53 protein-coding genes, 1 tRNA gene and 1 pseudogene (1 of these 55 cut by a window edge) are annotated in these 56,017 nt (G+C 68.0%); 24 read left to right on the plus strand and 31 right to left on the minus strand.

Annotation, left to right across the window (positions count from 1 at the left end; genetic code table 11):
• Positions 1 to 478: PE family protein (locus tag AC5Y6Y_RS05445; RefSeq protein WP_499917916.1), on the minus strand; the 478-nt coding region annotated here is incomplete at its 3' end.
• 301 nt (positions 479 to 779) lie between these two features.
• Here AC5Y6Y_RS05445 and AC5Y6Y_RS05450 point away from each other — a divergent pair.
• Positions 780 to 1,820, plus strand: a complete 1,041-nt coding sequence (locus tag AC5Y6Y_RS05450; protein WP_473139404.1) for a linear amide C-N hydrolase — start codon at positions 780 to 782, stop codon at positions 1,818 to 1,820.
• A 231-nt stretch (positions 1,821 to 2,051) separates the two neighbouring features.
• Here AC5Y6Y_RS05450 and AC5Y6Y_RS05455 read toward each other — a convergent pair whose 3' ends face one another.
• Together AC5Y6Y_RS05455 and AC5Y6Y_RS05460 are read right to left on the minus strand one after the other, a co-directional pair.
• Entirely contained in the window at positions 2,052 to 4,178 is a 2,127-nt protein-coding gene (locus tag AC5Y6Y_RS05455) for an acyltransferase family protein (protein ID WP_473139403.1), read from the minus strand.
• Between the two features lie 3 nt (positions 4,179 to 4,181).
• Entirely contained in the window at positions 4,182 to 5,009 is an 828-nt protein-coding gene (locus AC5Y6Y_RS05460) for an alpha/beta hydrolase (protein WP_499917932.1), read from the minus strand.
• A 167-nt stretch (positions 5,010 to 5,176) separates the two neighbouring features.
• Here AC5Y6Y_RS05460 and AC5Y6Y_RS05465 point away from each other — a divergent pair, with 167 nt between their 5' ends.
• The gene (locus AC5Y6Y_RS05465) at positions 5,177 to 6,523 is read left to right on the plus strand and encodes an amino acid permease (RefSeq protein WP_473139402.1); all 1,347 of its coding nucleotides are present in this window, start codon (positions 5,177 to 5,179) and stop codon (positions 6,521 to 6,523) included.
• On the opposite strand, the gene AC5Y6Y_RS05470 is transcribed toward AC5Y6Y_RS05465, so the two are convergent.
• Genes AC5Y6Y_RS05470 through AC5Y6Y_RS05480 form a run of 3 tightly spaced genes read right to left on the minus strand, consistent with a single transcriptional unit; the run spans position 6,520 to position 8,986 of the window.
• Positions 6,520 to 7,437, minus strand: a complete 918-nt coding sequence (locus tag AC5Y6Y_RS05470) for a ketopantoate reductase family protein (RefSeq protein ID WP_473139401.1) — start codon at positions 7,435 to 7,437, stop codon at positions 6,520 to 6,522. The two genes, AC5Y6Y_RS05465 and AC5Y6Y_RS05470, sit on opposite strands and share 4 nt — an antisense overlap.
• Positions 7,434 to 8,588: an enolase C-terminal domain-like protein gene (locus AC5Y6Y_RS05475; protein ID WP_473139400.1), complete on the minus strand. Its 1,155-nt coding sequence runs from the start codon at positions 8,586 to 8,588 to the stop codon at positions 7,434 to 7,436. Before AC5Y6Y_RS05475 ends, AC5Y6Y_RS05470 begins: the two co-directional genes overlap by 4 nt.
• Positions 8,588 to 8,986, minus strand: coding sequence for a nitroreductase family deazaflavin-dependent oxidoreductase (locus tag AC5Y6Y_RS05480; protein ID WP_463825679.1), 399 nt, complete (start codon positions 8,984 to 8,986; stop codon positions 8,588 to 8,590). Before AC5Y6Y_RS05480 ends, AC5Y6Y_RS05475 begins: the two co-directional genes overlap by 1 nt.
• A gap of 99 nt (positions 8,987 to 9,085) precedes the next feature.
• Here AC5Y6Y_RS05480 and hemL point away from each other — a divergent pair, with 99 nt between their 5' ends.
• From hemL to AC5Y6Y_RS05515, 7 genes are all read left to right on the plus strand, one after another.
• A complete protein-coding gene (gene hemL / locus AC5Y6Y_RS05485; RefSeq protein ID WP_473139399.1) occupies positions 9,086 to 10,405 on the plus strand; it encodes a glutamate-1-semialdehyde 2,1-aminomutase in 1,320 nt (439 codons plus the stop codon).
• Entirely contained in the window at positions 10,405 to 11,013 is a 609-nt protein-coding gene (locus AC5Y6Y_RS05490) for a histidine phosphatase family protein (protein WP_463825681.1), read from the plus strand. The genes hemL and AC5Y6Y_RS05490 overlap by 1 nt, the downstream gene beginning before the upstream one ends.
• On the plus strand, positions 11,010 to 11,618 hold the full coding sequence (locus AC5Y6Y_RS05495) for a TlpA disulfide reductase family protein (RefSeq protein WP_473139398.1): 609 nt from the start codon (positions 11,010 to 11,012) through the stop codon (positions 11,616 to 11,618). The genes AC5Y6Y_RS05490 and AC5Y6Y_RS05495 overlap by 4 nt, the downstream gene beginning before the upstream one ends.
• Positions 11,615 to 12,391, plus strand: a complete 777-nt coding sequence (locus AC5Y6Y_RS05500) for a cytochrome c biogenesis CcdA family protein (RefSeq protein WP_463825683.1) — start codon at positions 11,615 to 11,617, stop codon at positions 12,389 to 12,391. The genes AC5Y6Y_RS05495 and AC5Y6Y_RS05500 overlap by 4 nt, the downstream gene beginning before the upstream one ends.
• Positions 12,391 to 14,016: a cytochrome c biogenesis protein ResB gene (resB, locus tag AC5Y6Y_RS05505; protein ID WP_473139397.1), complete on the plus strand. Its 1,626-nt coding sequence runs from the start codon at positions 12,391 to 12,393 to the stop codon at positions 14,014 to 14,016. Before AC5Y6Y_RS05500 ends, resB begins: the two co-directional genes overlap by 1 nt.
• Positions 14,013 to 14,981, plus strand: a complete 969-nt coding sequence (gene ccsB, locus AC5Y6Y_RS05510) for a c-type cytochrome biogenesis protein CcsB (protein ID WP_463825685.1) — start codon at positions 14,013 to 14,015, stop codon at positions 14,979 to 14,981. Before resB ends, ccsB begins: the two co-directional genes overlap by 4 nt.
• Before the next feature lie 68 nt (positions 14,982 to 15,049).
• Positions 15,050 to 16,369, plus strand: a complete 1,320-nt coding sequence (locus tag AC5Y6Y_RS05515) for a MinD/ParA family ATP-binding protein (RefSeq protein WP_463825976.1) — start codon at positions 15,050 to 15,052, stop codon at positions 16,367 to 16,369.
• 5 nt (positions 16,370 to 16,374) lie between these two features.
• Here the strand turns inward: AC5Y6Y_RS05515 and AC5Y6Y_RS05520 are convergent, their stop codons facing one another.
• Positions 16,375 to 16,530 carry a hypothetical protein gene (locus AC5Y6Y_RS05520; protein ID WP_463825686.1) on the minus strand — a complete coding sequence of 52 codons (156 nt, stop codon included), beginning with the start codon at positions 16,528 to 16,530 and terminating at the stop codon, positions 16,375 to 16,377.
• A gap of 57 nt (positions 16,531 to 16,587) precedes the next feature.
• On the opposite strand from AC5Y6Y_RS05520, the gene AC5Y6Y_RS05525 reads away from it, so the two are divergent.
• Positions 16,588 to 16,962 (plus strand): DUF4229 domain-containing protein, encoded by a 375-nt coding sequence (locus AC5Y6Y_RS05525; RefSeq protein ID WP_473139396.1) that lies wholly within the window; start codon positions 16,588 to 16,590, stop codon positions 16,960 to 16,962.
• 10 nt (positions 16,963 to 16,972) lie between these two features.
• Here the strand turns inward: AC5Y6Y_RS05525 and fabH are convergent, their stop codons facing one another.
• On the minus strand, positions 16,973 to 17,980 hold the full coding sequence (fabH, locus tag AC5Y6Y_RS05530; RefSeq protein WP_463825688.1) for a beta-ketoacyl-ACP synthase III: 1,008 nt from the start codon (positions 17,978 to 17,980) through the stop codon (positions 16,973 to 16,975).
• A 91-nt stretch (positions 17,981 to 18,071) separates the two neighbouring features.
• A complete protein-coding gene (locus AC5Y6Y_RS05535) occupies positions 18,072 to 18,944 on the minus strand; it encodes a 1,4-dihydroxy-2-naphthoate polyprenyltransferase (protein ID WP_473139395.1) in 873 nt (290 codons plus the stop codon).
• A 34-nt stretch (positions 18,945 to 18,978) separates the two neighbouring features.
• Here AC5Y6Y_RS05535 and AC5Y6Y_RS05540 point away from each other — a divergent pair, with 34 nt between their 5' ends.
• Complete coding sequence (locus tag AC5Y6Y_RS05540) at positions 18,979 to 19,755, plus strand: S-methyl-5'-thioadenosine phosphorylase (protein ID WP_463825690.1); 777 nt, start codon at positions 18,979 to 18,981, stop codon at positions 19,753 to 19,755.
• A 4-nt stretch (positions 19,756 to 19,759) separates the two neighbouring features.
• On the opposite strand, the gene AC5Y6Y_RS05545 is transcribed toward AC5Y6Y_RS05540, so the two are convergent.
• Entirely contained in the window at positions 19,760 to 21,304 is a 1,545-nt protein-coding gene (locus AC5Y6Y_RS05545) for a DUF7937 domain-containing protein (RefSeq protein WP_499917931.1), read from the minus strand.
• A 441-nt stretch (positions 21,305 to 21,745) separates the two neighbouring features.
• On the opposite strand from AC5Y6Y_RS05545, the gene AC5Y6Y_RS05550 reads away from it, so the two are divergent.
• Positions 21,746 to 23,848 carry a DUF7159 family protein gene (locus AC5Y6Y_RS05550; protein ID WP_463825692.1) on the plus strand — a complete coding sequence of 701 codons (2,103 nt, stop codon included), beginning with the start codon at positions 21,746 to 21,748 and terminating at the stop codon, positions 23,846 to 23,848.
• A 6-nt stretch (positions 23,849 to 23,854) separates the two neighbouring features.
• On the opposite strand, the gene menE is transcribed toward AC5Y6Y_RS05550, so the two are convergent.
• The 10 genes from menE to fadD8 form a co-directional block, all read right to left on the minus strand.
• Positions 23,855 to 24,961 (minus strand): o-succinylbenzoate--CoA ligase, encoded by a 1,107-nt coding sequence (gene menE, locus AC5Y6Y_RS05555; protein WP_473139504.1) that lies wholly within the window; start codon positions 24,959 to 24,961, stop codon positions 23,855 to 23,857.
• Between the two features lie 44 nt (positions 24,962 to 25,005).
• Positions 25,006 to 25,314 (minus strand): DUF3349 domain-containing protein, encoded by a 309-nt coding sequence (locus AC5Y6Y_RS05560; protein WP_473139393.1) that lies wholly within the window; start codon positions 25,312 to 25,314, stop codon positions 25,006 to 25,008.
• Positions 25,315 to 25,374: 60 nt separating this feature from the next.
• Positions 25,375 to 25,650, minus strand: a complete 276-nt coding sequence (locus AC5Y6Y_RS05565) for a hypothetical protein (RefSeq protein ID WP_463825694.1) — start codon at positions 25,648 to 25,650, stop codon at positions 25,375 to 25,377.
• A complete protein-coding gene (locus AC5Y6Y_RS05570) occupies positions 25,647 to 26,873 on the minus strand; it encodes an inorganic phosphate transporter (RefSeq protein WP_463825695.1) in 1,227 nt (408 codons plus the stop codon). Before AC5Y6Y_RS05570 ends, AC5Y6Y_RS05565 begins: the two co-directional genes overlap by 4 nt.
• Positions 26,874 to 26,992: 119 nt before the next feature.
• Entirely contained in the window at positions 26,993 to 27,379 is a 387-nt protein-coding gene (locus AC5Y6Y_RS05575) for a VOC family protein (protein WP_463825696.1), read from the minus strand.
• A 19-nt stretch (positions 27,380 to 27,398) separates the two neighbouring features.
• The gene (locus AC5Y6Y_RS05580; RefSeq protein WP_473139392.1) at positions 27,399 to 28,280 is read right to left on the minus strand and encodes an SDR family oxidoreductase; all 882 of its coding nucleotides are present in this window, start codon (positions 28,278 to 28,280) and stop codon (positions 27,399 to 27,401) included.
• A gap of 48 nt (positions 28,281 to 28,328) precedes the next feature.
• Complete coding sequence (locus tag AC5Y6Y_RS05585; RefSeq protein ID WP_463825698.1) at positions 28,329 to 29,231, minus strand: 1,4-dihydroxy-2-naphthoyl-CoA synthase; 903 nt, start codon at positions 29,229 to 29,231, stop codon at positions 28,329 to 28,331.
• Positions 29,228 to 29,914, minus strand: a complete 687-nt coding sequence (locus AC5Y6Y_RS05590; protein WP_473139391.1) for a hypothetical protein — start codon at positions 29,912 to 29,914, stop codon at positions 29,228 to 29,230. Before AC5Y6Y_RS05590 ends, AC5Y6Y_RS05585 begins: the two co-directional genes overlap by 4 nt.
• Positions 29,911 to 30,363 carry a nitroreductase family deazaflavin-dependent oxidoreductase gene (locus AC5Y6Y_RS05595; protein ID WP_463825700.1) on the minus strand — a complete coding sequence of 151 codons (453 nt, stop codon included), beginning with the start codon at positions 30,361 to 30,363 and terminating at the stop codon, positions 29,911 to 29,913. The genes AC5Y6Y_RS05590 and AC5Y6Y_RS05595 overlap by 4 nt, the downstream gene beginning before the upstream one ends.
• A 23-nt stretch (positions 30,364 to 30,386) precedes the next feature.
• Positions 30,387 to 31,988: a fatty-acid--CoA ligase FadD8 gene (fadD8, locus tag AC5Y6Y_RS05600; RefSeq protein WP_463825701.1), complete on the minus strand. Its 1,602-nt coding sequence runs from the start codon at positions 31,986 to 31,988 to the stop codon at positions 30,387 to 30,389.
• Positions 31,989 to 32,053: 65 nt separating this feature from the next.
• On the opposite strand from fadD8, the gene AC5Y6Y_RS05605 reads away from it, so the two are divergent.
• Positions 32,054 to 33,652 carry an amidohydrolase gene (locus AC5Y6Y_RS05605; RefSeq protein ID WP_473139390.1) on the plus strand — a complete coding sequence of 533 codons (1,599 nt, stop codon included), beginning with the start codon at positions 32,054 to 32,056 and terminating at the stop codon, positions 33,650 to 33,652.
• Here the strand turns inward: AC5Y6Y_RS05605 and AC5Y6Y_RS05610 are convergent.
• Both AC5Y6Y_RS05610 and AC5Y6Y_RS05615 read right to left on the minus strand, forming a co-directional pair.
• On the minus strand, positions 33,646 to 35,112 hold the full coding sequence (locus AC5Y6Y_RS05610; protein ID WP_473139389.1) for a wax ester/triacylglycerol synthase family O-acyltransferase: 1,467 nt from the start codon (positions 35,110 to 35,112) through the stop codon (positions 33,646 to 33,648). The genes AC5Y6Y_RS05605 and AC5Y6Y_RS05610 overlap by 7 nt on opposite strands.
• A gap of 24 nt (positions 35,113 to 35,136) precedes the next feature.
• Positions 35,137 to 36,321, minus strand: coding sequence for an alpha/beta hydrolase family protein (locus AC5Y6Y_RS05615; protein WP_473139388.1), 1,185 nt, complete (start codon positions 36,319 to 36,321; stop codon positions 35,137 to 35,139).
• 125 nt (positions 36,322 to 36,446) lie between these two features.
• On the opposite strand from AC5Y6Y_RS05615, the gene AC5Y6Y_RS05620 reads away from it, so the two are divergent.
• Complete coding sequence (locus tag AC5Y6Y_RS05620) at positions 36,447 to 37,424, plus strand: o-succinylbenzoate synthase (RefSeq protein WP_473139387.1); 978 nt, start codon at positions 36,447 to 36,449, stop codon at positions 37,422 to 37,424.
• Positions 37,421 to 38,209, plus strand: a complete 789-nt coding sequence (locus AC5Y6Y_RS05625) for an alpha/beta fold hydrolase (protein WP_473139386.1) — start codon at positions 37,421 to 37,423, stop codon at positions 38,207 to 38,209. The genes AC5Y6Y_RS05620 and AC5Y6Y_RS05625 overlap by 4 nt, the downstream gene beginning before the upstream one ends.
• Position 38,210: 1 nt before the next feature.
• Here the strand turns inward: AC5Y6Y_RS05625 and AC5Y6Y_RS05630 are convergent, their stop codons facing one another.
• A complete protein-coding gene (locus tag AC5Y6Y_RS05630) occupies positions 38,211 to 38,711 on the minus strand; it encodes an Rv1363c family protein (RefSeq protein ID WP_473139385.1) in 501 nt (166 codons plus the stop codon).
• Positions 38,708 to 40,180: a serine/threonine-protein kinase gene (locus tag AC5Y6Y_RS05635; protein WP_473139384.1), complete on the minus strand. Its 1,473-nt coding sequence runs from the start codon at positions 40,178 to 40,180 to the stop codon at positions 38,708 to 38,710. Before AC5Y6Y_RS05635 ends, AC5Y6Y_RS05630 begins: the two co-directional genes overlap by 4 nt.
• Before the next feature lie 104 nt (positions 40,181 to 40,284).
• On the opposite strand from AC5Y6Y_RS05635, the gene menD reads away from it, so the two are divergent.
• From menD to AC5Y6Y_RS05660, 5 genes are all read left to right on the plus strand, one after another.
• Positions 40,285 to 41,931, plus strand: coding sequence for a 2-succinyl-5-enolpyruvyl-6-hydroxy-3-cyclohexene-1-carboxylic-acid synthase (gene menD / locus AC5Y6Y_RS05640; protein WP_463825708.1), 1,647 nt, complete (start codon positions 40,285 to 40,287; stop codon positions 41,929 to 41,931).
• Positions 41,928 to 42,428 (plus strand): DUF3592 domain-containing protein, encoded by a 501-nt coding sequence (locus AC5Y6Y_RS05645; RefSeq protein WP_473139383.1) that lies wholly within the window; start codon positions 41,928 to 41,930, stop codon positions 42,426 to 42,428. Before menD ends, AC5Y6Y_RS05645 begins: the two co-directional genes overlap by 4 nt.
• 63 nt (positions 42,429 to 42,491) lie before the next feature.
• Entirely contained in the window at positions 42,492 to 43,619 is a 1,128-nt protein-coding gene (locus tag AC5Y6Y_RS05650; protein ID WP_473139382.1) for a glycosyltransferase family 4 protein, read from the plus strand.
• 17 nt (positions 43,620 to 43,636) lie between these two features.
• Positions 43,637 to 44,329: a demethylmenaquinone methyltransferase gene (locus AC5Y6Y_RS05655; protein WP_463825711.1), complete on the plus strand. Its 693-nt coding sequence runs from the start codon at positions 43,637 to 43,639 to the stop codon at positions 44,327 to 44,329.
• A gap of 88 nt (positions 44,330 to 44,417) precedes the next feature.
• On the plus strand, positions 44,418 to 46,196 hold the full coding sequence (locus tag AC5Y6Y_RS05660) for a hydroxysqualene dehydroxylase (protein ID WP_463825712.1): 1,779 nt from the start codon (positions 44,418 to 44,420) through the stop codon (positions 46,194 to 46,196).
• A gap of 10 nt (positions 46,197 to 46,206) precedes the next feature.
• Here the strand turns inward: AC5Y6Y_RS05660 and AC5Y6Y_RS05665 are convergent, their stop codons facing one another.
• The 3 genes from AC5Y6Y_RS05665 to menJ form a co-directional block, all read right to left on the minus strand.
• Positions 46,207 to 46,542 (minus strand): DUF732 domain-containing protein, encoded by a 336-nt coding sequence (locus AC5Y6Y_RS05665; RefSeq protein ID WP_463825713.1) that lies wholly within the window; start codon positions 46,540 to 46,542, stop codon positions 46,207 to 46,209.
• 33 nt (positions 46,543 to 46,575) lie between these two features.
• Entirely contained in the window at positions 46,576 to 47,265 is a 690-nt protein-coding gene (locus AC5Y6Y_RS05670) for a class I SAM-dependent methyltransferase (protein WP_473139381.1), read from the minus strand.
• Between the two features lie 126 nt (positions 47,266 to 47,391).
• The gene (gene menJ / locus AC5Y6Y_RS05675; protein WP_463825715.1) at positions 47,392 to 48,621 is read right to left on the minus strand and encodes a menaquinone reductase MenJ; all 1,230 of its coding nucleotides are present in this window, start codon (positions 48,619 to 48,621) and stop codon (positions 47,392 to 47,394) included.
• Positions 48,622 to 48,642: 21 nt separating this feature from the next.
• On the opposite strand from menJ, the gene grcC1 reads away from it, so the two are divergent.
• Both grcC1 and htpX read left to right on the plus strand, forming a co-directional pair.
• The gene (gene grcC1 / locus AC5Y6Y_RS05680) at positions 48,643 to 49,650 is read left to right on the plus strand and encodes a nonaprenyl/(2E,6E)-farnesyl/geranylgeranyl diphosphat synthase (RefSeq protein WP_473139380.1); all 1,008 of its coding nucleotides are present in this window, start codon (positions 48,643 to 48,645) and stop codon (positions 49,648 to 49,650) included.
• Between the two features lie 86 nt (positions 49,651 to 49,736).
• Positions 49,737 to 50,547, plus strand: a pseudogene (htpX, locus tag AC5Y6Y_RS05685) (zinc metalloprotease HtpX).
• A 3-nt stretch (positions 50,548 to 50,550) separates the two neighbouring features.
• Here htpX and AC5Y6Y_RS05690 read toward each other — a convergent pair.
• The 4 genes from AC5Y6Y_RS05690 to AC5Y6Y_RS05705 all read right to left on the minus strand — a co-directional run bounded on the left by AC5Y6Y_RS05690 (position 50,551) and on the right by AC5Y6Y_RS05705 (position 55,426).
• A complete protein-coding gene (locus AC5Y6Y_RS05690; protein WP_473139379.1) occupies positions 50,551 to 52,059 on the minus strand; it encodes a SulP family inorganic anion transporter in 1,509 nt (502 codons plus the stop codon).
• Between the two features lie 248 nt (positions 52,060 to 52,307).
• Positions 52,308 to 53,333, minus strand: coding sequence for an NAD(P)H-dependent glycerol-3-phosphate dehydrogenase (locus tag AC5Y6Y_RS05695; RefSeq protein ID WP_463825719.1), 1,026 nt, complete (start codon positions 53,331 to 53,333; stop codon positions 52,308 to 52,310).
• Between the two features lie 60 nt (positions 53,334 to 53,393).
• The gene (locus AC5Y6Y_RS05700; protein WP_473139378.1) at positions 53,394 to 54,902 is read right to left on the minus strand and encodes a flavin-containing monooxygenase; all 1,509 of its coding nucleotides are present in this window, start codon (positions 54,900 to 54,902) and stop codon (positions 53,394 to 53,396) included.
• A gap of 32 nt (positions 54,903 to 54,934) precedes the next feature.
• On the minus strand, positions 54,935 to 55,426 hold the full coding sequence (locus AC5Y6Y_RS05705) for a YajQ family cyclic di-GMP-binding protein (RefSeq protein ID WP_463825721.1): 492 nt from the start codon (positions 55,424 to 55,426) through the stop codon (positions 54,935 to 54,937).
• Between the two features lie 70 nt (positions 55,427 to 55,496).
• On the opposite strand from AC5Y6Y_RS05705, the gene AC5Y6Y_RS05710 reads away from it, so the two are divergent.
• Together AC5Y6Y_RS05710 and AC5Y6Y_RS05715 are read left to right on the plus strand one after the other, a co-directional pair.
• Positions 55,497 to 55,580: transfer RNA gene (locus AC5Y6Y_RS05710), tRNA-Tyr, on the plus strand.
• A 44-nt stretch (positions 55,581 to 55,624) separates the two neighbouring features.
• On the plus strand, positions 55,625 to 56,017 hold the 5' end (the start) of the coding sequence (locus AC5Y6Y_RS05715; RefSeq protein ID WP_473139377.1) for a crotonase/enoyl-CoA hydratase family protein. 411 nt of this gene lie beyond the right edge of the window; only the first 393 of its 804 coding nucleotides appear in the window; the start codon lies at positions 55,625 to 55,627; its stop codon lies beyond the right edge, outside the window.

The raw sequence follows: 56,017 nt of genomic DNA on the forward strand, positions 1-56,017 counted from the left end.
ACCCGGCGGAACCCCCGGCGCCGCCGGCTTGGCTCACTGCGCCGCCGGTGGGGCTGTATCCGGCACCGCCGTTGCCGTACAGCAGACCCCCGGCCTGTCCATTCGGACTAGCCGCCGTGCCGTCGGCCCCGTCGCCGATCAACGCACGGCCAAACAACGCCTCAGCCTGTGAATTCAACGTCCCCAACACATCAACGTTGGCGGCCTCGGCGCCGGCGTACGTGACGCCACTGGCCGCGAACGCGTCAGCGATGTGCTGATGAAACCGCGCGACCTGCGTGTTCGCCTGTTGATAAGTCTGGCCGAAGGAGCTGAACAGTTCGGCGACGGCCGCCGATACTTCGTCCTGGGCGGCGGCGGTGACACTGAGAATTCGAAGCGAGGCGCTGGAATGTGCGCCATGCAGGGCGGACTGGATCTCCGCCAGATTCCCCACGGCACCCGCTAGAGCGTCGGGGGCGACCAGCAGGTACGACATCGTTGTCAACCGTACGTTCAGCTCGCCCGGCGAGTTGGGCCTTTTGGACTTCCGGGGGAGGCTGACCGCAGTCCTCAACGACGCACTAGTCCTCCGAGTGCCGCTCGTCGTCCCGTCGTTTCTATCCGTAACGGGTTCAGGTGTCGCCCCGAGATCGCAGCGACTAGGTCACCGGTGTGGGCCCGGCCGTCCGGAAGGCACAGCTGGTAAATACGATCTATCGCCTGGTGTGGGATGAGTTCGGCGGCAAGGTTTCAGAAACGTAGTCGATACAACAACGAATCGAAGAAGGCGGCGTCACGTGTGCACACGAGTCCTCTGGCCGGACACCGGCGACAAGACCGGCCACTTGGTTTTGGTAGGCCGGAACATGGACTTTCACACAGACCTGATGACCAACCTGTGGAAGCAACCGCGCGGCGTACGACGTGACGACACAGTGGCCGGGAAACTCACCTGGACATCGAAGTACGGCAGTGTCGTAGCCACCGCCTACGACATCACCTCCGTGGACGGTATGAACGAAGCGGGTCTGGCGGGACACATTCTGTGGCTCGCCGAATCCAGCTATGGGGAGCCGGACGATTCGCGCACGCAGCTCGGGCAGGCAATTTGGCTGCAGTACTTCCTGGACAACTTCGCTACCGTCGCAGAGGCCACCGCGTGGATCACCGAGACCGACGTACAAGTGGTGCAGATGGACGACCCCACCGGCGGCAAACGCCCCGGCTTGCATCTGGCCCTCGACGACGCCGCCGGCGACTCGGCGATCATCGAATACATCGACGGCCACGCGCAGGTGTACCACTCGAAGGACTACCGGGTGATGACCAATTCACCGACCTTCGATCAGCAACTCGAGCTGGTGAAATCGTTCACGGGTCTGGGCGGTGACCTCCCACTGCCCGGCAGTACCGACGCCCGTGACCGGTTCGCGCGCGCGAGCTACTACCTCGAGCGGTTGCCCGCCCCGGACAGCCAGGTCGATGCCGTCGCGGCCATGTTCTCGGTTATCCGCAATGCAGCGCAACCTTTCCGCATCCCGGATCCGGGCAAACCGGATGCCTCGCAGACCATCTGGCAGGTCGTGCTCGATCTGACCACTAAGCGCTACATCTACGAATCCACCACCCGCCCCAACATCGTGTGGGTCGACCTGGCCGACCTCGACTTCACCGAGGGCACTGCCCAACTCAAGCTGGATCTGATCAGCGAACTCGCGGTCGAGGGCGGCATCTCCGGCAAGGTTGCGGACAAGTTCGAAGACAAGGGCCCGATGACATTTCTGTCCCTCGAGATGCTCCGGGGCCCGGAAGGCACGGGGCGCCGACCGAGCCCCTAACGCTGACCCAAAACCGTTGCGGCTCTAATCCTCTGCGTGCCGCTCGTAATCCCAACGTTCGAGGCGAGTCTGTAATTGCCAGACACCGAGCCCGGCGACTGGCGCAGCTGCCGTAACCAGCACCATCAACATCGGACTCATCTCAAACCTCCAAAACCCTTATATTCGTACCACGTTCGTCGGCGCATCGTGGTTCATTCGGCAACGGTGTCGCTACGAAATCGACGCGATTCAGGCACCGGGCAACGCGTGGTCGGCCAAGGCGCCGATGACGGGTGACAACAGCTGGGCGTACTCGGTGGTGACGTGATTGTCGTCCCGGAACACCAGGGTGTTGCCGACGATCATCGGGCAGCGTTCCGGCGTGCAGAACAGGTCGGTCAGGTCGGCGTAAGAGCCGCCCGCCGCGGTGGTCACCCGTTGCTCGGCGGCAATACCGTCGCCGTCGACCGCCACCGAGCGCATCGGTGCGCAGGCGCCGGCGTCGTCGAGGTGGGCCGACAGGCAGGTCGGAGCCGACGATTGCGGATCGGCGACCGGCCCCAGCACCAGCACCGTGGAACCCATGCCGCGCAGGTAGGCGACGATGGCCCCCAACTTGTCGATCCACGCCGGGTCGTACGAGGCGAAGCTGAAGTCGCCGTGGTAGCGCCGACTCATGCTCAGCACCACCAGCTTCGGTGGCTTGGCCCGCAATCGGTCCACGATCTGCGCGCGCCACTGCTCGCACTCGGTGTACTTGCGGCCCAGGTAGGGGCTGACGATCGGCAGGTCCAGAAACGGGCAGGTGACCTTGGTCAGCGTTTCCAGCCGCCAGTGCCGTTGTCCGGCCACCTGCTCCCACGCCGGATTCCACATCGCCGCGTGCGAGTCACCAATCAGCGCCACCGTGGTCGGCGACGCGGTGTCCGCCGAGGCGCACTCGCTCTGACCCACCTCGCGCCAGGACCGCATGCACCCGTTGACGAACACCGGCGCCTTATCGCCCGGCGCCGCCGCCAACGTCGGGTCCAAGTTCGACGGCACCGCCCGCAGACCCGCCGAGGCGGCGAGTGCCGCGCGGGCCTGGGCGAACGCTTGGCGCACCGCCGCCTCCTGCGGACTGAGCTGCGGGTCAGGCGCCGGCGGCAGCGCCTCGATTTTCGCCTGCGGCGCCGCGGTCCCGTGACCCACCGGCGCCGGCACCGCCGTCAGCAACACCGCGCACGCGCACGCCGCTACCGCGCTGGCGGCACCGGCCACGGCCAGGCTGACCCGTGCAGAGCGCCGCAGCGCCGCGGCGAAGCGACCGGGGTTTTCCACCGCATGCATGGTGATCACCGCCAGGCCCGCGGACACCGTCGTCGCCGCCAACCGGCCGGGCAGCCCGCCGGGATCGCCGAGCAGCGCCGGCAGCAGCAGCAACACCGGCCAGTGCCAGAGGTACCACGAGTACGACACCCGCCCGATCGCCCGCATCACCGGCGGGCACAGCACCCGTCCCACCCCCATGCCGCCGGTGACCGAACCGCTTCCGATCACCAGCGCGGTGCCCAGCACCGGCAACAGCGCCGAGGTGCCGGGGTAGGGGGTGTGCGGACCCAACTGGGTGCAGGTCAGCAGGATCAGCGCCAGCCCGCCCCACCCGGCGACCGTCGCCGGCACCAACGGCAGCCGCCGCCACTGGTCGATGGTGAGTGCGACCAGCCCGCCGGCGGCCAGTTCCCAGGCGCGGGTGGGCAGCGAGAAGAACGCCCACGGCGGCGAGCTGTGCGTCCAGATCACCGCGGCCGTCAACGACGCCGCGCCGACCACGCCCAGCAGCACCGCATACGGTGCCGCGCTCGAGGTGTCCCGGCGCAACCGGCCGACCAGCCACGCCGTGCCGATGATGAGCGCCGGCCACACCAGATAGAACTGCTCCTCCACGCCCAACGACCAGTAGTGCTGGAACGGCGACGGCAGGTCGGCGCCCATGTAGTCGGTGCCTTGCGCGGCGAATCGGTAGTTGCCGACGTACAGCATGCTGGCGATGCCGTCGACGAACACCCGTCGGGCCTGCAGCGGCGGCAGCACGATGGCGGCCACCACCGCGGTGACCACCCCTACCGTCGCCGCGGCCGGCAGCAGCCGACGCGCCCGGGCAGCGTAAAAGCCGCCGAGTGCAACGGTTTTCGTGGTCGCGACCTCACGCCACAACAGCCCGGTGATCAGGAAGCCGGAGATGACGAAGAAGACGTCGACACCGATGTAGCCGCCGCCGATGCCCGGCACGCCGGCGTGATAGAGGACCACGGCGACGACCGCGATGGCGCGCAGGCCTTCGATGTCCGGACGGAACGCAGCCCGGGGGATGCGCTGCTCCGCGGTGACTGCCATACGTCAGGTCGCCATCCAGGCCAGCTCGGCCGGCAACTGCGCGCGCCAGTAGTCGACGTCGTGACCGCCGGGGGAGAAGCTGCCCGCCGGCTTCTTCTTGAGCTGGCTGACGAATTGGCTGCTGGAGAAGAAGAACCGGTCGCCGATCCCGCAGTCGACCCGAATGGGAATCGAGTTCAGCACCGGCAAGCCGAACACGGTGTTGCGGTTCCAGTCGTCGATGCTGTCGAACGCGCCGGGTGCGGCGCCGAGGTAGGACAGGTACAGCGCCGGGCTGATCGCGCAGATCCCGGCGGTGCGGGCCGGACCCAGCCGGGCGCCCAGCAGCAGCGCGCCGTACCCGCCCATCGACCAGCCCAGGAATCCGACCCGCGAGGTGTCCATGCCCATCGAGGTCAGCATCGGCAGCAGCTCCTCGAGCACCATGGTGCCGGCGTCCTCGCCGTTGGAGCGCCGATGCCAGTAACTGCTGGGGCCCCCGTCGACGCCCACCACCGCGAACGGCGGTTTGCCGTCGGCGACCAGCTGGGCCAGCGCGTCCTCGACACCGCAGTCCAGCATCATGTTCGCGTCGCTGTCCTTGCCGTGCAACGCGATCACCGGCCGCAGCATCTTGGTCTGCCCCGGCGGCATGGCGATGACCCAGTTGGTCTTGATGCCGCCGCGCGCCGCCGACACGAACGAACCGGTCAGTTTGGTCGGCAGGGTCTTGCCCGCCGTCGGGGGATCGAACGGAGCGGGCGCGGCCGGTGCGGCCACGGTGCTGGCCGGGTCGGCCAGGGCGCCGAGCGCCCACGCACCGGCCGCTCCGAGGCTGGCGCCGGCGCCCATGCGCAGCACCGTACGGCGGGTCAGGTCGGCCACGATCGTCAATGATGCCGGGACAACCGGAGTTTGACGCCCGTGCCACGCCGTATTGGAAGACACTCGTGACACTGCCTTGATCCACCGCCGTCCGGGCTCGCGATTCACAGCGGGATGTGCTGTCGTTAGACGCCATGAGCGGCACCACGCAGCTGCGCCAAGGGTTGTCGCAACGCCAGCTGAACATGATTGCCATCGGCGGGGTGATCGGGGCGGGGCTGTTCGTCGGTTCCGGTGTGGTGATCCACAAGACCGGACCGGCTGCGTTCCTGACCTACGCGATCTGCGGTCTGCTGATCATCCTGGTGATGCGGATGCTGGGTGAGATGGCCACCGCGAACCCGTCGACCGGCTCGTTCGCCGACTATGCGACAACGGCACTCGGGGGTTGGGCCGGGTTTTCGGTGGGCTGGCTGTATTGGTATTTCTGGGTGATCGTGGTGGGCTTCGAGGCGGTCGCCGGCGGCAAGGTGCTCAACTACTGGTTCTCGCTACCGCTGTGGTTGTCGTCGCTGGGCCTGATGCTGTTGATGACCGCGACCAACCTGTTCTCGGTGTCGTCGTTCGGCGAGTTCGAATTCTGGTTCGCCGGAATCAAAGTCGCGACCATCGTGATCTTCCTGGGTCTGGGGACGGCGTTCGCGTTCGGCTGGCTGCCGGGTCGGCACACCGGCTTTGCCAACCTGACCGCGCACGGCGGTTTCTTTCCGCACGGTGTCGGGGCCGTCTTCGCGGCCATCGTGGTGGTGATCTTTTCCATGGTGGGCGCCGAGGTCGTCACCATCGCCGCGGCCGAAAGCCGGGAACCCGAGCGCGCTGTGGCCCGGGCGACGAATTCGGTGGTGCTGCGCATCGCGTTCTTCTTCGTCGGTTCGGTTTTCCTGCTCGTCGTGGTAATGCCGTGGAACTCAGTGGAATTGGGTGCATCACCCTATGTGGCGGCGCTGAAGCACATCGGCATTCCCGGCGCGGACCAGATCATGAACGCCGTGGTGCTCACCGCGGTGCTGTCCTGCCTGAACTCGGGCCTGTATACCGCGTCGCGCATGCTGTTCGTGCTGGCCGACCGCAACGAGGCGCCGGCCCAGCTGGTCAGGATCAGCCGGCGCGGCGTGCCGCACATCGCGATCATCGGGTCCTCAGTGGTGGGCTTTCTGTGTGTGCTGATGGCCTGGCTGGCGCCCGACACCGTGTTCCTGTTCCTGCTCAACTCCTCGGGCGCCATCATCTTATTCGTCTACCTGCTGATTGCGTTGTCGCAGATCGTGCTTCGGCGTCGTACGCCGGACGAGCAGTTGCGGGTCAGGATGTGGTTCTTCCCAGTGCTGTCGGTGCTCACCCTGGCCGGGATCGTGGCGGTGCTGGTGCAGATGGCGTTCGATCACGAGGCCCGTACCCAACTGTGGCTGAGCCTGTTGTCGTGGATGGTGGTGCTCGGGTTGTACTGCGCGGTGCAGCGGTCGGGCCGTCGCAGGGCTTAGCCCCAACGCTTTTCGACCGCCTTGACCACGGCGGTCAGCGTGGCGTTGACCGGTGCCTCGACGCCGACCCGCGCGCCGTGGCGCGGCACCGCCCCGTTGATGACGTCGATCTCGGAGACCCGACGGGCCTCATGGTCCAGCAACGCAGACGGTTTCGCATCAGGCATGCCCGCGCCGAAGTCGCGGATGTGCGCGACGGGATCCTCGACGTCGATCGCGATGCCGGAGGCTCGGGCCACCGCCCACGCTTCGATGGCCGCGGCCCGGCTGACTGGTCCCATCTCGGCGTCGTCCATCACCTGCCCGACGGTCATGCCGGTCAACGCACACGGCGCACTGTAGGCGACGTTGCAGATCAGCTTCTCCCACTGCATCGCGGCGATGTCGGTGACCGCGGCCGCGTCGAAGCCGGCGTCGCTCCACACCTGCGCGACGGCCGCGACCGTTTGATGGGGCAGTGACGAGTACGCGCCGAAACGCATGGCGCGCATGGCATTGTGGTGGACGTGTCCGGGTGCGACCCGGGCCGCTCCGAACCCGCTGGCGATCCCGACCGCGACCCGTTGCTCGCCGACGATGTCCGCCACCGTGTCGGCCGAACCCAGGCCGTTCTGGATGGTCAGCACCGGGGTGGCGCCGTCGAGCATCGAAAGTGCTTGTCGCGCACCCGTTGTCACGTCCGCGGCCTTGACGGCCAGCACGATCAGGTCCATGGGCTCGTCCGGTGCGACGGTGGCGGCCCGCAGCTGCACAGTCCGGTCGTAACCGGGACCGGTGACCCGCAGTCCGTGCCGGGCGATGACGTCGATGCCGGGTTGGTAGCTGTCGATCACCGTGACGTCGTTACCCGCCGCGGCCAATCTGGTCGCGTAGATCGAACCCATTGCACCGCAACCGATTACCGCGACCTTCATCCGACCAGCTCCTCGATCAGTCCGGACAGGCCGGGTTTTTCCTCCAGCCCGAAGCCCGGTGCGTCGGTGGGTGAGATCCGGCCGTCTGCCAACGCACAACCCGGCGAGTAGCCGCCGAACGGCTGGAACACCCCGGGGTAGGCCTCACACCCGCCCAGACCGAGCCCGGCCGCGATGTGCAGGTTGATCAGGTGCCCGCCGTGTGGATAGGCGAACCTGCGGTCGAACCCGTGCGTCTCGAGAACCGCGAGCATGCGGGTGTATTCACCCAACCCGTAGCTCAGGCCGGCATCCATCTGGAAGATGTCCCGTCCCGCCCGCATGCCGCCGTAGCGGACCAGGTTGACCACATCGGGCACCGAGAACAGGTTCTCCCCGGTGGCCACCGCGCCGTCGTAACAATCGGTCACCGCATGGTTGAGCTCGAAATCCAGCGGATCGCCGGGCTCCTCGAACCAGCGCAGCCCGTAGGACGCCAACGCGGTGGCCCACCGGGTCGCCGCGGCCCGGTCGAAACGGCCGTTGGCGTCCACCGCGACCCGGTCGCCCCGGCCGACCGCGTCGATGACGGCTTCGATGCGCGCCAGGTCGCCCGGCACGTCCGCCCCGCCGATCTTCATCTTCACCGCGTCGTACCCGAGGTCCAGATACGAACCCACCTCCGCCCGCAGTCCGTCCAGGCCGGCGTCCGGGTGGTAGTACCCGCCGGCGGCATACACCGCGACCGAGCGGACCGGTTCCCGACCGACATGACGTGCGATGGTCGCGTAGGCAGGCTCGTCGTTCAGCTTGGCGGTGAGGTCCCAGCACGCCAGTTCCAGCGCGGCGGCTGCGGTCGCCCGGTCCCCATGGCCACCCGGCTTCTCGTCGCGCAGCGCGCACGCCAGCACCGCGGCCGGGTCGAGCAGGCCCGCGCCGTCCAGCAGCGTCTCCGACGGCGCGGCCAGCACTCGCGGGATCAGCCGGTCCCGCAGGATCCCGCCCTGCGCGAACCGCCCGATCGAGTTGAAGGCCACCCCGACGGTGCGCCTGCCGTCCCGCTCGGCAATTAGCGCCACCAGCGACACGGTGTGGCCGGCGAAGTTGACCACCGCGTTGGCCGGCGCACCCTGCAGGGCTACCGGCCGTTCGAGGATCGAGACAATGCGCATCAAGACCCGGTGCGGTCGAGCAGCAACACTTCCTCGAACGGCAGTGCGGGGAAAACCGAGCGCCAGACCCCGTTCACGTGCCGGGCCGCCTCGTCCTTGCCGACCACCCGCGGTTCGCTCACCCGGAAGGTCTTGGCGTTGCGGCGCACCTGCGCACCGCCGGCGGCCTTGATGTTCTTCAGCCAGTCCCGGTCGGGTCCGTATGCCAGCGGAACGGCCAGGCCGGGCCGGCCGTCGACGTTGGTGTAAAACGCGTTGACCGGGGTGCGGTAGGGCTTTCCGGAGCGCCGTCCGACGTGTTCGATGATGGCGAACGGGGGCAGCCAGCCTGCCCACAGACGCTGTACGGGGTTGGTGACGTACCGGTTGATCCGGGCCAGGCGTTGAGGGAATCGCATGATCGCCATCCAACTCGCCGAGCCCGGCGCACATCAACCCGCCGTGATCTTCTACACCCTGTAGTTGATCGGGGGGCGGCGGCTGGGACACTAGTCAGCATGGGGACTGACCAGGCAACGGCGCGCACGCGCGCGTCCGCACAGCTGTTCTCCGACGCCTGCGCGGTGATCCCCGGCGGAGTGAACTCCCCGGTGCGGGCGTTCACCGCGGTGGGCGGCACCCCCCGGTTCATCACCCAGGCGCACGGCTGCCGGCTCACCGACGCCGACGCCAACACCTACATCGACCTGGTCTGCTCGTGGGGGCCGATGATCCTCGGGCATGCACACCCCGCGGTCGTCGACGCGGTGGTCAAGGCCGCCGCCGACGGCCTGTCGTTCGGGGCGCCGACCCCGGCCGAGACTGAACTGGCCGCCGAGATCATCGGGCGGGTCGCCCCGGTGCAGCGCCTCCGGTTGGTGAACTCCGGTACCGAGGCCACCATGAGCGCGATCCGGTTGGCGCGCGGCTTCACGGGTCGGCCCAAGATCGTGAAGTTCTCCGGCTGTTACCACGGGCACGCCGACGCGTTGCTGGCCGACGCGGGTTCGGGCGTGGCCACCCTGGGCCTGCCGTCCTCGCCGGGGGTCACCGGCGCGGCCGCGGCCGACACAATTGTGTTGCCCTACAACGATATCGACGCTGTCGAGCAGGTCTTCGCGCAGGCCGGCGAGCAGATCGCCGCGGTGATCACCGAAGCCAGCCCCGGCAACATGGGCGTCGTCCCACCCGCACCCGGCTACAACGCCGCCCTGCGACGAATCACCGCAGCGCACGGTGCGCTGCTGATCGTGGACGAGGTGATGACGGGGTTCCGGGTCAGCCGAAGTGGTTGGTACGGAATCGATCCCGTCGATGCCGACCTGTTCACGTTCGGCAAGGTGATGAGCGGCGGGCTGCCCGCCGCCGCGTTCGGGGGCCGGGTCGAGGTGATGGAGCGACTCGCCCCGCTGGGCCCGGTGTACCAGGCCGGCACGCTGTCGGGTAACCCGGTGGCGATGGCCGCCGGGCTGGCGACGTTGCGGGCGGCCGATGACGCGGTGTACGCCGCCCTGGACGCGAACGCCGACCGCCTGGCCGCGCTGTTGACCGAATCACTGACCAATGCTGGTGTGCCACATCGCATTCCGCGTGCCGGCAACATGTTGAGTGTGTTCTTCTCCGACGCGCCGGTGACGGATTTCGCGTCCGCGCGCGCTAGCCAGACGTGGCGCTATCCGGCGTTCTTCCATGCCCTGCTCGACGCCGGGGTCTACCCGCCGTGCAGCGCATTCGAGGCGTGGTTCGTATCGGCGGCGCTCGATGACGACGCTTTCGACCGGATCGCCGCAGCCCTACCCGCAGCGGCCGCCGCGGCCGCACAGGAGGACCAGCCCTGATGGCCGAGGAAACCCGCGTGCACGTGGTGCGTCACGGTGAGGTGCACAATCCGACCGGCATCCTCTACGGCCGGCTGCCCGGTTTCCGGCTGTCGGACAACGGGGTCGCGCAGGCAGCGGCGGTGGCGGATTTCCTGGCCGACCGCGACGTCGTCGCCGTGATCGCCTCGCCGCTGCAGCGGGCACAGGAGACCGCCGCGCCCATCGCCGCGCGGCACAACCTGCCGGTGGACACCGACCCCGACCTGATCGAGTCGGAGAACTTCTTCGAGGGCAAGCCGATGGGACCCGGCGACGGTGCCTGGCGTAACCCGCGGTACTGGTGGCAACTCCGCAACCCGCTCCGACCGTCGTGGGGCGAGCCGTACGTCGAGGTCGCCAGCCGGATGTCCAGTGCGGCCGACAAGGCGCGGGTGCGGGGCGCCGGGCACGAGGTGGTGTGCGTGAGCCACCAGCTGCCGGTGTGGACGCTGCGCCTGCACGTGACCGGCCAGCGGCTCTGGCACGACCCGCGGCGTCGGGAATGCGGGCTGGCGTCGGTGACGACACTGGTCTACGACGGCGATCGGCTGGTCGACGTGGAGTACTCGGAGCCGGCAGCCGGATGACCCGGTGGCTTGTCGCCGTAACACTGCTGACCGGGTTTCTCACGGGTTGTTCGGCCGGGAAGGACGCGGTTGCCCAGGGCGGCACATTCGAGTTCGTGTCCCCGGGCGGCAAGACAGACATCTTCTACGACCCGCCGGACACCCGCGGCCGGCCGGGCCCGCTGTCCGGGCCCAGCCTCACCGACCCGGCACGCACCGTGTCACTGGACGACTTTCCCGGCAACGTCGTCGTCGTCAACGTGTGGGGCCAGTGGTGCGGGCCGTGCCGGGCCGAGATCACCCAACTGCAGCGGGTCTACGACGCCACCCGCGCAGCCGGGGTGTCCTTCCTGGGCATCGACGTGCGTGACAACAGCCGCCAGGCGGCCCAGGACTTCGTCAGCGACCGGCATGTGACGTTCCCGTCGATCTACGACCCGCCGATGCGCACCCTGATCGCGTTCGGCGGCAAGTACCCGACCACGGTCATCCCGTCCACCCTGGTGCTGGACCGCCGGCACCGGGTCGCCGCGGTGTTCCTGCGCGAACTGCTGGCCGAGGACCTGCAACCGGTGGTGCAGCGGATCGCCGCCGAGACGCCACCCGGGACGTCGGGACCGCAGTGACCGGCTTCGCCCACCTCGCTGCCGCCGGGCCCCTGGTGGTGGCCCTCGGGGTCTGCATGCTGGCCGGGCTGGTGTCGTTCGCGTCGCCGTGCGTGGTGCCGCTGGTACCGGGCTACCTGTCGTATCTGGCGGCGGTGGTCGGGGTCTCCGACGAGCAACCCGGCACCCTCAAGGCCCCGCCGGCGGCGCGCTGGCGGGTCGCCGGGTCCGCCCTGCTCTTCGTCGCCGGGTTCACCACGATCTTCGTGCTGGGCACCGTCGCGGTCCTGGGCATGACCACCGCGTTGATCGACAACCAGCTGGTGCTGCAGCGCGTCGGCGGCGTGCTCACCATCGTGATGGGACTCGTCTTCGTCGGGCTCATCCCGGCGCTGCAGCAACAGGCCAGGTTCAGCCCCGGACAGTGGACGACGGTGGCCGGTGCGCCGCTGCTCGGCGCGGTGTTCGCACTGGGCTGGACGCCCTGCCTGGGGCCGACGCTGACCGGGGTGATCACCGTGGCCTCCGCCACCGACGGCGCGAACGTGGCGCGCGGTGTCGCGCTGGTGATCGCTTACTGCCTGGGGCTGGGCGTGCCGTTCGTGCTGCTGGCAGTGGGGTCGGCCAAAGCGGTGACCGCGCTGGGCTGGCTGCGCCGGCACAGCCGGGCGATCCAGATATTCGGTGGCGTGCTGCTGATCTCGGTGGGCTTCGCGCTGGTCACCGGGGTGTGGAACGACTTCGTGTCCTGGCTGCGCGACGCTTTTGTGTCCGACGTGAGGTTGCCGATCTGATGCTCACGGGACTTGCGGCGAGGGCGCGCAACACCTGGCGCTCCCTGACATCGATGGGCACCGCGCTGGTGCTGCTCTTCCTGCTCGCGCTGGCCGCGATACCCGGGGCGCTGCTACCGCAGCGCAGCCTCAACGCCGGCAAGGTCGAGGAGTATCTGCACACCCACCCGATGATCGGGCCGTGGCTCAACGAGCTGCAGGCCTTCGACGTGTTCTCCAGTTTCTGGTTCACCGCCATCTACGTGTTGCTGTTCATCTCGCTGGTCGGCTGCCTCACCCCGCGAATCTTCGAGCACGCCCGCAGCCTGCGCGCCGAACCGGTGGCCGCGCCGCGCAACCTCGCCCGGCTGCCCAAGCACGCTGAGCAGGAGCTGACCACCGGACCGGCGGAGGTCGACGCGCTGGCCACCGCCATCGAGGCCCGGCTGCGGGGCTGGCGCACAGCGGTCAGGCACCGCGCTGACACCGTCGAGATCGCCGCCGAAAAGGGGTACCTGCGCGAATTCGGCAACCTGGTGTTCCACTTCTCGCTGCTGGGCCTGCTGGTGGCGGTCGCCGTCGGCAAGCTGTTCGGTTACGAGGGCAACGTGATCGTCATCGCCGACGGTGGTCCGGGGTTCTGCTCGGCGTCGCCGGCCGCGTTCGATTCGTTCCGTGCCGGCAACACCGTCGACGGCACCTCGCTGAATCCGATCTGCCTGCGGGTCAACAACTTTCAGGCGCACTATCTGCCGTCGGGGCAGGCCACCTCGTTCGCCGCGGACATCGCCTACCAAGCCGGGGCCGACCTCGACGCCAACACCTGGCGGCCCTACCGGCTGGAGGTCAACCACCCGCTGCGCGTCGGCGGGGACCGGGTCTACCTGCAGGGCCACGGTTACGCGCCGACCTTCACCGTCACCTTCCCCGACGGTCAGACCCGCACCTCCACCGTGCAATGGCGACCTGACAACCCGCAGACGCTGCTCTCGTCGGGCGTGGCCCGCGTCGACCCGCCGGCCGGCAGCTACCCCACCGCCCAGGAGCGGCGCCAACACCAGATCGCGATCCAGGGCCTGCTGGCGCCCACCGAACAGCTCGACGGCGCCCTGCTGTCGTCGCGCTTCCCGGCGCTCAACGACCCGGCGGTGGCCATCGACATCTACCGCGGCGACACCGGGCTGGACACCGGGCGGCCGCAGTCGTTGTTCACCCTGGACCCCCGGCTGATCGAACAGGGCAGGTTGACCAGGGAGAAGCGGGTCAATCTGCGCGCCGGGGATCAGGTCCGCATCGATCAGGGCCCGGCCGCGGGCACCGTCGTGCGTTTCGACGGCGCGGTACCGTTCGTCAACCTGCAGGTGTCGCACGACCCCGGACAGGCCTGGGTGCTGGTGTTCGCGATCAGCATGATGGCCGGACTGTTGGTATCGCTGCTGGTGCGCCGGCGCCGGGTGTGGGTTCGACTCACGCCGGACAGCGACCGGCCCAGTACCGTGAACGTCGAACTGGGCGGTCTGGCACGGACCGACAACTCCGGCTGGGGCGACGAGTTCGAGCGCCTCACCGAGCGATTATTGGCCGGTTTGGGCGGATCCGGTGTGCCGGCCGGCATTCCCAGTAAGGCCGGAAGGAACCTCACATGAACACCCAGCACATCGACCTCGGCCTGGCCCGCTATTCCGACTGGGCGTTCACCTCGGCGGTGGTCGCACTGGTCGTGGCGCTGCTGTTGCTGGCCTACGAGCTCGCCTACGTCCGGGCCCGCAAACTTGAGCCGGTCGCCGCCGGCGGCGTCAGCACCGACAGCGCGACGCCCGGCGTCGTCGCGGATGCCCCGCAACGCCCGTTCGACGAACGCGTGGGTCGCGCCGGGTTGTCCGTGCTGTACCTCGGTTGCGGACTGCTGCTCGCCTGCATCGTGCTGCGGGGACTGGCCACCATGCGGGTGCCCTGGGGCAACATGTACGAATTCATCAACCTCACCTGCATGTGCGGTCTGGTCGCCGGCGCGGTGGTGCTGCGCCGCCCGCAGTACCGTCCGCTGTGGGTCTTCCTGCTGCTGCCGATCCTGATCCTGCTCACGGTGTCCGGGCGCTGGCTCTACACCAACGCCGCACCGGTCATGCCGGCGTTGCAGTCCTACTGGCTGCCCATTCACGTCTCGGTGGTCAGCCTGGGCTCCGGGGTATTCCTGGTCGCCGGCATCTGCAGCATCCTGTTCCTGCTGCGGACCTCGCGCTTCGGGGACCCCGAGACCGAGGGCCGGCTGGCGCAGCTGACGCAGCGCTTCCCCGACGCCCAGACCCTGGACCGCATCGCCTACCGGACCACGATCTTCGCCTTCCCGGTGTTCGGGTTCGGGGTCATCTTCGGCGCGATCTGGGCGGAAGAGGCCTGGGGCCGGTACTGGGGCTGGGACCCCAAGGAAACAGTGTCGTTCATCGCATGGGTGATCTACGCGGCCTACCTACATGCCAGGTCAACGGCGGGTTGGCGGGACCGTAAGGCGGCGTGGGTCAACGTCGCGGGGTTCGTCGCGATGGTCTTCAATCTGTTCTTCGTTAACCTGGTGACCGTCGGCCTGCACTCGTACGCGGGTGTCGGCTGACCGACGGCTACCGACCCGAGCAAGCGGGCAAGAGGGGGAGTGCAGTGTCAGAACATCCAACACCGGCCGTGGGGGCGCCGCAGGTCTATTCGGCGGACGGCGCAGGCCAGAATGCCGGTTCAGATCAGCCGACGACGCAGTTGCCTGCCGTGCCGCCCGCCGAACACGGTGCACCGACGCGGGCCTTCGCCGGTTTCCGCACCGAGCGGCGGGGATCGGCGGCCAGCGACAGCACCGTCGGTTCGGCCAGCATGACGCCGCCGCCCCAACCGGTCGAACTGCCCCACGGCCGTCCGCAGTGGGAAGCCGGGCCGACGACGGGCCCGGTCACCGGCATCACCCGGGTGGACCCGACGGCCTACGGCGCCTACTACCCCGGCCCGCCCGACGACGCCGGCACACGGGAACGGCCGCAGTTCCGCCCGGAGCCGCTGCCCCAGACGCCGTATCCGGAGCTGTCCACCACCGTGCTGCTGCGACCGGTCAAGCCGCCACCTTCGGAGGGCTGGCGCCGAGCGCTGTACGTCATGTCCGGTCAGCTGATCAACCTCGGGGAGAGTCCCCGAGCGATGCGGCACCACAACCTGGTGGCCCAGATCAACCGGCCACTGCGGGGCAGCTACCGCATCGCGGTGCTGTCGCTGAAAGGCGGGGTCGGCAAGACCACGATCACCGCGACCCTGGGCTCCACGTTCGCGTCGATCCGCGGTGACCGGGTGGTCGCGGTGGACGCCAACCCCGACCGCGGCACGTTGAGCCAGAAGCTCCCGCTGGACACCCCGGCCACGGTGCGGCATCTGCTGCGCGACGCGGAGAGCATCGAGCGCTACAGCGACGTCCGCGGCTACACCTCGCAGAACGAGAGCGGGCTGGAAGTGCTTGCCTCCGACAGCGATCCGACCGTTTCGGAGGCATTCAGCGGCGACGACTACACCCGAACCCTGGACATCTTGGACCGCTTCTACGGCCTGGTGCTCACCGACTGCGGGACCGGGTTGCTGCACTCCACGATGTCGGCGATCCTGGCCAAGGCCGACGTGCTGATCGTGGTCGCTTCGGGTTCCATCGACGGCGCCCGCAGTGCCTCGGCGACGCTGGACTGGCTGGAGGCGCACGGCCACGAAGACCTGGTGCGCAACTCGATCGCGGTCATCAACGCGGTGCGGTCGCGGTCGGGCAAGGTCGATATGCAGAAGGTGGTCGACCACTTCGCGCGGCGCTGCCGGGCGGTGCGGGTGGTGCCGTTCGACCCGCACCTCGAGGAGGGCGCCGAGATCAACCTGGATCGGTTGAAGCGGGAGACCCGCGAGGCGCTGGCCGAGCTCGCGGCGGCCGTCGCCGATGGATTTCCGGGTGATCAGCGGCGGGCGAACCCGAACTTCGTCTGACCCGCTCAGCGAGGCTTGTTCTCGCCCAGTCGGCGCAGGAATTCGGGATCGTCGTCGGGCCCGATGACCCGGCTCTTCGGCCGGCTCGTCTGCGACTTCGCCGCACGCAACCCCAGATAGATCAACGTCCCGAGAATCAGGACGACGAGCAGGTAAAGCACTCGACACCTCCTGTAGAGCGAATATACCCGCGACCGGCCGGTGGCTAGGCTCAAGATGTGTCAGAAGCGCCCAGTGACAAGACGGTTCAGGGTCCGGAGAATCAACGCGGCGTCGTCGACGTCCTCCTCTATGCGGCGGCGAGGCTGCTGCTGGCGGTGGTGGTCAGCGCAGCGATCTACGCGGTTGCGCGGCTGCTCGGTGTGAACGACTTCCCGCTCGCCGTCGCCGGCCTGTTCGGGCTGGTCGTCGCGATGCCGCTGGGCATGTGGCTGTTCAGCCCGCTGCGCCGGCGCGCCGCCGGGGTCCTCGAGGTCACAGGCGAGCGGCGGCGCACCGAACGCGCGCAGTTGCAGGCCCGGCTGCGCGGCGAGGCGCCCGCGGGCCGGGACCCCGATCCGGAGCCTGAACGGCAGGCCGGCGGCGGGACATGAGCGCCGGGCTTCAGCCCGTCGGCATCCGCACCACCTGCGCGGCATAGCTCAGACCGGCGCCGTAGCCGATCAGCAGGGCCAGGTCACCACCCTTGGCCGCGCCGGTCGCCAACAGCTCGTGCATCGCCAGCGGAATCGAGGCCGCCGAGGTGTTGCCGGTGTGCTCGATGTCGTTGGCGACGACGGCGTCCGGGCGCAGCTGCATGTTCTTGGCCAGCAGCTCGTTGATCCTGCTGTTGGCTTGGTGCGGGATGAAGACGTCGATCTCATCGGACCGCACTCCTGCGGCGTCCATCGCCTGCCGGCCGACCTTGCCCATCTCGAACGCGGCCCACCGGAACACGGCGGTGCCCTCCATCCGCAGAAACGGGCGGGGTCCGGTCGGGTTCTCCGTGTAGGTGATCCAGTCGATGTCCTGACGGATGGCGTTGGCCTGTTCCCCGTCACTGCCCCAGACGGCCGGCCCGATGCCCTGCTCGGGCGTCTCACCCACCACCACCGACGCGGCGCCGTCGGCGAAGATGAAACAGTTGCTGCGATCGAGCATGTCGACCGTCGGGGACAGTTTCTCGGTGCCCACCACCAGCATCTTGCGGGCGCTGCCGCCGCGGATCATGTCCGCGGCGACGCCGAGCGCGTAACCGAAACCCGCACATCCCACCGACAGGTCGAATCCGGGCACACCCTTGGCGCCCAGCGCCGTGGCGACCGCGGGTGCGGCGGCCGGCGTCTGCAGGAAGTGGGTGTTGGTGGCCACGATCACGCCGTCGATGTCGGAACCGTCCACCTCGGCCCGGGCGAGTGCTTCCCGGCTGGCTTCGATCGCCATCGAGGTCGCGGACTCGTGGTCGGCAGCGAAGCGTCGCGTCTTGATGCCGGTCCGGGCATAGATCCATTCGTCGGACGAGTCGATGTTCTGGCAGATCTCGTCGTTGGTGACGACGCGTTGGGGGCGGTAGGCCCCCACGCTGAGCAGGCCGATCTTCTTGGGTCCGGTGACCGAGGCGATCTCAGACATCTTCGTCCTTCCGGGCAGTCTCGAATCCCCCAAGCCTGATCGACTCTAGGCGCGTCGGTGCGGGGCGCGCATCCGGGTCGTCAACACGTTCTCAGCTGGCCAGTGTCAGCGCCGCGGCCACCGCGGTCGCCCACACCACCATGGCCAGGCCGGTGTCGCGCAGTACCGGAATCAGCTCCGGCCCGCCACGCCCCGAGCGCACCGGGCGATCGGCGCGCAGCGCCAGCGGCGTCGCGACCAAGCCCGCGGCACACCACGGTGTCGCGATCATCAGCACCAGCGTCAGCACCGCGGTGCCGGCCAGCAGGGCGTGGTAGAGCACCCGGGTGCGGCTGTCGCCCAGGCGGACCGCCAGCGTGATCTTGCCGGACACGGTGTCGGTGGGTATGTCGCGCAGATTGTTGGCCACCAGCACCGACGACGACAGCGCCCCGATCCCCACGGCCAGCACCAGCCCCACCCAGTCGATCCGCAACGCCTGGGTGTACTGGGTGCCGAGCACCGCGGTCAGGCCGAAGAACACGAAAACCGCGGCCTCGCCCAACCCTGAGTAGCCGTACGGTTTGGCGCCCCCGGTGTACAACCAGGCGCCGGCGACGCAGGCGATACCGACCCCGATCAGCCAGGGCCCACTGACCAGCGCCAGCACCAGGCCGGACACACACCCCAGGAACAGGCTGACCAGCGCCGCGGTGGCGACCGCTCGCGGCGCGGCCAGCCGCGAACCCACCAGGCGCATCGGCCCGGCCCGCTCGTCGTCGGTGCCGCGGATGCCGTCGGAATAGTCGTTGGCGTAGTTCACGCCCACGATGAACGGAATCGCGACACCGAGCGCCAGCAACGCTTTCCACCACACCGCCGCGTGCAACCAGGCCGCCGCGCCGGTGCCGGCGATCACGGGCGCCACCGCGTTCGGCAACGTCCGCGGGCGAGCACCGGACACCCATTGCGCAAATGTGGCCACCAACTGATCCTGCCCTATACGTGACAATGGGCGGATGCTCGGAGTGATCGGTGGCACCGGCTTCTACACGTTTTTCGAGTCCCGCACCCGGACGGTGTCTCCCGACACGCCATGGGGCAGTCCCAGCGCGCCGATCACGATCGGCGCCGTCGGCGAGCACGACGTCGCCTTTCTGCCCCGGCACGGTGCCAAGCACGAGTTCTCGCCGCACACCGTGCCGTACCGGGCCAACATGTGGGCGCTGCGTGCCCTCGGCGTGCGGCGGGTGTTCGCCCCCTGCGCGGTCGGCAGCCTGCAGCCCGAGGTTGGGCCGGGCACGGTGGTGGTGCCTGATCAGTTGGTGGACCGGACCAGTGGGCGGGCGGACACCTACTTCGACTCCGGCGGGGTGCACACCAGCTTCGCCGACCCGTACTGTCCGTCGTTGCGGACTGCAATCACCGGGCTGGGCGATGTCGTCGACGGCGGCACCATGGTGGTCATCCAAGGCCCCCGATTTTCCACCCGCGCGGAGAGCCGGTGGTTCGCCGCGGCCGGGTTCGGACTGATCAACATGACCGGGTATCCGGAGGCGATACTGGCTCGCGAACTCGAATTATGTTATGCCGCAATCGCCTTGATCACCGATGTCGACGCCGGAGTCGAGGTGGGGGAGGGCGTCAGAGGCATCGACGTGTTCGCTGAATTCGAGAAGAACATCCCGAAGTTCAAAGGGCTGGTGCGCGCGGCGATCAGCCGGGTCGCGGGTGAACGTACCTGCACGCACTGTCGCCGGCATGCCGGCGTTCCGTTGCCGTTCGAGCTGCCCTGAAGAACTACGACGGGTTGCCCGGGGGGCGGTAGATCTTCGGCCGCGGTGCCGATTCGCCGGGCCGGAAAATCCGCGGCGACGGGCCGGACAGCACCGAGGTAGGTGCCTCATGCCTGCCCCCGGCAGCCCCGAACCGGGTGGTGCTGGCCTCCGATGGTGGTGGCGCCATGCCGGGCCGGGTCGGGATGGGCGCGGCCGGGCGCCCCGGTCCGGGTGAGCCCGCGGTGGGCCGCTGGCCGGGTCGCCGTATCCGGCGCCGAGGTTTGCGGATACGTCCCGCGATGATGACCGCGGCGAAAATGCAGAAGGCGAGTCCGCAGAGTGTCACGTCGAACATGCTGTCGATCTGTTGCGCCAGGTTGTTCCCGTAGACCGGGTTGACCGAGACCTGATCGAAGCGGGGCGCCAGCAGTACGCCGAGGACGACCCGGGAGATTGCGAGGGTGAACACCAGCCCGCTCAGCCAGACCAGCAGCGACGACCGCAGCGGTCCGCTGGCCAGCTTGGCGCGCAGCCACCACGCCAACACCCCGGTGGCGAGAGCGAACACCGCCAACGTCATGGTGTCGTAGCGCGAGAACGGGTAACGCAGCATCACCGCGACGGCCAGGTCGGTGAATCTCATCAGCACCGAGCCCAGGCACCAGACGATGATCAGCGCCAGGCCTTTGCGGATGGCGGCCCGCCACAGCTCCCGGTCCGACCGGGTCTGGGCGGAGCTGAACAGGGCCAGCGGCGCGAACAGCGCCGCCGCGCCGGCCCAAGCCAGGTATCCCTCGTACCCGACGCCGGCCGTGGAGGTGTTCTGCGCGATGCCGTGGAACGCGTCGATCTCGCGGCCGCCCGGCAGGGTCCACACGACGATGCCGGCCACCACGCTGGAGGCGCCCAGGGCCAGCGTCGCCAACCGGGATCCGTTGGTGTTGCGCAGGATCCACCGCGACGCGACCAGCACGGCGGCCAGCGCCACCGCTCCGTAGACGACGGAGGTCAGGATCACCGCGATGTTCTGGGTGCCGAATTCCCCGGAACCCTCGACGCCCTGCAAGGCGTAGCGCAACCGCCAGCACAGGTTGAAGCCGGCGCTCAGCGCCGCCCCGAACATCGAGACGTAACCGATGAACCGCGCGGCCCGCAGCCCCCGGGCGTACCGACTTTCGTCGATGACCGGACTGACGAACACCGGCTGCGCACTGAGCAGAGCGCCGGCGAACCCCAGCCAGGCGCCCGGTCCGACGCCCCCCGGCACATGCACCTGGCCACCGAATTCGATCGATTGGATCGCGTCGAAAACGATGAAGCCCACGATCACCAGCACGTAGGGAAGGTTCAGGCTCAACCGCAGCTTGGCGAGCTTTGCCGGGTCGAGTCGGGCACGCGACACCGCGATCGCCGTCAGCGACAGCAGCGTCACCACTCCCACGACGGCCCACAGCACCGCTCTGCTGCCCGGGATGCCCAACCCGAAATACAGGTTCCACGGGAACAGCGGTGCCAGCAGCAATAGGACCACCGCAACGAGGTCGCGCAGGGTGTTGCGCTTGGCCAGCTGCGCGGCGGCTTCCCGCGCCGGTGCGGGGCGCTGCGACGTACCCGCGGCGGGTGGCGGTCCGGGCGGCGCCGTGCGAGTGCCCGCGATGGGGCCGGTCGGCGCGTCGTCGCTGTTCAGGCTCACGGTGCCCCCCAGGGTTTGAGGTCGGGTGCTGCGGGTGCCGCGTTGGTCTGGCGGCAAGGGAACCCCCTGCCGGGGCCACTGCGTTGTTCGGTTGCGAACATATTCTCCATTCGGACGACGTGGCAGTGGCTGAGAGCAGGCTATGAACAGCGGAAGGATTCGCTATGCCCGGCCCCGCCGGTTGAGAATGCGGTTACGCTGCGCTCATAGGTGCAAACCTTGTCGCCTGAATGACGAATAGTGCCTGACGGTATCGCAGTGTAATTATGCCGGGACATCGCTGGTTGTGGGGTAACCAGCTGAAGGAGAGCCGCAATGGACGTCGTGTTGGGGGTGGCGGTCACGGACCGGGTCGCACGCCTGGCTCTGATCGACGTGGCTGCCCGCCGTGATGAGGTCATCGACCAGTATTCGATCAATCTGCCCGCAGACTCGGTCGGGATGCTGACCGACACCGTGGTCGGCACCAGCCGGTTGCTGGCCGACGAAGGGCACCGGCTGTTCGCGACCGAGTTGTGCTGGTCCGACCACTATCAGGCCGAGCGCTTACGGCAGGCGCTGGACTACGCGGGCGTGCCGAATGTGCAGCTGGTCCCGGAGTCGCAGGCGGCCATGCGGCCGGTGGGTCCCGGCCGCGCCGCCGCTGTGGCGTTGCTGTTCGGCAGCCACCTGTCCAGCCCGATGGCATCCGGTGACCCGTCGGCGCCGGCGACCATGATGTCGGCGACGCCGATGGACGGCAATTACGGCGCGGGCCCGGACGCGACGATGGCTGCCCCGGCGTTGTCTCCCGATGCCACCATGGCCGCGCCCGCGCTGGGCGGCGACGGTGGCTACGGCTCCGGTCCCACGGGGTCGGGATTCGACCAGTCGGCACCGCCCGTCGATGGTGGCGGCTTCGGGTCCGCCAACGCGACGATGGCTCAGCCGGTGTTGCCCTCGGATGGCGGCTCATCCAGCTCGGCCGGCGGCTTCGGCCCGTCCGGCTCGGGCGTGGACCAGTCGGCGGTACCCGGCGACGGTGGCGTTTCCGGTCCGGTGGGCGACGGCGGCGGCTATGCGTCGCCGATCGAAGATCCGCACCTGCCCCCGGACCACGGCGGGTTCGGCCCGTCGGGTTCGGGCGCGGATCACTCGGCGTTCCCGGCGGATGCGACCACGGCCAGCCCGATCTGGGGCGACGGCGGGGCGAACGCCCCTCAGGGGGTCACGTCCGACGACATGACTCTGGTCTCGTACTCGCACTCCTACACCGACCCGAGTGCTTCCCCGGGCGACCCGGGTCTGGCCGGTGACGCGAACCCGCATGCGTATTTCCATTCGGGTGCGCCCGCGGGTGACCCGGGGACCCCGGGAGATGCAACCGCATACATGCAGCCCGCCGACGGGGGTCCGCCGGGGTCGGGCGACGAGCAGCTGGCGTATTCGCAGGCCGGCGAGTACGACATCCTGCCGGTCGACTCCGACGGCCTCGACGAGTACGGCGACGGGTACGCCGATGAGTACGACGACGGGTTCGACGAGGATGACCCCGAAGCGGCCGGTGGCCAACCGCAGAGTCTGCGGCGGCTGCTGATCAGCAATGCCGTGGTCGGGTTCGCGGTTCTCGGCTTCGCCTCGTTAGCGGTCGCGGTGGCCGTGACCGTCCGTCCGACCGCGGCGTCGATGCCGGTCGAAGGTCACCAGAATGCGCAGCCCGGCAAGTTCATGCCCCTGTTGCCGACGGAGCAGCAGGCGCCGGTGCCGCCCCCACCGCCTGAGGCGCCCACCGTCGGGTTCCAGGGCGGCACAGTTCCCGCTGTTCAGGCGCCGCCGCGGCAACAGAGCCCGGTGCCCGGTGGGACGCCCGCCGCTCCCGTGCCGAATCAGGCGCCGGTCGCTCCCGTGCCCATCCCGGTGCCGATCATCGTTCCGTTCCCGGGCTGGCAGCCGGGCATGCCGACCTGGCCGGTGGTGACGCCGCCGACGACGCCGTACACCACACCGGTCACCACCACGGCGCCCACGACGACTGCTGTCACGACGCCGCCCACGACTGCGCCGACCTCACCGCCCAGCACGACGGCGGTCACCACCGAGCCCACCACTACGCTGCCCCGGACGACGACGATTCCGCCCACCACGGCGCCCCCGTCGACGGCCGTTCCCACCACCGCCGCTCCCCGGCAGACAACGGTGGCACCGCAGCCGACCCAGGCGCCACAGCCGACCCAGGCGCCGCAGCCGACCCAGGCGCCGCAGCCGACCCAGGCGCCGCAGCCACGGACGCAGGCCCCGCAGACTCAGGCGCCGCAGACGCAGGCACCGGCGCCGCGCACGCAGGCCCCGCAGACACAGGCGCCGGCGCCGCGCACGCAGGCCCCCCAGACGCAGGCGCCGCGAACGCAGGCACCCCAGACCCCGCGGGGTCCGCGGTAACGCCGGTTAGCGCGCCGCTTCGAATCGTCGTGCCAACGCCGCCCGGTCGAGTTTGCCGATCCCGCGGCGCGGCAGGTCTGCGACGATGTGCAGCTCGCGAGGCGCCGCGGTGATGTCCAGGGTGTGATCGGCATGGGTCCGCAGCGCCTCCAACGTCGGGGCCGTCGACCCGGGGCTCACCACGATCGCGGCGACCACCCGCTGGCCCAATCGGGCATCGGCAACTCCGAAGACAGCGCAGTCGGCGACTGCGGGGTGGGTGCGCAGCGCCGCCTCCACCAGATCCGGCAACACGGTGAGCCCCCCGGTGCTGATCGCGTCGTCCACTCGGCCGAGCACGGTCAGCGTCCCCGAATCGTCCAATGCGCCAAGGTCATCGGTGACGAACCAGCCCGGTTCGGCGAACGGGTCGGGGTTCACCGGATTGCGGTAACCGCGGGCCAGGGTGGCACCGCCCAGCACGATGCGGCGGTCGGCGCGCACCCGCACCTCGACCCCGTCCAGCGCGACACCGTCGTAGACGCAGCCGCCGGCCGTCTCGCTCATCCCGTAGGTGCGCACCACGGTGAGACCGGCACTCGCCGCGGCATCCAGCACCGGTCGCGGCGTCGGCCCGCCCCCCAGCAGGATGGCGTCCAGCTCGGCCAGGGCGGCGGTGGCTGCGGGATCGGTCAGCGCCTTGGCCAGCTGCGCTGCGACCAGCGATGCGTATCGTCTGCCAGGCCCCAATCGTGTTATCGCAGCGGGCAATTCGTCGATGTCGAAGCCGCCCGACACATCGAGTTCCACCGGCGGTGCACCGGCGACGACGCTGCGGATCAACACCTGCAGCCCGGCGATGTGATAGGGCGGCACCGCCAGCAGCCAACGGCCCGGTCCGCCGAGACGGCGGTGGGTGGCCGTCGCGCTCGCGCGCAGCGCCGCTGCGGTCAGCAACGCGCCTTTGGGTGCACCGGTGGTGCCCGAGGTCGTCACCACCACGGCCACGTCGTCGTCGATGGCCTCGCCGACCCGCAGCGCGCGCAGCAGAGCGTCGGAGTGGGGTTGGTCCGGTACCGCGACCAGCGCGGGATCCTGCCCGTCCAGGACGCGCCGAAGGGCGGGCAGCAGCAGTGCGGTGGCCGAGCCCGGCGGGACGCGCAGCTGCCGCAGGATAGCTATGCGCGGTCTCCGTTGTCCCGGGCGTCGTCGAGCGGCCAGCCCTTGGTGGCCAGTCGGGCTCGCACCCGTTCCACGTCGGCCGGAGTCGGCAGGTCGTCGGTGAGCTGAGTGATTGCGACACCGATGTCGATGTTGTCGACGTTGAGCTCGCCGCGCCGCATCAGTTCGCTTGCGACGGCTTTGATTTCGTCGTTCGTCAACCGGCGTGCCAGCAACGCGAGCACCGCAAAGGAGTCCGTCGGTGGTATGCCTTCGGGATAGCCGGCCCGCAACCACGACACAATCGAGCTGAGGAATCGGTTCATCGTTTGATCAATTTACCCGGCAGGACGGCCGGAAAACCTAGGTCGACCAGGTTTGCGTCGTCACAGCTTGGCCCCCAGGAACGGATAGTGAGTGTGATGCGCGATGAAGTCGCGCGCGATGTAGAGCACCCCGAAGATGACGACGCCGACAACCAGGGCATAGATCGTCCAAGCCAGCACCACCAGCGCGGGATTCCGTTTGTCGGCGTTGACGTTTCCGGTGCCCACGGCCTGCAACCGGACACCCAGCGCGAAGATCCCCGGCAGGGCCGCGCCGGCGAGCAGGCTGAACAGCAGGATCTTCAGGGTGGCTTCGTAATTGAACCAACCGGTCATGAGGCGTTCCTCGCTGGAATCTGGTCGTCGGTGCCGAACTCGGTTGGCGGGGATGGCGGAACATCAGGTGGCTCGACGCCGGCGACCTCGAGGCCGGCGGTGACGCTGCCCTCCCACGCCTCGTTGACGTTCCGGTGGTCGACCTTGACCTTGCGCGACTGGCGGTAGATGGCGGCGGACACCCCGACCAGCAGGCCGAAGCCGATGATCGCGCCGGGATAGCCGCCGATGAGGTGCACTATCCAGTACGTGAGCGCCCCGACCAGCCCGGCCAGCGGCAGCGTGACCAGCCATGCGGTCGCCATCCGCCCGGCGACACCCCAACGCACCTCGCCACCGGGTTTGCCCAGTCCGCTGCCCATCACCGAGCCGGTGCAGACCTGCGTGGTCGACAGCGCGTAGCCGAAGTGGGCGGACAGCAGAATGACCGCCGCCGAAGATGATTCGGCAGCCATGCCCTGCGGGGACTTGATCTCGACCAGGCCCTTGCCCAGCGTGCGGATGATCCGCCAGCCGCCCAGGTAGGTTCCGGACGCCATCGCCACCGCGCAGGCGACGATCACCCACAGCGGCGGCACGGTGGCGGTCTTGCTGACGGCGCCGTAGGAAATCAGCGCCAGGAAGATGATGCCCATCGTCTTCTGGGCGTCATTGGTGCCGTGCGCCAGCGAGACCAGCGAGGCCGAGCCGATCTGGCCGCGCCGGAATCCGGCCTCGGTGCGCTCGATCGGGACGCCGCGGGTGATTCGGTAGACCAGCCAGGTGGCCAGTGCCCCGACGAAGATGGCCAATAAGGCCGAGACCACGGCCGGGATGATCGCTTTGGAGATGACACCCTTCCAGATCACCCCGTGACCGCCGACCGCGGCGATCGTCGCACCGACGATGCCGCCGATCAGTGCGTGCGAGGAACTCGAGGGGATCCCGAGCAACCAGGTCAGCAGGTTCCAGACCACGCCGCCGACCAGACCGGCGAACACCAGCTCCAGGGTCACGATGTGCGCATCGATCAGCCCCTTGGCGATCGTGGCAGCCACCGCGGTCGACAGGAAGGCGCCCACCAGGTTCAACACCGCCGACAGTGCCACCGCCACTTTGGGCTTGAGCGCGCCGCTGGCGATGGAGGTTGCCATGGCGTTGCCGGTGTCGTGGAACCCGTTGGTGAAGTCGAACGCTAATGCGGTGATCACGACGATGATCAAGAGGAACAACTGGAGGTTCACAGGGCCTGATTCTGGTGCTCGGAGTGTTCGCTTGTCGAACCGGTGACTAGGCAAAAAGCAGGAATATCGCGAGACGTTGCCAGATGTTACCTAGCAGTTCACCTTCGGTTGGTGCGCGCTCACTGCCGGGTATCCGTCCGCAGCGGATGACCCCGCGGCACCTCGATGAAAATCAGCGCAACGCCGTCCGGATCGGTCACGTGCATCTCGTGCAGGCCCCACGGTTCTTGCCGCGCCTCCCGCGCGATCGGCACCCCGCGTCCGCGCAGTTCAGCCTGGGTTGCCTGCAGGTCGCGCACCTGCAGCCACAGCGCGCCGGGAAACGGCCCGCGGGAGTGGTCCGGTTCGTCGTAGCCGGTCAGTTCCAGTAGCGACTGGCCAGCGAAAAACACTGTCCCTGCCCCGTATTCACGTGCGATGGCCAGCCCGATCTCGTCCCGGTAGAAGCTCAGCGAGCGCTGGTAGTCCGTCGGCCGCAGGAGCATCCTGCTCGCCAGAATCTCCATCCTTCGTGTCTAGCACGTGTCACTCCCGGCGGTCGTTGCGCGTCTGCATCAGGGTGTTGACCCAGCGCGGGCCGACGGTGTTGAGCGCCTTGGCCGCGATGGCCATTCGCGGCGCTATCTGGACCGGCCGGGTACGCGCCGCGGTGATCATCCACTCGCCTGCCTCCCGGGGCGTCAGCGCGGGCAACCCGTCGTAGGCCTTCGTCGGCGCGATCATCGGCGTGGCGACCAGCGGGTAGTACAGGGCGGTGGAATGCACACCTTTGGGGCCCCATTCGGTTTCGGCGATCCGGGTCACCGAGGTCAGCGCGGCCTTGGAGGCGTTGTAGACCGCGAACAGCGGGGATGCCTCGTTCAGCACCCCCCAGGTGGAGACGTTGATGATGTGCCCATCGCCACGCTCGATCATCCCCGGCGCCAGGCCGCGCATCAGCCGCAACGGTGCGTAGTAGTTGAGCACCATGGTGCGCTCGACGTCGTGCCAGCGGTCCAGCGACTCCGCTAGCGGTCGGCGGATGGACCGGCCGGCGTTGTTGACCAGGATGTCCACCCCGCCGATGCGCCGGTTCACCTCGGCCACCAACGCGTCGACGGCTGCCATGTCCGAAACGTCGCATGGTAGCGACAGCGCGGTACCGCCCGCGGTGGTGATCCGGTCGGCCAGCGCGTCCAGTAGATCCTGGCGGCGGGCGACGACGACGACCGTGGCGCCGCGCTCGGCGAAAAGTTCGGCTGCCGCCTCGCCGATTCCCGAGGACGCTCCGGTCAGCAGGACGCGCTTGCCGTCGAGGTCGACGGGTCGGATCGCCGGTCGGTTGAGCAGCACTTGCGGCGAGGCGGGCGGGCGCATGCTGGCCAGCACCAATTGGTCGGTGAGGCGGCGCAGCGGACTCTTACTCATCAAGCGAGCGTAGTGAGGGCCGCTTGACGCTCGGCGTCCGGCGACGCCTCAGAAGTACCGCGGGAACGGGCTCCAGTCCGGTTTGCGCTTGTCCAGGAAAGCGTCGCGGCCCTCCACGGCCTCGTCGGTCATGTACGCCAGCCGGGTCGCTTCGCCGGCGAACAGTTGCTGACCCACCAACCCGTCGTCGAGCAGGTTGAACGCGTACTTCAACATCCGTTGCGCCTGAGGCGATTTCGCGTTGATCTCGGAGGCCCACTGCACTGCAACGGTTTCCAGGTCGGCGTGGTCGACCACCTCGTTCACCGCACCCATCCGGTGCATCTGCTCGGCGGTGTAGGGCCGGCCCAGGAAGAAGATCTCGCGGGCGAACTTCTGCCCCACCTGGCGCGCGAGGTACGCGCTGCCGTAGCCACCGTCGAAGCTGCCGACATCGGCGTCGGTCTGCTTGAACCGCGCGTGCTCGCGACTGGCCAGGGTGAGATCGCAGACCACGTGCAGGCTGTGCCCGCCACCCGCGGCCCAACCGTTGACCAGGCAGATCACCACCTTGGGCATGAACCGGATCAGCCGCTGCACCTCCAGGATGTGCAATCTGCCTGCCCGGGCCGCGTCGACGGTGTCGGCGGTGTCCCCGGCGGCGTACTGGTAGCCGCTGCGACCCCGGATGCGCTGGTCACCGCCGGAGCAGAAGGCCCAGCCGCCGTCCTTGGGCGAGGGCCCGTTACCGGTCAGCAGCACCACGCCCACATCGGGGGACATCCGCGCGTGGTCGAGTGCCCGGTACAGCTCGTCGACGGTGTGCGGCCGGAAGGCGTTGCGCACCTCGGGTCGGTCGAACGCGACCCGGACCGTCGCGTCGGCGACATGGCGGTGGTAGGTGATGTCGGTCAGGTCGTCGAAGCCGTCCACGACCTGCCACTGTGCTGCGTTGAATGGGTTGTCGCTCAAGGCTGTTGAACTCCGTCCTGGTCGATGCTCAAGGCTCCGCAGCTGATCGTCTGGGCGCTGACCACCACCGGGTCCTGCGCGGACGTGGCGGTCAGGGTATCGGACCGGCCCGTGGCGGCACGGGTTCCGTCGAGGTTGATCTCGGTGCGCCGAACGGTCCATTCGCCGCCGCTGTCCAGTGCCTGCAGCCCGACCAGGCGGCGCCCGTCGCCCAGATCACTGCAGCCGACGCCGGTGCCGTCGTCGCGCAGGTTCTCCAGGTCGAAGACGAACGGCCTGCCGTAGTGCTCGTCGACGACGACCTGCAGGCGGCAGTCGGCGAACGCGTACAGTCGCGCGCTGCGTCCGTCGCTGACGATCACCTGGTGTCGGCCGTCGCCTTGGGCCTCAATAGCCAATGCCCGCAACGGAATCGGGCTCGCCGAAGTGATGTCGACCTCGGTGCGCGCGCCGCTGGCGGTGCTGACCCCGACGACACGGCTCGTGGCGCCGTCGGCGCTCTGCATCGTGCCGATGAACAGTGCGTCGGGCAGCCCGTCCCCGTCGAGATCGCCCACCTGTCGCTGCACGCTGGCGGGCGGGAGCGCGGCCCCACCCGGGGGGCAACCCGCGGACGCCTGTGAGACCGGTGCCGCGAGCAGGCCGGCGGCGAGTAGCGGCACCGCGGGTAGCGCGCGGTTCATCGGATCGGTTCGAGACGGAAGACCGCACACCGCCCGGCCAGCGCCTCGAATTCTTCGGGGCGCCCGTCCTTGATCAGACCGGAGCGTTTCATGAAGCCGACACCGCTCGGCACTTCGGTCGGAAACGCCCGCAGCACCGGCTTTGCCTCCGCCGGGGACAGCTCCACCGCACGGATGCGCTCGGTGCTGCGTCCGCGCTGCAGGGTGATTTCCCTTGCAGCCCTTACGTTCAAGACCCAGTCGGCACCCGGGAAGCCGCCCACCACATACTGTCGGCCGGCCAGCGTCATCGGCGTCACCGGTGTCGAACGCGGTGTGCCGGACCTGCGGCCGGGCACGGTCAGTACGACGGGACTTTCGCCACCGAACGTGAGGCCGAGTTTCGACAGCTGGATGAACACCGTGTTGACCGGCTTGAGCCACCAGGGCGGCTTGATCCGTTCAGCCATGACTGCCACCCTAGCGTCGGCAATCAGCCCACGGCGCGTCCGGCGCCTTCCCAGAACCGTGCCCGCACTGCCTTCTTGTCCGGTTTGCCCAGCCCGGTCAGCGGCAGCGAGTCGACGATCTCGACCCGCTTGGGCGACTGCACCGAACCTTTGCGTTCCTTCACCGCGGACTGCACCTCGGCGGTCATCTTCTCGATCGCGGCGTCATCCCGGGCGGCGTCGGCACGCAGCACCACCACCGCAGTGACCGCCTCACCCCACTTCTCGTCGGGCGTGCCCACCACACACACTTGGGCGACGGCCGGGTGCTCGGCGATCACGTCCTCGACTTCGCGGGGGAACACGTTGAATCCGCCGGTGACGATCATGTCTTTGACCCGGTCGACGATGAAGTAGAACCCGTCCTCGTCCTCACGGGCCATGTCACCGGTGTGCAACCAGCCGTCCCTGAATGCCTCGGCGGTCGCCTCCGGCTTGTTCCAGTAACCGCCCGCCAACAGCGGTCCGCTGACACAGATTTCGCCGGGCTCACCCTGGGGCACGGGCTGCCCGTCCTCGCCGAGCAGCGCGACCCGGGCGAACAGCGTGGGGCGTCCGCAGGACGTCAACCGCTTCTCGTCGTGGTCGGCCTTGGCCAGGTAGGTGATCACCATGGGCGCCTCGGATTGGCCGTAGTACTGGGCGAAGATCGGTCCGAACCGGCGGATCGCTTCGGCCAGCCGCACCGGGTTGATCGCCGAGGCGCCGTAGTACACGGTCTCCAGCGACGACAGGTCGCGGGTCTGCGAATCCGGGTGGTCCATAAGCGCATACAACATCGACGGCACCAGCATGGTGGCTGTAATGCGTTGCTCCTCAATGACTCTCAGCACTTCGGCCGGGTCGAATTTGGCCAGCACCACCATTTCGCCGCCCTTGACGACCGTCGGCGTGAAGAACGCCGCACCGGCGTGCGACAGCGGCGTGCACATCAGGAAACGCGGGTGCTCGGGCCACTCCCACTCGGCGAGCTGGATCTGCGTCATGGCCGCGATGTTGCCGGTGGTGCCCATCACGCCCTTGGGCTTGCCGGTGGTGCCGCCGGTGTAGGCCATGCCGCCGATGTGGTCGGGCGGCAGGTCGGCGACGACCAGTGGCTTGGGCTCGAACTTGGCCGCCTCGGCGGACAAGTCGACCGCCACCTCGCTCAACTGCTCGGGCACCGGGCCGATGGTCAGGATCTGCGTGAGCGAGTCGACCTTCTCCAGCAGCCCCAGCGCGCGTTCGACGAACATCGGGTTGGGGTCGATGATCAGCGCACTGGCGCCGGCGTCGGAGAGCACGTAGGCGTGGTCGTCCAACGAACCCAGCGGATGCAGGGCGACGCGACGGTAGCCCTGGGTCTGACTGGCGCCCAGGATCATCAGCACCTCGGGACGGTTGAGCGACAGCAGGCCCACCGTGACTCCGGTGCCGGCGTTCAGCGCCTCGAACGCCTGGACGTACTGGCTGACCCGCTCGGCCAGCTGGCCCCCGGTCAGCGTGGTGTCGCCGAGGAACAGCACCGGCCGGTTCTTGTGGCGCTTGAGTGCACCCGCGAGCAGGTGGCCGTTGTGAGTGGGGTTTCGCAGCAGGTCGTCGCTCATAGGGTCAGACTAGAACGTGTTGCAATTCGGGTCGGCCGCACCCTCGATCCGTAGTATCGGCCCACATGAGTGCCGCTGACACCGTCATCTTCGGGACGGTACTGACCGTCGACGAAAAGCACCCCGACGCAGAGGCGCTCGCCATTGCCGACGGCCGGATCCTCGCCGTCGGGACCCGTTCCGAGGTCGGCGGGTTCGTCGGTCCGGACACCCGGATCGTCGACATCGGGGACGGCTGCGTGCTGCCCGGCTTCATCGAGGCGCACGGTCATCCGCTGATGGAGGCCGTCGCGCTGTCGGACCGGATCGTCGACATCCGCCCGGTCACGATCCGGGATCCCGACGACGTGGTTGCCACCATCCGGCGCGAGGCCGCCCGCCGCGGCTCTGACGGCGCCTACCTCAACGGGTGGGACGCCCTGCTGCAGCCCGGACTTCCCGAACCCACGCCGGCCTGGCTGGACGGCATCGCGCCGGACGGGCCGCTGGTGATCATCCACAACTCCGGGCACAAGGCGTACTTCAACTCGCGTGCCGCGCAGCTCAATGGCCTGACCCGCGACACCCCCGACCCCAAGGGCGCCAAGTACGGCCGCCTCGCCGACGGCGAACTCGACGGCACCGCCGAGGAGATCGGCGCGGTGTTCCCGCTGCTCGGTGGTGCCATCGCGGCCGACAGCTACCCGGACATGCTGCGCGCCGAGTGCGCGCGGCTCAATCGCGCCGGGCTGACCACCTGCTCGGAGATGGCCTTCGACCCCAAGTTCGGTCCGCTGGTCGCGGCGCTGCACGACGAACTGACGGTGCGGTTGCGCACCTACGAGGTGTCCAACGCCCAGTTGCACTCCGATGCGACACCCGGCCAGGGTGACGACATGCTGCGTCAGGTCGGCATCAAGATCTGGGTCGACGGCTCACCGTGGATCGGCAACATCGCGCTGTCGTTTCCCTACCTGGACACCCCGGCCACCCGCAGCGCGGGGATCAGGCCGGGGTCCTGCGGCTGCGCCAACTACACCAAGGAGCAGCTCACCGAGATCGTCGGCGCCTATTTTCCGCGTGGCTGGCAGATGGCCTGCCACGTCCAGGGCGACGCCGGGGTGGACACCATCCTCGACGTGTATGAGGGAGCGCTGCAACGCCATCCGCGCAACGACCATCGCCTGCGGCTCGAGCACGTCGGCGCGATCCGCCCCGAACAACTGCAGCGGGCCCACGACCTCGGCGTCACCTGCAGCATCTTCGTCGACCAGATCCACTACTGGGGCGACGTCATTGTCGACGGGTTGTTCGGCCCCGAACGCGGCAACCGCTGGATGCCGGCCGGGTCGGCGGTGGCCACCGGTATGCGGATCTCGCTGCACAACGACCCACCGGTCACCCCCGAGGAGCCGCTGCGCAACATCAGCGTGGCCGCCACCCGGATGGCGCCCAGCGGCCGGGTGCTCGCTCCCGAAGAGCGGTTGACCGTCGAGCAGGCGATCCGAGCGCAGACCATCGACGCCGCCTGGCAGTTGTTCGCCGACGACGTGATCGGCTCGATCGAGGTCGGCAAGTACGCCGACCTGGTGGTGCTGTCCGCCGATCCCCGAACCGTGCCGCCGGAACAGATCGCCGATCTCGACGTGCGCGCGACCTATCTGGCGGGACGCCAGGTTCACTGACTGCCGGTGCGCGCGCGGGCTGCGGCGAGAAGCTCGTCGACGGCCGCGCCCAGGCACTGCTCGTAGACCTCGGGGTCGGGCAGCGCGGCGCGGTCGGCGGTGAAGCAGAAGGTCACGCGGTTGCCGTAGCTGCCGATGCCGTTGTTCAGGCCCATACCGTCGAGCACCGGGCCCAGGCCGGTGGTGTCGACCATCTGCGCGCCGCAGAAGTACATCGGGGTCAGCGGTCCGGGAACGTTGCTCACCAGCGTGTGGGCGACGACGGCGCGCCCGCGCCGGCTCAGCGCGCGCACCGCGGCCCGCTGGACCGTGCCCATCAGCCCGCCGAGGGCTTCCTCCGACATCTCGATCAGCGAGCGCACGGGATGCGCGCCGGATTCCTTGACGTGCGCGGTCGACGTGACGATGCGCGCCAGGCGTTCCAGCGGGTCGGTTTGGTCGGTCGCCATCGTGATGGGCGACACCGCGTATTCGTTGCCGCTGGTATTGGTGCTGGTCGCCGAGCTCGCCGCGCCGGTGGCGCGGGTATTGGTCGGCCGGACCGAGATCGGCATCATCGCCACCAGCGCCTGGTCGGGCAGCTCGCCCTTGTCGGCGAGGTAGCGGCGAATGGCCCCGCCGACGATGGCCAGGCCGATGTCGTTGATCTTGGCTTCCGGCATGGCGGTACGGATCTCTTTGAGGACATCCAGCGTGGTGTAGGCGGTGCCGAAGACGCGGTGTGGCGACACGATCTGGTTGAAGCGGGTCGCCCTGGGCAGCGACGCGGGCGAGGTCACGTCGGGGTCGCGGTTGTCCTGCACGAGGGTGGGCAGTTGGCGTGCGACCTTGCGGACCCGGCCCAGCACGTCGAAGGGGCGGATGACGCCGTGCAGCGCCGCGCGGCTCAGCAGCTCGACGTCCGACGGGGTGGGGTCGGGCTTCCAGTCATAACCCTCAGGCACCGGCGGCGGCGTCCCGTCGGGTTCGTGGGTGTGGATTGCGGTGAGGATCTCGGCGCCGGCGACTCCGTCGATGGCGGCATGGTGGATGCGTAGGAACACGGCGAAGGCACCTTCCGGCAGGTGGTCGACGCCGTCGAGGCCGTCGATCAGGTACAGCTCCCAGGGCGGCCGGGTCAGATCAAGGGGCCGGGCGTGGATGCGGGCGATCTGGGTGCACAGCTGCCGCCAACTGCCGGGCCGGGGCAGGGCGATGTGCCGGACGTGGTATTCGAGGTCGAAGTCGCCGTCCCGGATCCACCACGGCCGGTCGACGCCGAACGGTACGTGCACGAGTCGCTCCCGGAAGCTTTCGGCGACATGCAGACGCGCTTCGACGTAGCGCAGCACCTCTTCGTAGGTGACGGGCTCGCCGTCGCGCGTGGACGGGTCGTAGATGCCGACGATGCCGACGGTGTTGTGGGCGTTCGCGGTGTCCAGTGCCACCATCGTCCAGTCAGCGCTGGACAGCTGACGCATGGTTCCTCCTCAGGTGCATCCCGGCTAGTGTCGCAGTCCGCACGAGGTGAGGACCGAGGCGATGTGGTCGTCATAGTCTCTCCCGCGCCACGCGGTGAGGTGGCCGCGCGGCCGCCAGGCGATCGACGGCTGGTCCCAGTGCCGCCAGAGTTCGGCGGCGCCGCGGGGCGGGGCGATCCCGTCGACCTGACCGGCCACGATGTGGCGCCGTTCGTGGGGTACCAGGCAAGGCCGGGCAAGCGGCGACACGACCCGGTGCACCAGCGCTGAGCGATCGTCGTGCACCTGACGGTGCAACCGGCGCTTGGCGGACGTCAGCGGGACGGCTTCGCGCATCGACGCGGCCAGGTCGCTGGTGGGCACGACCGCGACCAGGCAGGCGAGGTCACCCTCGAGCGTCGCCAGCAAGCTGATCACGTAGGAGCCCAGAGACAACCCCAACACGCCGACCGCAGGCGCCTGCTGGTCGTCGCGCAACCACTGCAGCAGTCGGCGAATGTCCCACACGGCCTGGGTGAGCCCCAGCACGTTGTTCGTCGCGAAGACGTTGGAGGCGAACTGTGCGTAGGGGGAGTAGCCGCAGGCACGAGACCCGTGCAACGGGAGTGCCGGGAGCGCCACGTTGATGCCGAGCTGCTCGTGCAACCGGCGCACCCGCAGCATCCGGAGATCGGAGGGCCGTCCCATGCCCTGTCCGTGGACGGCGACCAGCCACGGTCGGGGCGCGCCGGGGTGACGCAGCAGCCGGACCGGCACCGTGTGGTTGGCGGCGAACGACCGCCAGCGCTCGGCGCCCGGTTCGCCCGCCTCGGGCTGCCAACCGCTGTCGAACCGGACGAGCTCGATCCCCTGCAGTGAGTTCGTCTGCACGTCAGGGCTAGGCGGCTGTCGATGCCGGCGACCCGGGTCGTCGAGCCAGCCGGCGTCCCGGTAATACGCCACGGCAGCGTCGAGTTCGGCCGATGCCACCGCATAGTGCTCCGGCGATCCGAGCGACGACAATAGCGGCATCGGGCCGGCGGCCAGGGCGTCGAGGGCGGCAGCCACCCCCAGGCCGACCGACGGCCGTGGCACCGGCACGCCGTCCCGCGCAGTCACGCCGTTGCGGGTCGCGGTCGTCACCCGCGCGACCTCGCGCGCGCCGGCCGCACCGACAGCTGCCAGCGACGCGGTCGCGACGGTCAGACCCCACCGGGTCGACCGCCTCACCGTCGCGCTCGTTCGGCAGTCATCGATCCTCCGGCCGCACTTGTGAAGAATTAACTTCTCTATTTTGGAGAATCACGTTATCACATGCGGACGCGCGGTCGGCCAGAATTTGAGACCCTACGAGGGTGTCCCCGCTCCCTACCGTCGACGACCTGCTGGACCGGCTGCACGTCGTGGCACTGCCAATGCGGGTGCGCTTTCGCGGTATCACCACCCGCGAGCTGGCGCTGATCGAGGGCCCGGCGGGTTGGGGGGAGTTCGGCGCCTTCGTCGATTACGAACCGCCGGAGGCCGCGCACTGGCTGGCATCGGCGATCGAGAGCGCGTATCTGGAGGCGCCGCCGGTGCTGCGAGACCGCGTTCCCATCAATGCCACCGTTCCCGCCGTCAGTGCCGCCGAGGTGCCCGAAGTCCTGGCCCGGTTCCCCGGCGCGGGTACCGCCAAGGTGAAAGTCGCCGAGCCGGGACAGAGCCTGGCCGACGACGTCGCCCGGCTGAATGCGGTGCGCGCGTCGGTTTCGACCGTGCGGGTGGACGCCAACGGCGGCTGGAGCGTGGACGAGGCGGCGCGGGCCGCTGCAGCGCTCACGGCCGATGGCGCGCTGGAGTACCTCGAACAACCCTGCGCGACGGTGCCCGAGCTCGCCGAACTGCGCCGACGGGTCGAGGTACCCATCGCGGCGGACGAAAGCATCCGCAAGGCGCAGGACCCACTGGCCGTGGTGCGTGCGGGAGCCGCCGACATCGCGGTGCTCAAAGTTGCTCCGCTGGGCGGGATTTCGGCGATGCTGTCGATCGCCGAGCAGATCGACATCCCGATCGTGGTGTCCAGTGCACTCGATTCCGCCGTCGGTATCGGCTACGGCCTGACCGCCGCCGCGGCGTTGCCGGAGTTGCGTCATGCCTGCGGGCTGGGCACCGGCAGATTGTTCCTGGACGACGTTGCGGACGTCGCTGAACCCCTCGACGGCTGCCTACCGGTCGGGCCGGTAGCACCCGACCCGGCGCGGCTGCAGGCGCTGGCCGCGCCCGCAGAGCGGCGGCGGTGGTGGATCGACCGGGTCAAGGCCTGCCACCCGCTGCTTGTACCGTCGAGCGAGTGATCAACCTGGCTTACGACGACAGGGGAAACGGTGAACCCGTCGTCTTCATCGCCGGTCGTGGCGGTGCCGGCCGCACTTGGCATCTGCACCAGGTGCCGGCGTTCCTGGCCGCCGGGTACCGCTGCGTCACATTCGACAATCGGGGGATCGGTGCGACCGAGAACGCCGAAGGTTTCACCACGGCGACCATGGTCGCCGACACCGCCGCGCTGATCGAGTCGCTGAATCTGGGTCCGGTCCGCCTCGTCGGGGTGTCGATGGGATCGTTCATCGCGCAGGAACTCATGGTGGTGCGCTCGGAGTTGGTCAGCTCCGCGGTGCTGATGGCCACTCGCGGTCGGCTGGACCGCTCACGCCAGTTCTTCGGCCAAGCTGAGTCCGATCTCGACGCGGCGGGGGTGCGGCTACCAGCCACCTATGACGCGAAAGTCCGTCTGCTGGAGAGCTTTTCGCGCAAGACCTTGAACGACGACGCCGCGATCGCGGACTGGATCGCGATGTTCAGCATGTGGCCGACCAAGCTGACTCCTGGATATCGCCGGCATCTGGATATCTCGCCGCAGACCAACCGGTTGCCGGCCTATCGCAACATCGCCGCACCGGTGCTGGTACTCGGCTTCTCCGACGACGTGGTCACGCCGCCGCATCTGGGCCGCGAGGTCGCCGACGCGTTGCCGAATGGGCGCTACCTGCAGATCCCCGACGCCGGGCATCTCGGGTTCCTGGAACGGCCGGAAGCCGTCAATGCCGCGATGTTGAAGTTCTTCGCGGGGGTCAAGGCTTAGGTCAGACCGGATCGAAGCGGTTGATCAGCCAGCGGCCCTTGACCTTCGTCATACCGACCCGCATCGCGCTCGAGGTCTGGTCCGAGTCGGACTTGCCCGTGCTGGTCGTCGTCTGATTGGTGAATACCAGGATCGACGCTGAGTCCTGGGCCAGACTCTCCACCCCGGCCTGTACGACTTTTGCCTTCGCGGTCACTCTCTTCGTGCGAGCGGCTGGTTCGATGATCTGGCGGGTGAACTGGTCGTAGGAGTTGAGGAAGTCGCCGGTGAGACACGCTTTCGCGGCAGCGAAGTCCTGCTCAAGGGTATCGGGCGAATAGCTCAAGATCTTAACGGTTCCGTTGCTCGCGGCGTCGATCGCCGCCTGCCGCGCCGCGGATTGATCAGCCACCACTACCGGGTGGCTTTGTTTCGTCAGTAGTTGCCAACTACCGACGCCTACCGCGACCAGCGTCGCTGCCGTGAGCGCGACGACGAGCAGCCACCATGCGACGCGTTTCATACCGCGAACGCCACGTTCGACACCTTGTAGGTGGCGCCGATCTTGTCGACGCTCAGGATGAAACGCTGCTTCCGCGGGTCTATTGATGAACCGTCGTTGTTGGTGACTTTTGACGTCGCGGCGACCAGCACCTGAGCCGTCGACCCGGTTAGAGAATTCAGCGCCGCGCTGTCGACTGTCCCGACGGTAGTCACCTTCGACTGCTCGACGACTTTGCGGAAATCGGAACTTCGTTGTGCGAAGTCGTCGTGAAATTGGCCGGTCGATCCATCGACAACACGCTGAATGTCGCTGTCGGCTGATTGGTAACTGATACTGGTCAGCCAGACGGTGAACTGCTTGGCGTAGTCGACATACGGCTGCCAGGACGGTGCCGCAGTGGACTTCGGTGCGGGCCGCATCACCTGCGTCACAGCGAAAGCGGCGGCGCCGAGCAGCAGCACGGCCAAGATCAGCGGCACCAGGATCGCCGGCCAGCGGCGTCGGGCGGGGGTCGGCGCCGGATAGGGGTACGGCTGCCACGGGACGGTCTGGTGGGGCATCGGCGGCGCGGGCACTGGCGGCGCGGGCATCTGCTGATCGGGCGGCGGCCAGGGCGTGAAGGCCGGACTCGTCGGTTCGATCGACGCCACGGCCATCGCCGCACCGAGCGCCTGCGCGAAGTCGACACAGCGCGGATAGCGCTGCGCGGGGTCCTTGGCCATCGCTTTCGACAGCACCGCGTCCAACCGTGCCAACTGCGGTCGGTGTTCGGCCAGCAGCGGTGGCGGCGCGGTGAGGTGCTTGCCGATGATCACTGCGGCATTGGAGTGGTTGAACGGTGCAACACCGGTCAACAGGTGAAAAGCGGTGGCCGCCAACGCGTATTGATCGGCCCGACCGTCCAACGGTTGGCCCATCAACTGCTCGGGCGCCGCGTAGACGATCGAGCCGAGCGTGACATTTGTCGCGGTCAATCCACTCACGTCGTCGGCGCGCCGCGCAATCCCGAAGTCGGCCAACAGAATTCGGCGATGATCGACCACGGAGGTGGTGAGCAGGATGTTGGCGGGCTTGACGTCGCGGTGCAGCAGGTTGCGTTGGTGCGCGTAGTCCAGCGCGTCGGCGACGGCGGCGACGATTTCCAGCACATCCTGTTCCCGCAAGCCGGTCGACCCGGCGTCCCGTAACGCGCGCGCGGCGTCGGTGCCCTCGACATAGTCCATGGTGATCCACAGCTGGCCGTCGAACTCGCCGCGGTCGTGTAAGCCCACGATGTGGGGATGCCACAGCGTGGCCGCCAGGTCGGCCTCGCGGTTGAAACGGTCCCGGAACTCGGAATCGTCGGTCAACGCCGCAGGCAGGATCTTCAGCGCTTCCGACCGCGGCAACCGCGGATGCTGCGCGAGGTAGACCTCACCCATTCCCCCGGAGCCGAGCAAACGCAGGATCGTGTATCCAGCAAAGACGTCGCCATCGCGTAGCGGCATAACAGCGCATCCTACTGAGGAATCGTCGCAATGTCGGTCGCGCGGTTAACAGGGCCGGCAGCCACGGAGCCGCCGCTAAAGCCCGGTTGTGCCACTCTGTAGTAGTGAACCCCTCGACGATTCAGGCCCGCATCGTCGTCGACGAACTGATTCGCGGCGGGGTGCGCGATGTGGTGCTGTGCCCCGGTTCGCGCAACGCGCCGCTGGCGTTCGCGTTGCAGGACGCCGACGCCGCCGGCCGGATCCGTCTGCACGTTCGCATCGACGAACGCACCGCCGGGTTCCTGGCGATCGGACTGTCGGTCGGGGCGGGTGCGCCGGTCTGCATCGCGATGACGTCGGGCACCGCGGTGGCCAACCTGGGCCCGGCGGTGGTCGAGGCCAACTACGCCCGGGTGCCGCTGATCGTGCTGTCGGCGAACCGGCCCTACGAATTGCTGGGCACCGGGGCCAACCAGACCATGGAGCAGTTGGGTTACTTCGGCACCCAGGTGCGCGCCACGATCAGCCTCGGCCTGGCCGAGGATGCCCCGGAGCGCCTGGCCGCCCTCAACGCCACCTGGCGGTCGGCGACGTGCCGAGTGTTGGCCGCTGCCACCGGTTCTCGCAGCGCCAACGCCGGCCCGGTGCAGTTCGACATTCCGCTGCGCGAACCCCTGGTGCCCGACCCGGGACCGCAGGGCTCGGTCGCCCCGGCGGGTCGGCCCGATGGCAAGCCGTGGACCTATACCCCGCCGGTCACCTTCGACCAGCCGCTCGACATCGACCTGACGCCGGACACCGTCGTCATCGCCGGGCACGGCGCGGCCGCACTTCCCGAGCTCGCCGACCTGCCGACCGTCGCCGAGCCCACGGCCCCCGCGCCGGCGACCCGCGGTAACCCCCTGCATCCGCTGGCGCTGCCGCTGCTGCGCCCCCAACAGGTGATCATGCTGGGACGGCCGACCCTGCACCGCCCGGTCTCGGCGCTGCTGGCCGATCCGAAGGTGCCGGTGTATGCGTTGACGACCGGACCCCGCTGGCCCGACGTGTCCGGCAATTCCCAGGCCACCGGCACCAGGGCGGTCACCACCGGCGCGCCGGATCCCGCCTGGTTGCGCCGCTGCGCAGAACTGAATCGGAAAGCGGTGGTCGCGGTGCGCGACCAGCTCGCCGGGCATGCCCTGACGACCGGCCTGCATGTCGCCGCCGCGGTGGCCGCCGCCGTGCGTCCCGGCGACCAGCTGGTGCTGGGGGCCTCCAATCCGGTGCGTGACATGGCGCTGGTCGGCCTCGACACCCACGGCATCCAGGTCCGCTCCAACCGCGGCGTGGCCGGCATCGACGGCACCGTGTCCACCATCATCGGGGCGGCGCTGGCGCACGACGTGGCCCACCGGGGCCGCACCATCGCGCTGATCGGGGACTTGACCTTCGTCCACGACAGCTCCGGGTTGTTGATCGGGCCCACCGAGCCGACCCCGCGGGACCTGACCATCGTGGTGTCCAACGACAACGGTGGCGGCATCTTCGAGCTGCTCGAACAGGGTGATCCGCGGTTCACCGACGTCTCGGCGCGGGTCTTCGGTACCCCGCATGACGTCGACGTCGGCGCGTTGTGCCGCGCCTACCACGTGGACAGCCGGCAGATCGAGCTCGATGACGTGCCGACGGTCCTGGGCGAACCCGCCGGCGGCATGCGGGTGCTGGAGGTCAAGGCTGACCGGTCTTCGCTGCGACAGCTACACGCCGCCATCAGGGCTGCGCTGTGAAATCGCCGAAAGCATTGCTGCGCATACTGATTCACGGAACCAGCGAGGAGCTCCCGGATACCCGGCCCAGAATCGTGGTGCGCTGGGTGCGGATCGGGGTGCTGATCCTTGCGTTCCTGGTGACCCTGCAGTCGGTGCTGCTGGTCGCCGGCGCCTACCGCAACGACCTGGCGATCAGCCGCAACATGGGCGTCGCACAGGCCGAGGTGCTCAGTGCCGGGCCGCGCCGCTCGACCATCGAGTTCGTCACACCCGATCGGGTCACGTATCGACCGGAACTCGGTGTGCTGTACCCGTCCGAGTTGGCCACCGGGATGCGGATCTACGTCGAATACAACAAACGGGATCCCAATCTGGTGCGGGTGCAACACCGTAATGCCCGACTGGCGATCATCCCCGCCGGATCCATCGCGGTGGCCGCCTGGCTGGCAGCCGCCCTTGCGTTGACCGGTCTGGCGGTGCTGGACCGGCGGTTGGCCGCGCGCACCCACCACTAGATTTCGCGTCGCGTATCCCCGTCGGCAACCTCCGCGACAGCCGTGGCTGCCACCGTTGGTGGCGTGCGCGTTGCAATCGTCGCCGAGTCATTCCTGCCGCAGGTCAACGGTGTCAGCAACTCGGTCCTTCGGGTTCTCGAGCACCTGCGCCGGACGGGTCACGAAGCTCTGGTCATCGCCCCGGACAATCCGCCGGGGTCACCTCGAGCCGCGCGCCTGCATGACGGCATCCGGGTGCACCGCGCGCCGGCACGGATGTTCCCCAAGGTGACGACGCTGCCGCTCGGGGTCCCCACCCCGCAGATCCTGCGGGTGTTGCGCGGATTCGACCCGGACGTGGTGCATCTGGCTTCGCCCGCGCTACTTGGTTACGGTGCGCTGCGGGCGGCGCGTCGGTTGGGCGTGCCGACGGTCGCCGTGTACCAGACCGATGTGCCGGGATTCGCCGAGAGCTATGGCATCCCCATCACCACGCGTGCCGCCTGGGCCTGGTTCCGGCACCTGCACAGTCTGGCCGACCGTACTCTGGCGCCCTCCACGCCCACGATGGAAGCGCTTGCCGCCCAGCGTTTCCCACGGGTCTACCGGTGGGGGCGCGGCGTGGACCTGATCCGGTACGCACCGTCGGCACGTGACGAGGAGTTGCGGCGGCGGTGGTCTCCGGACGGAAAACCGATCGTCGGCTTCGTGGGACGGCTGGCCCCGGAGAAGCACGTCGACCGCCTTGCCGTACTCGCCGCCACCGATGCGGTGCGGCTCGTCGTGGTCGGTGACGGCGTCGACCGCGCGAAACTGCAATCGGCAATGCCCACAGCGGTTTTCACCGGCGCGCTGTACGGCGACCAGCTCGCCGCGGCGTACGCCAGCATGGACGTTTTCGTGCATCCCGGTGAGCACGAGACGTTCTGTCAGGTCGTGCAGGAAGCGCTGGCGTCGGGGTTGCCGGTCATCGCCCCCGACGCCGGCGGCCCCCGCGATCTGGTCACTCCATGCCGGACCGGGCTGTTGCTCCCGGTCGAGGATTTCGAGGCTCGGCTGCCGGACGCGGTCGCTCATCTGGTGGCGCACCGGGCGCGTTACGCACCAGCGGCGCGGCGCAGTGTGCTGGGCCGCAGCTGGCCGGTGATCTGCGACGAGTTGCTCGGGCACTACGAGGCCGTGTTGGGGACGCGACGAGCCCAGGTCGCATAGCGGGTAGCGTTTCACGCGTGAATCGCGCGGACCTCGAAAAGAATCCCCGGGACGTCGCGTCGATGTTCGACGGTGTCGCCCGCCGGTATGACATCACCAATACCGTGCTCTCATTCGGCCAGGACCGGTTCTGGCGGCGCGCCACCCGGGCAGCGCTGCACATCGAGCACGGGCATAAGGTGTTGGATCTGGCCGCAGGCACCGCGGTGTCGACGGTGGAGCTGGCGAAGTCCGGCGCGTGGTGTGTGGCGGCTGATTTCTCCGTCGGGATGCTCGCGGCGGGCAGCGCCCGCAGGGTTCCGAAGGTCGCCGGTGACGCCACCCGGTTGCCGTTCGCCGACGAGGCATTCGACGCGGTCACCATCAGCTTCGGCTTGCGCAACGTGGTCGATTTTCCCGCGGCGCTGCGCGAGATGGCCCGCGTCACCCGCCCCGGCGGCCGGTTAGTGGTGTGCGAATTCTCCACTCCCACAAATGCTTTGTTCGCGACTGCGTATAAGGAGTATCTGATGCAGGCGCTGCCGCGGGTGGCCACGGCGGTGTCGAGCAATCCCGAGGCCTACGTTTATCTCGCCGAGTCGATCAGGGCGTGGCCCGACCAGGCGGCCCTGGCGCACGAGATCTCGCGGGCTGGCTGGTCGGCGGTGCGGTGGCGCAACCTGACCGGCGGCATCGTGGCGTTGCACGCCGCGTACAAGGCATTGCGCTGAAACTTTCGGCAGAAACCACGGTTCACATCTAGGCGAAACGCCGTCGACAATAACGTCCTGGGCTCAGAACACGCATTAACTTGTTGGCGTGACCAGCGCACCGCGTCCCGCATACCGGGTGTCACGTCGCTCGATGCTTGCCGCTACCGCGGCTGCCGCGTTGTCCTGCACGATGCCGATGAGTCGTGCCGCTCCCGGCAATTCGGTCGCGGTGTTCGGGGCCGGTGTGGCAGGCCTGACGGCGGCTCATGAGCTGGTCGACCGCGGGTACACCGTGACCGTGTACGAACGTAAAGCGCTGGGCGGCAAGGCGCGTTCGATTCCGGTGCCGAATTCGGGTGCCACCCCGCTGCCAGCCGAACACGGCTTCCGGTTCTTCCCAGGCTTCTATCGCAATGTCACCGACACGATGCGTCGAATTCCGTTCAGCGGCAACGCGAACGGCGTGTGGAACAACCTTACCCGGGCGACGTCATACCTGCATTCGGGGATGGGTCGCGCCGATCTGACGATCCCGCTGCCGTTTCCGTTGCCTACGATTCCTAATCCGATCACGCCGAAGGCGTTCATCGAATCGGTCACTACGGTCTTCCAGACACTGTTCCGGTTGCCGTTGTGGGAAGCCGCCTATGCGGCACAGAAACTCGCCGTCTACGTGTCCAGCTGTACCGAGCGGAAGCTCGGTCAATGGGACTACATGACGTGGGAGGATTTCATCGGTGCGAACAAGAGATCGGCGGAATACAACCGCTATCTGGCCGACGGGATCATCCGGAACCTGGCGGCGTCGAAATCCAAAGATGCCAGCGCACATTCGATCGGCTTGGTCGGTGAGGCATCGGTCTGGTCGATTCTGTTGTTCGGCAATGACCGCGACTGCAAGGGCTTCGACCGGGTGCTCAACGGCCCGACCAGCTCCCAGTGGATCGACCCGTGGGTCGACCACCTCACCTCGCTGGGCGTCACTTTCAAAGTGGGGCAGGCGCTGTCCCGGCTCACGCCGAACGGATCGCACATCGCGTCGGCCACCGTGGTTGACGGCAACGGATTTCCGCAACCGGTCGTTGCGGACTGGTACGTTTCGGCGATCCCGTGTGAGAAGCTCGCAGCGGTGCTCACGCCGGACGTGATTGCCGCCGACCCGGTCCTCGGCAACGTCGCACAGCTGCGGACCGAGTGGATGAACGGGTTGATGTTCTATCTCAAGGAGCGCGTGGACGTGACCAAGGGCCACGTCAATTACGTCGACTCGGGGTGGGGACTGACCTCGATCAGCGAAGAGCAATTCTGGAAGCGCAGCCTCACCACCTACGGCGACGGAACCGTCAAAGACTGCCTGTCCGCGATCATTTCGGACTGGAGCACGCCGGGCAATTTCAACCGCAAGAGTGCACGGCAGTGCACGCCGACTGAGATCGCGCAGGAAGCGTGGGCGCAGATCAAGGCGCATCTGAGCGACACCGGACATGTGGTCGACGACTCGATGCTGCATTCCTGGTTTCTGGATCCGTCGATCATGGACTCGGGCACGCCCAATGTCCGCAACGATGAACCGCTGTTCATCCAGGATCCCGGTTCGTGGGCGCGGCGGCCCAGCGCGGTCACCGGTATCGACAACCTGTTCCTCGCGGGGGAGTGGATCAAGACCGATCAGAACGTGACGACGATGGAGGGCGCCAACGAAGGGGGCCGCTACGCCGCCAACGGAGTCCTGGACGCGTCGGGATATGTGGGCCAGAAGGTCAACGTGGTCAACCTTTTTCAGGCACCGTGGTGGAATCCGCTCAAGACTGCCGACCGGATCCGATACCGCAAGGGCCTACCGAACGCCCTCGACATTCTCGACACCCGCCGGCCGAGCGGTTAGCTCAGGGAAGTCAGCGGCCTACCCGCTGGAGGAAGCCGGCCTGTTCTGGGCAGTAGTGGTCGATCGCGGCGCCGAGGAACTGGAACGCCTGCCCCTGGGTGGTCTTCAGCGGCAGATTGCGCTGCAGGAAGGTCGCCGACTTGTACGCGTCGCCGTCCACGCCGCGCTCGATCCGTTGACAGCTGATTTTGGCCAGCCACGCGTTGTAGTCCTGCGGGCCGTAAATGCCGTACGTGTGTAACTGGGCGTTGAACGGCGCGTCGTAGTCGTCAGCCCCGGCGGGCGCCGCCGACCCGACAGCGGCGGCCGCCAGAGCGGCGAAAGTAGCCAGCGTAGTTACCTTCATTAGACGGACTATACACCTGGGCGGTGCACGCTATCAGCCCAGATGCGCTGATAGCAGCCAGGCGCCGACGGACATGCGGCCGTCGCCTTCGTCGCGTGCATCGAAGCCGGGCATGCCGGGAACACCGGCCGGAACCTGCGCGTGGATGCGGGCCGGGCGGATGTCGTCGATCACCCAGTGCTTGGCAACCACCTCGCGCAGTTCGTCCTCGGTTACGGCATTCACCGGTCCCTCGCCGGGCAACGCGGCCTTGTCGAAGACCAGCACGAAATACGACGCGCCAGGTGCGGCGGCACGCACGATCGAGCGCTGGTAGCCCTCGCGCAGTTCAACCGGCATCGAGTGGAACAACGTGCTGTCCACGATCGTGTCGAAGCGTCCGGCCGAATCGGCCGGATAGGTGTCGAAATCGCTGATATCGGCCACCGCGAAGCTGGCGTTGGAGATGCGCCGCTGCTCGGCCGCGCGCTGGGCCAGCTCGATTGCCGTAGGTGAGGCGTCCAGGCCGACGGTGCGGTGCCCGCGTTCGGCCAGGGCCAGCGAGATCGCGCCCTCGCCACAACCGGCGTCGAGCACGTCACCTTTGAACTTGCCCCGCTCGATCAGCGCAGCCAGCTCGGGCTGGGGTTCGCCGATGCTCCACGGGGGCCGGACGCCTGCGCCGAATTGTGGGGAGTCGCCGCGGTAGGCCGATTCGAACTGAAAATCCACTGGTGCATTCATGACTCCATGTATATCAACCAGACTGATATATGTCAACCAGCCTGATATATCCTTCCCTGGCGCGAGCAGACGCAAAAGCCCCCTATTTCTGCGGAAATAAGGGGCTTTTGCGTCTGCTCGGCACACTCAGGTGAACGGTGGGCGCCGATCGAGCAGCCGCGAGGCACGTCCGCCGCCGCGCCACGCACGCGCCACCCAGTCGGCGTCGTCTTCGGTGACCAGATTCGCCATCACCCGGACGGCGATGCGCATCATCGCGGTGGAGCGCATCGCGATCGGCCCGGTTGCGGGCAGGAACCGCTGGAACGTCAGCAGCAGCGCCAGTCTGCGTGCTACCGAGAAGCCGCGGGCGTAGTGGTCGGTCAGCAAAGCCGGCCACTGCTGTGACAGGTCATCGGAGTCCAGCATCTCGGCGGCCAGTCGGCCCGTCTCCAGCCCGTAGTCGATGCCCTCACCGTTGAGCGGGTTGACGCAGGCCGCGGCATCGCCGATCAGCATCCAGTTCGGCCCGGCCACCCCGGACACCGCGCCGCCCATCGGCAGCAGGGCCGAGGCCACCGCCCGCGGCGGCCCCTCGAAGCCCCATTCCGCACGCCGCAGGTCGGTGTAGTACGAGATCAGTGGCCGTAGCGCCAAGTCGGCCGGTCGCTTGGTGGTCGACAGCGCACCCACGCCGATGTTCACCTCGCCGTTGCCCAGCGGGAAGATCCAGCCGTAGCCGGGGAGTACCGCGCCGTCGGGCGAGCGCAATTCCAGATGCGACGTCAGCCATGGGTCGTCGGCACGCTCGGTGGCCAGGTACGCGCGGGCCGCAACGCCGTACACCGTTTCCTGATGCCAGCGCCGGCCCAGTTTGCGGCCCAGCGGGGACCGTGCCCCGTCGGCGACGATCAGCCGGTCGCACCGCACCTCGGTGCGGTCGGCCAACGTCAACGAGGTCACCCGCCGAGACGAATCATGATGCACAGCAACAGCTTTAGAGCCAAGCATCATGCGCGCGCCGGACTCCTCGGCGACCTTGCGGATCCGGTCGTCGAGTTCCAGGCGCGCCACCGCACTGCTGTAGGACGGGAACGACGGGCCGGGCCACTCGACTTCCAGCTCGCCACCGAAACCGCTCATCCGCAGGCCGCGGTGCTGGATGCGCCCGGCCAGCCAGTCGCCGAGCCCCAACCGTTGCATCTCGTCGATGGCGCGCGGGGTCAGCCCGTCGCCGCAAGCCTTGTCACGCGGAAAGCTGGCCGAATCGATGACGAGCACATCGCGACCCGCACGAGCGGCCCAGGCGGCCGCCGCCGACCCGGCCGGCCCGGCGCCCACCACCACGACGTCGGCCTGGGAGACTCTCGTGTTCACGCTCACCAGTATGTTGGTCGAATGAGAACTCCGGCGACCGTGGTGGCGGGCGTTGACCTAGGCGATGCCGAATTTGCCGCGACGGTTCGAGACGGTGTCGCCCGGGTCGAGGAGCTGATGGACGCCGAACTGCGCGGCTCCGACGAGGTGATGACCGAGTCGCTGCTGCACCTGTTCAAAGCCGGTGGCAAACGATTCCGCCCGCTGTTCACCGTGCTGGCCGCGCACACCGGGCCGAACCCGGTCAACACCGAAGTCACACTGGCCGGCGCGATCGTCGAGCTCATTCACCTCGCGACGCTCTATCACGACGATGTGATGGACGAGGCCGAGGTGCGCCGCGGCGCGCCCAGTGCCAACGCGCGGTGGGGCAACAACGTGGCCATCCTGGCCGGTGACTATCTGCTGGCGACATCGTCGCGGCTGGTGTCCCGATTGGGCCCGGAGGCGGTGCGCATCGTCGCAGAGACGTTCGCCGAGCTGGTCACCGGACAGATGCGCGAGACGCGCGGTGCGCCCGACGGGGCGGACCGCATCGCGCAGTACCTGAAGGTGGTCCACGAAAAGACGGGCAGCCTGATCGGTGCCGCGGGCCGGTTCGGTGGGATGTTCTCCGGCGCCGACGACGACCAGGTCGAGCGGTTGAGCCGGTTGGGCGCCATCGTGGGCACCGCGTTCCAGATCGCCGACGACATCATCGACATCGACAGCGACTCCGAGGAGTCGGGCAAGGTACCCGGAACCGACCTGCGCGAGGGCGTACGGACGCTGCCGATGTTGTACGCCCTGCAGGAGACCGGCCCCGACGGCGCCCGGTTGCGAGAGCTGCTGGCCGGTCCGATTCACGACGATGCACAGGTCCGCGAGGCGCTCATGTTGCTGCGGGCGTCGTCGGGCATGGCCAAGGCCAAGGAAACCCTCGCGCAGTACGCGGCGCAGGCGCATCACGAGCTGGGCCTGTTACCGGAGGGCCCGGGGCGGGGGGCGTTGCAGGCGCTGGTCGACTACACCGTCAGCCGGCATGGCTAGGCATTTCCCCGGCGTATGGAACCCTGACTGTGCCTCCGGGCGTTGATCGGCTGTAATCGAATAAGACGTTCGTGCTGTTAGTCGGTATGTCCGCGATGATCGTCTTCGCCGGCGCTTTGTTCGGCCGAACGGCGCTGATTTTTGCGACGCTGTTCGCTGTCGGCATCAACGTCTACACCTATTTCAACAGCGACAAGCTGGCGCTGCGCGCCATTGCATGCCCAACCGGTTTCCGAATTGCAGGAACCGATGATGTACCGCATTGTGCGCGAGTTGGCTACCGCTGCCCGCCAACCGATGCCGCGCTTGTTCATCAGCGACACCAGCGCGCCCAATGCGTTCGCCACCGGGCGCAATCCGCGCAATGCCGCGGTGTGCTGCACCACCGGCATCCTGCGGATCCTCAACGAGCGCGAGTTGCGTGCTGTGTTGGGCCACGAGCTCTCGCACGTCTACAACCGCGACATCTTGATCTCCTGTGTGGCCGGGGCGCTGGCGTCGGTGATCACCGCGCTGGCCAACATGGCCATGTGGTTCGGAGCGTTCGGCGGCAATCGCGAGGGCGGCACCAATCCGTTTGCGCTGCTGCTGGTTTCGCTGCTGGGCCCGATCGCGGCGACGGTCGTGCGGCTGGCGGTCTCCCGTTCGCGCGAGTACCAGGCGGACGAGTCGGGCGCCTTGCTGACCGGTGATCCGCTGGCCCTGGCGTCGGCGCTGCGCAAGATCTCCGGCGGCGTGCAACTGGCCCCGCTGCCCCCGGAGCCACAACTCGCCAACCAGGCACACCTGATGATCGCCAACCCGTTCCGCGCGGGTGAGCGCATCGGGTCGCTGTTCTCGACGCACCCGCCGATCGAGGACCGGATCCGCCGGCTGGAGCAGATGGCGCGGGGGTGAGCGTCAGGCCGCTGCGTCGCGCACCAGCGTGAGTGTCCGTGGCGTATTGCCGTGTTCCAGCAGGCCCTCGATCAGGACCGTGCCCCCGGTGGCGTGATGCTGGCGTTGCCAATCGGTAATTGCTTGGTGCGCAGCATGATCGAGGTAACTGACAGCGATATGCAGAGTGACAGTTGCGCGTTCGGGGACCGATGTCAGCACCCTGGTCAGCCGGGGCAGGCTGAGGAACGTGCACGCACCCTCGACGATCACCCGCCATTCGTCGCCGTCGCTGACTGCTTCCACCTTGGCCCGAACCACCCGCCAGCCGGTCATCGCGATCGCCAGAACCAGCCCGATCAACACCCCGTGTAACAGGTTGAGGAAGACCACCGCGACGATCGTCACCAGATAGATAGCGAAATCGCCTGTTTTGAAGGCTGTTTCGATGTGTGCGGGCTGCAGCAGTTGGATGCCGATCACAATCAGCAGACCGGCCAGCGCAGCACTGGGGATCTGTTCGATCAGGCCGGCGAACGGAAGGGCGAACAGCAGGATCCAGAATCCGTGCAGGATCGTCGCGGCGCTGGTTTTGGCGCCCGCTTTGATGTTCGCCGCACTGCGCACGATCACCCCGGCGATGGGCAGGCCGCCGACGGCGCCCGAGACGATGTTGGAAGCGCCCTGTCCGATCAGTTCACGGTCCAGGTTGGTCCGCGGACCGCTGTGCATCCGGTCGGTCGCCACCGCGGTCAGCAGACTCTGCACGCTCGTGATCAGTGTGACGGTGATGACGCCGAGCGCGACGGCACCCCAGTTGCCGTGAGGCATCGCAGGCAGTTGCAGCGCATCCAGGATCGAACCTTCCAGCGTGATCCGGGAGACATTGAACGGAAATGCCACCGAGGCGGCGGTTACCACGACGATGGCGACCAATGGACCGGGAACCGCGGCCAGCTTGGCCGGTGCCCAGCGCCAGGCAACCATGATGGCGATCACCATCAGGCCTAAGAAGAGTCCGGGTCGGTGCGCGCCGACGATCTGGGCGGGCAACTCCACGACGTTCACCCAGGCCGAACTGTGTGACTCACCACCCAGCAGCACGTGCGTCTGTTGCAGCGCGATGGTGATACCGATACCGGCCAGCATTGCATGCACTACCACGGGCGAAATGGCGAGCGCCGCACGCGCAACCCGGCTCAGTCCCAGCAGAACCTGCAGGAGGCCGGCAACTGCTGTGATGAAGCAAGTGATGCCCCAACCGAATTCGGCGATCAGGTCGGCGACGATCACGGTCAGGCCGGCGGCCGGGCCACTGACCTGCAGGGGTGATCCCCCCAGGGCGCCACCGATTACTCCACCCACGATCGCGGCGATCAGGCCGGCCAATACCGGTGCATCCGAAGCGATCGCGATCCCCAACGACAACGGCAAGGCGACCAGGAAGACGACCAGCGACGCAGGCAGGTCGTGCTGAAAGACCGCACGCAGCTTGGACTGGCCAGAACTCTCGCATTGCTCAACGTCGTGCATCGAAAGCTCCCTTGTCGGCATTGTGGGGCGCATTGGTGCTTCCGCACCCCGGGTCACGCTTCATAACGTGGCCGTAACATCTTGGCGCACAAACGAATACGAACTTCCCGAAACCGCGATGTCACGGGCCGGACCGTCTGTCGACCTCCGATTGACGGTATGGGCGGTGCTAGGTACGGGCAACCTGACGCGCCAGGTGCATACCGAACCCAAATGTTAGGTAGCGCGTATGAAAATAGGGAGCGAGCCTAGAAACCCGACCCGTGCACCTCGTGCCCGGGCTCTTCGGCGGCCAGGCCGGCGTAGGCCTGCTCGACGGTAGAGCCGTGGTTGATGACGGCATCGACCTCGCGGGCGATCGGCATGTTCAGCCCGAACTCCGTGGCGAACTTCATGATCACGCCAGCGGCCTTGACACCCTCGGCGACCTGGTTCATGGACTCGATGATCTCTTCGATTTTCTTGCCCGCGCCCAACTGCTCGCCGACGTGTCGATTGCGGCTGCGCTGGCTGGTACAGGTGACGATCAGGTCGCCGAGGCCCGCCAGGCCGGGGAAGGTTTCGGCCTTCCCGCCCATCGCGACGCCGAGCTTGGTCATTTCGCGCAGTGCCCGCGCGATCACCAGCGCCCTGGTGTTCTCGCCGATGCCTAGGGAGTAACCCATGCCGACCGCGATCGCGAAGACGTTTTTGAGGGCGCCGGCCATCTCGACCCCGACCACGTCGTCGGTGGTGTAGACGCGGAAGCGCTGGGTCCGGAACAGGCCGGACAGTCGGGTCGCCAGGTGCTGGTCGGGCATGGCCAGGACCGCCGCCGCGGCATAGCCCTCAGCCACCTCCCGGGCGATGTTCGGTCCGGCCAGGATGCCTGCCGGGTGTCCCGGCAACAGTTCCTCGACGATCTGCGACATCCGCATGTTGGTGTCCTGCTCGAGCCCTTTGACCAGCGACACCACCGGAACCCAGGGGCGCAGTTCCTTCCTGAGCTCGGTCAGCACCCCGCGGAATCCGTGGGACGGCACGCCCATGACGAGAACGTCGGCGCAGTGTGCGGCCTCGGAGAAGTCAGTGGTGGCGGTCAGGTTCTCGCTCAGCACCACTTCGTTGCCGAGATAGCGGGTGTTGCGGTGATTGTCGTTGATGTCCTTGGCGGTGTCTTCCGATCGCACCCACTGCAACGTGGGACTCCGGCGTGCACAGATGGACGCGACGGTGGTGCCCCACGAGCCTCCGCCGAGGACTACGACTTGCGGTTCGCGCTTGTCAGCTGCCATGGGCTTCACCCTATTGCGGTCACCTGTCATTTGACAGCGGTTCTCCGATGGAGCGTCGCCTCAACCCGCCAGTGCGGCCCGGTCGGTCGCGCGGCCGAACGTCATCGCCTCGTCGATACGGTCGAACCGGTAGTCGATCGCGTCGGCGAAGTAGTTCTGTCGCACGTTCCACGGTCGCTTGGTTCCTGATTTGGGCAGTGCATGCAGTGCCCGTCGCACGTAACCGGCCTGAATGTCCCAGGACGGTTTCTCGGGCATCGGCTGATCGCCCAGGTGTGGGCTGGCGTGCGTATATCCGTGCGCAGACATGTATTCCAGCAGTTTGGCTGTCGCGCGGGCCGTCATGTCGGCGCGCAGGGTCCAGGACGCATTCGTATAGCCCACGCACCAGAACAGATTGGGCACGTCCTCGAGCATGTGGGCTTTGTAGACGAAGCGGTCGGTGGGGTTGATCGCCTCGCCGTCGATGCTCAGGGTTGCGCCGCCGAGTGCCTGCAGTTGCAAACCGGTGGCGGTGACGATGATGTCGGCGTCGAGGTGCGTCCCGGACTTCAGCACGATGCCGGTCGCGTCGAAGTGGTCGATCAGGTCGGTGACCACTTCGGCACGGCCTGCGCTGATGGCGTTGAAGAGGTCACCATCGGGGATCAGGCACATCCGCTGGTCCCAGGGGTTGTAGCGCGGCTTGAAATGAATGTCGACCGCGTAACCCTCGGGCAGGTTCTGCACCGCCTTGCGGCGCAGGGACCATTTGATCAAGGCCGGCGTCTTGCGCGACAGGAACCAGATCACGCCCTCCATGAGAGCGTTGTAGAAACGGACGAGGAGGTGAGAAACCCTGCGCGGCAACAATATCCGGCTGACCCACGCTAGCCTGCTGTACTTGGACGCCGAGACGATATAGGTCGGGGAGCGCTGCAGCATGGTGACTTTGGCCGCGCGTTCGGCCATTGAAGGAATCAGCGTTACGGCCGTGGCGCCGCTCCCGATGACCACCACGTTCTTGCCGCTGTATTCGAGGTCCTCCGGCCAGTGCTGGGGATGCACGACGGTGCCGCTGAAGTTCTCGATGCCGGGGAATTCGGGGGTGTAGCCCTGGTCGTAGTTGTAGTAGCCACTGGCGAAGAACAGGAATCGGCATCGGCAGTGCCTGGTGGATCCGTTCTGCTCGACGGTGACTGTCCAGGTGTCGGTTGCCGAATCCCAATCTGCGTGGCGCACATAGCTGTTGAACTGGATGTGCTCGTCGATGCCGTACTTGCGGGCCGTGTCTACCAGGTACTCGCGGATGTGCGGGCCGTCGGCGACACCTTCCTCGCGTGTCCACGGCTCGAAGGGGAAGCTCAGCGTGAAGATGCTGCTATCGGAACGCACGCCCGGATATCTGAACAGATCCCAGGTGCCGCCGATGCGTTCGCGCCGCTCCAAGATGGTGTAACTGAGCGACGGGTTGCGCTGCCCGATCCGGTATGCCGCGCCGAGTCCGGAAATTCCGGCGCCGACGATCAAAACGTCGACGTCGTAGGGCTTGGCTGATTCGCGCTCGGCATCTGGTTGAGTCACGGTCATCGTGAACCTCGCTTGGGTCTTGGTCGGGCCGGCTACCGGTAGTTCACGAACTGCAGGGCCACGTCGAGGTCGGCCTGCTTGAGCAAAGCCTGAACGGCCTGCAGGTCGTCGCGCTTCTTGCTGGTGACCCGAACCTCGTCACCCTGGATCTGCGTCTTGACCGACTTGGGTCCCTCGTCGCGGATGAGCTTGGTGATTTTCTTGGCATGCTCGCTGTCGATGCCCTGCTTGAGGGTGCCGCTGACCTTGTAGGTCTTGCCCGAGGCCTGCGGATCGCCCGCCTCGAATGCCTTCATCGAGATGTCGCGGCGGATCAACTTCTCCTTGAAGACGTCGACGGCCGCTTTGACCCGCTCCTCGGTGGACGAGATCAGCTCGATACTCTCCTCACCCTTCCAAGCGATCGTGGTGTCGGTGCCACGGAAGTCGAACCGGGTGGACAGTTCTTTGGCGGCCTGGTTGAGCGCGTTGTCGACCTCCTGGCGGTCAACCTTGCTGACGATGTCGAACGACGAGTCCGCCATGCGATTGGCCCTTTCTCATCGGTGCTAGCCGTTTGTGAAATGTCTACCCGCTCGTTGTACCCTGCTAGGCGGCAGGTTGCCCGAGCGGCCAATGGGAGCGGACTGTAAATCCGTCGCGAAAGCTACACTGGTTCGAATCCAGTACCTGCCACCACCACTGCAGCAGTGCGTATTCGGCTTGCGGAGTAGATTTCACGCGTGAGCGAAGATCGAGTTCGGGTGCAGGTCGGCGCCGATGGCATAGCGACTGCGACCATGGTTCGCGCCGACAAGCACAATGCGCTGGACCGGGCCATGTTCGAGAGTTTGGTGGACGCCGCCGCGCAACTGGCAGCGGATAAGTCGGTGCGGGCGGTCGTGCTGCACGGCGAAGGGAAGAGCTTCTGCTCGGGCCTCGATGTGGCCAGCTTCATGTCCGGGCAGGGCGGCGTCGGCGTGCTGATGGAACGCGACGGCGACCGGGTGGCCAACCTGGCGCAGCGGGTGTCCTATGACTGGTCGCTGGTGCCCGCGCCGGTCATCGCCGCGATCCACGGCAATTGCTTCGGCGGCGGATTGCAGATCGCCCTGGGTGCCGACATCCGGATCGCC

The organism is Mycobacterium sp. NGS24, assembly GCF_059813065.1.

Excerpts from the sequence above, each read along its gene's own strand:
- AC5Y6Y_RS05455 (WP_473139403.1), bottom strand. The coding sequence starts at position 4,178 with ATGGCAGTCACCGCGGAGCAGCGCATCCCCCGGGCTGCGTTCCGTCCG.
- AC5Y6Y_RS05460 (WP_499917932.1), bottom strand. The coding sequence starts at position 5,009 with ATGGGCGCCGGCGCCAGCCTCGGAGCGGCCGGTGCGTGGGCGCTCGGC.
- AC5Y6Y_RS05465 (WP_473139402.1), top strand. The coding sequence starts at position 5,177 with ATGAGCGGCACCACGCAGCTGCGCCAAGGGTTGTCGCAACGCCAGCTG.
- AC5Y6Y_RS05470 (WP_473139401.1), bottom strand. The coding sequence starts at position 7,437 with ATGAAGGTCGCGGTAATCGGTTGCGGTGCAATGGGTTCGATCTACGCG.
- AC5Y6Y_RS05475 (WP_473139400.1), bottom strand. The coding sequence starts at position 8,588 with ATGCGCATTGTCTCGATCCTCGAACGGCCGGTAGCCCTGCAGGGTGCG.
- AC5Y6Y_RS05480 (WP_463825679.1), bottom strand. The coding sequence starts at position 8,986 with ATGCGATTCCCTCAACGCCTGGCCCGGATCAACCGGTACGTCACCAAC.
- hemL (WP_473139399.1), top strand. The coding sequence starts at position 9,086 with ATGGGGACTGACCAGGCAACGGCGCGCACGCGCGCGTCCGCACAGCTG.
- AC5Y6Y_RS05490 (WP_463825681.1), top strand. The coding sequence starts at position 10,405 with ATGGCCGAGGAAACCCGCGTGCACGTGGTGCGTCACGGTGAGGTGCAC.
- AC5Y6Y_RS05495 (WP_473139398.1), top strand. The coding sequence starts at position 11,010 with ATGACCCGGTGGCTTGTCGCCGTAACACTGCTGACCGGGTTTCTCACG.
- resB (WP_473139397.1), top strand. The coding sequence starts at position 12,391 with ATGCTCACGGGACTTGCGGCGAGGGCGCGCAACACCTGGCGCTCCCTG.
- ccsB (WP_463825685.1), top strand. The coding sequence starts at position 14,013 with ATGAACACCCAGCACATCGACCTCGGCCTGGCCCGCTATTCCGACTGG.
- fabH (WP_463825688.1), bottom strand. The coding sequence starts at position 17,980 with ATGTCTGAGATCGCCTCGGTCACCGGACCCAAGAAGATCGGCCTGCTC.
- AC5Y6Y_RS05540 (WP_463825690.1), top strand. The coding sequence starts at position 18,979 with ATGCTCGGAGTGATCGGTGGCACCGGCTTCTACACGTTTTTCGAGTCC.
- AC5Y6Y_RS05550 (WP_463825692.1), top strand. The coding sequence starts at position 21,746 with ATGGACGTCGTGTTGGGGGTGGCGGTCACGGACCGGGTCGCACGCCTG.
- AC5Y6Y_RS05560 (WP_473139393.1), bottom strand. The coding sequence starts at position 25,314 with ATGAACCGATTCCTCAGCTCGATTGTGTCGTGGTTGCGGGCCGGCTAT.
- AC5Y6Y_RS05565 (WP_463825694.1), bottom strand. The coding sequence starts at position 25,650 with ATGACCGGTTGGTTCAATTACGAAGCCACCCTGAAGATCCTGCTGTTC.
- AC5Y6Y_RS05575 (WP_463825696.1), bottom strand. The coding sequence starts at position 27,379 with ATGGAGATTCTGGCGAGCAGGATGCTCCTGCGGCCGACGGACTACCAG.
- AC5Y6Y_RS05580 (WP_473139392.1), bottom strand. The coding sequence starts at position 28,280 with ATGAGTAAGAGTCCGCTGCGCCGCCTCACCGACCAATTGGTGCTGGCC.
- AC5Y6Y_RS05590 (WP_473139391.1), bottom strand. The coding sequence starts at position 29,914 with ATGAACCGCGCGCTACCCGCGGTGCCGCTACTCGCCGCCGGCCTGCTC.
- AC5Y6Y_RS05595 (WP_463825700.1), bottom strand. The coding sequence starts at position 30,363 with ATGGCTGAACGGATCAAGCCGCCCTGGTGGCTCAAGCCGGTCAACACG.
- fadD8 (WP_463825701.1), bottom strand. The coding sequence starts at position 31,988 with ATGAGCGACGACCTGCTGCGAAACCCCACTCACAACGGCCACCTGCTC.
- AC5Y6Y_RS05605 (WP_473139390.1), top strand. The coding sequence starts at position 32,054 with ATGAGTGCCGCTGACACCGTCATCTTCGGGACGGTACTGACCGTCGAC.
- AC5Y6Y_RS05610 (WP_473139389.1), bottom strand. The coding sequence starts at position 35,112 with ATGCGTCAGCTGTCCAGCGCTGACTGGACGATGGTGGCACTGGACACC.
- AC5Y6Y_RS05630 (WP_473139385.1), bottom strand. The coding sequence starts at position 38,711 with ATGAAACGCGTCGCATGGTGGCTGCTCGTCGTCGCGCTCACGGCAGCG.
- AC5Y6Y_RS05635 (WP_473139384.1), bottom strand. The coding sequence starts at position 40,180 with ATGCCGCTACGCGATGGCGACGTCTTTGCTGGATACACGATCCTGCGT.
- AC5Y6Y_RS05665 (WP_463825713.1), bottom strand. The coding sequence starts at position 46,542 with ATGAAGGTAACTACGCTGGCTACTTTCGCCGCTCTGGCGGCCGCCGCT.
- AC5Y6Y_RS05670 (WP_473139381.1), bottom strand. The coding sequence starts at position 47,265 with ATGAATGCACCAGTGGATTTTCAGTTCGAATCGGCCTACCGCGGCGAC.
- grcC1 (WP_473139380.1), top strand. The coding sequence starts at position 48,643 with ATGAGAACTCCGGCGACCGTGGTGGCGGGCGTTGACCTAGGCGATGCC.
- AC5Y6Y_RS05690 (WP_473139379.1), bottom strand. The coding sequence starts at position 52,059 with ATGCACGACGTTGAGCAATGCGAGAGTTCTGGCCAGTCCAAGCTGCGT.
- AC5Y6Y_RS05695 (WP_463825719.1), bottom strand. The coding sequence starts at position 53,333 with ATGGCAGCTGACAAGCGCGAACCGCAAGTCGTAGTCCTCGGCGGAGGC.
- AC5Y6Y_RS05700 (WP_473139378.1), bottom strand. The coding sequence starts at position 54,902 with ATGACCGTGACTCAACCAGATGCCGAGCGCGAATCAGCCAAGCCCTAC.
- AC5Y6Y_RS05705 (WP_463825721.1), bottom strand. The coding sequence starts at position 55,426 with ATGGCGGACTCGTCGTTCGACATCGTCAGCAAGGTTGACCGCCAGGAG.